This is a genomic window from Levilactobacillus sp. (genome assembly GCF_022646225.1).
Classification (GTDB): Bacteria; Bacillota; Bacilli; order Lactobacillales; family Lactobacillaceae; genus Levilactobacillus; species Levilactobacillus suantsaiihabitans.
Genome location: NZ_JALCJA010000003.1, coordinates 403,700 through 461,370 on the forward strand (window position 1 = coordinate 403,700; position 57,671 = coordinate 461,370).

General features: G+C 51.6%; 55 protein-coding genes and 1 riboswitch (1 of these 56 cut by a window edge). Of the genes, 25 read left to right on the forward strand and 30 right to left on the reverse strand.

The features are described 5' to 3' along the window. Window positions 1-174 precede the first annotated feature (174 nt). Complete coding sequence (locus LKH74_RS06685) at window positions 175-1,347, forward strand: iron-containing alcohol dehydrogenase (RefSeq protein ID WP_135368376.1); 1,173 nt, start codon at window positions 175-177, stop codon at window positions 1,345-1,347. Window positions 1,348-1,640: 293 nt separating this feature from the next. Here the strand turns inward: LKH74_RS06685 and LKH74_RS06690 are convergent, their stop codons facing one another. Further along, window positions 1,641-2,270, reverse strand: coding sequence for a GyrI-like domain-containing protein (locus LKH74_RS06690; RefSeq protein ID WP_287788785.1), 630 nt, complete (start codon window positions 2,268-2,270; stop codon window positions 1,641-1,643). Between the two features lie 14 nt (window positions 2,271-2,284). After that, window positions 2,285-2,755, reverse strand: a complete 471-nt coding sequence (locus LKH74_RS06695) for a GyrI-like domain-containing protein (protein ID WP_287788787.1) — start codon at window positions 2,753-2,755, stop codon at window positions 2,285-2,287. An 81-nt stretch (window positions 2,756-2,836) separates the two neighbouring features. Here LKH74_RS06695 and LKH74_RS06700 point away from each other — a divergent pair, with 81 nt between their 5' ends. Then, a complete protein-coding gene (locus LKH74_RS06700) occupies window positions 2,837-3,796 on the forward strand; it encodes a helix-turn-helix transcriptional regulator (protein ID WP_287788789.1) in 960 nt (319 codons plus the stop codon). Window positions 3,797-3,913: 117 nt separating this feature from the next. On the opposite strand, the gene LKH74_RS06705 is transcribed toward LKH74_RS06700, so the two are convergent. The 5 genes from LKH74_RS06705 to LKH74_RS06725 form a co-directional block, all read right to left on the reverse strand. Next, complete coding sequence (locus tag LKH74_RS06705) at window positions 3,914-4,108, reverse strand: DUF6440 family protein (RefSeq protein WP_287788791.1); 195 nt, start codon at window positions 4,106-4,108, stop codon at window positions 3,914-3,916. 57 nt (window positions 4,109-4,165) lie between these two features. Then, on the reverse strand, window positions 4,166-4,837 hold the full coding sequence (locus LKH74_RS06710) for an ABC transporter ATP-binding protein (RefSeq protein ID WP_287788792.1): 672 nt from the start codon (window positions 4,835-4,837) through the stop codon (window positions 4,166-4,168). 3 nt (window positions 4,838-4,840) lie between these two features. Continuing rightward, window positions 4,841-5,902, reverse strand: a complete 1,062-nt coding sequence (locus LKH74_RS06715; protein ID WP_287788793.1) for an ABC transporter permease — start codon at window positions 5,900-5,902, stop codon at window positions 4,841-4,843. 2 nt (window positions 5,903-5,904) lie between these two features. Continuing rightward, complete coding sequence (locus tag LKH74_RS06720) at window positions 5,905-6,420, reverse strand: TetR/AcrR family transcriptional regulator (protein WP_287788794.1); 516 nt, start codon at window positions 6,418-6,420, stop codon at window positions 5,905-5,907. Window positions 6,421-6,621: 201 nt separating this feature from the next. Beyond that, a complete protein-coding gene (locus LKH74_RS06725) occupies window positions 6,622-7,806 on the reverse strand; it encodes an MFS transporter (RefSeq protein WP_287788795.1) in 1,185 nt (394 codons plus the stop codon). A 119-nt stretch (window positions 7,807-7,925) separates the two neighbouring features. Between LKH74_RS06725 and LKH74_RS06730 the strand changes: the two genes are divergently transcribed. Further along, window positions 7,926-8,390, forward strand: coding sequence for a hypothetical protein (locus LKH74_RS06730; protein WP_287788797.1), 465 nt, complete (start codon window positions 7,926-7,928; stop codon window positions 8,388-8,390). A 182-nt stretch (window positions 8,391-8,572) separates the two neighbouring features. On the opposite strand, the gene thiW is transcribed toward LKH74_RS06730, so the two are convergent. Further along, the gene (gene thiW / locus LKH74_RS06735) at window positions 8,573-9,061 is read right to left on the reverse strand and encodes an energy coupling factor transporter S component ThiW (protein ID WP_135368393.1); all 489 of its coding nucleotides are present in this window, start codon (window positions 9,059-9,061) and stop codon (window positions 8,573-8,575) included. Window positions 9,062-9,152: 91 nt separating this feature from the next. Continuing rightward, window positions 9,153-9,252, reverse strand: a riboswitch (TPP riboswitch). 131 nt (window positions 9,253-9,383) lie between these two features. Here thiW and LKH74_RS06740 point away from each other — a divergent pair. Then, entirely contained in the window at window positions 9,384-10,193 is an 810-nt protein-coding gene (locus tag LKH74_RS06740) for a hypothetical protein (protein ID WP_287788799.1), read from the forward strand. Window positions 10,194-10,612: 419 nt separating this feature from the next. Here LKH74_RS06740 and LKH74_RS06745 read toward each other — a convergent pair whose 3' ends face one another. The 9 genes from LKH74_RS06745 to sufC form a co-directional block, all read right to left on the reverse strand. Beyond that, on the reverse strand, window positions 10,613-11,266 hold the full coding sequence (locus tag LKH74_RS06745; RefSeq protein WP_135368366.1) for a response regulator: 654 nt from the start codon (window positions 11,264-11,266) through the stop codon (window positions 10,613-10,615). Then, window positions 11,259-12,308, reverse strand: a complete 1,050-nt coding sequence (locus tag LKH74_RS06750; protein WP_287788800.1) for a sensor histidine kinase — start codon at window positions 12,306-12,308, stop codon at window positions 11,259-11,261. The genes LKH74_RS06745 and LKH74_RS06750 overlap by 8 nt, the downstream gene beginning before the upstream one ends. Before the next feature lie 304 nt (window positions 12,309-12,612). Beyond that, entirely contained in the window at window positions 12,613-13,506 is an 894-nt protein-coding gene (locus LKH74_RS06755) for a helix-turn-helix domain-containing protein (RefSeq protein ID WP_135368363.1), read from the reverse strand. Between the two features lie 11 nt (window positions 13,507-13,517). After that, window positions 13,518-13,847, reverse strand: a complete 330-nt coding sequence (locus LKH74_RS06760) for a metal-sulfur cluster assembly factor (RefSeq protein ID WP_135368362.1) — start codon at window positions 13,845-13,847, stop codon at window positions 13,518-13,520. A 31-nt stretch (window positions 13,848-13,878) separates the two neighbouring features. Then, complete coding sequence (gene sufB, locus LKH74_RS06765) at window positions 13,879-15,285, reverse strand: Fe-S cluster assembly protein SufB (RefSeq protein ID WP_135368361.1); 1,407 nt, start codon at window positions 15,283-15,285, stop codon at window positions 13,879-13,881. Continuing rightward, window positions 15,285-15,749 (reverse strand): Fe-S cluster assembly sulfur transfer protein SufU, encoded by a 465-nt coding sequence (sufU, locus tag LKH74_RS06770; protein WP_135368360.1) that lies wholly within the window; start codon window positions 15,747-15,749, stop codon window positions 15,285-15,287. The genes sufB and sufU overlap by 1 nt, the downstream gene beginning before the upstream one ends. Then, complete coding sequence (locus tag LKH74_RS06775) at window positions 15,727-16,974, reverse strand: cysteine desulfurase (protein ID WP_287788803.1); 1,248 nt, start codon at window positions 16,972-16,974, stop codon at window positions 15,727-15,729. The genes sufU and LKH74_RS06775 overlap by 23 nt, the downstream gene beginning before the upstream one ends. Next, window positions 16,964-18,235 (reverse strand): Fe-S cluster assembly protein SufD, encoded by a 1,272-nt coding sequence (gene sufD, locus LKH74_RS06780; RefSeq protein ID WP_434737654.1) that lies wholly within the window; start codon window positions 18,233-18,235, stop codon window positions 16,964-16,966. The genes LKH74_RS06775 and sufD overlap by 11 nt, the downstream gene beginning before the upstream one ends. Window positions 18,236-18,255: 20 nt before the next feature. Beyond that, entirely contained in the window at window positions 18,256-19,050 is a 795-nt protein-coding gene (gene sufC, locus LKH74_RS06785; protein ID WP_287788805.1) for a Fe-S cluster assembly ATPase SufC, read from the reverse strand. A 264-nt stretch (window positions 19,051-19,314) separates the two neighbouring features. Here sufC and LKH74_RS06790 point away from each other — a divergent pair, with 264 nt between their 5' ends. From LKH74_RS06790 to LKH74_RS06800, 3 genes are read left to right on the forward strand one after another with little or no spacing between them, the layout of a single operon-like run. Further along, a complete protein-coding gene (locus LKH74_RS06790; protein WP_404819922.1) occupies window positions 19,315-19,560 on the forward strand; it encodes a FeoA family protein in 246 nt (81 codons plus the stop codon). A 1-nt stretch (window position 19,561) separates the two neighbouring features. After that, entirely contained in the window at window positions 19,562-21,550 is a 1,989-nt protein-coding gene (gene feoB / locus LKH74_RS06795; protein WP_287788807.1) for a ferrous iron transport protein B, read from the forward strand. Between the two features lie 16 nt (window positions 21,551-21,566). Next, entirely contained in the window at window positions 21,567-21,740 is a 174-nt protein-coding gene (locus LKH74_RS06800) for a FeoB-associated Cys-rich membrane protein (protein WP_135368355.1), read from the forward strand. 303 nt (window positions 21,741-22,043) lie between these two features. Here LKH74_RS06800 and LKH74_RS06805 read toward each other — a convergent pair whose 3' ends face one another. Continuing rightward, window positions 22,044-22,895 (reverse strand): glycosyltransferase family 8 protein, encoded by an 852-nt coding sequence (locus LKH74_RS06805; RefSeq protein WP_287788808.1) that lies wholly within the window; start codon window positions 22,893-22,895, stop codon window positions 22,044-22,046. A gap of 489 nt (window positions 22,896-23,384) precedes the next feature. On the opposite strand from LKH74_RS06805, the gene LKH74_RS06810 reads away from it, so the two are divergent. The 3 genes from LKH74_RS06810 to LKH74_RS06820 all read left to right on the forward strand — a co-directional run bounded on the left by LKH74_RS06810 (window position 23,385) and on the right by LKH74_RS06820 (window position 26,713). Next, window positions 23,385-24,647, forward strand: a complete 1,263-nt coding sequence (locus tag LKH74_RS06810) for an FAD-dependent oxidoreductase (protein WP_135368353.1) — start codon at window positions 23,385-23,387, stop codon at window positions 24,645-24,647. Next, window positions 24,647-25,918, forward strand: coding sequence for an NAD-dependent dihydropyrimidine dehydrogenase subunit PreA (preA, locus tag LKH74_RS06815; protein ID WP_135368352.1), 1,272 nt, complete (start codon window positions 24,647-24,649; stop codon window positions 25,916-25,918). Before LKH74_RS06810 ends, preA begins: the two co-directional genes overlap by 1 nt. Before the next feature lie 222 nt (window positions 25,919-26,140). Continuing rightward, window positions 26,141-26,713: a DUF1097 domain-containing protein gene (locus tag LKH74_RS06820; RefSeq protein WP_135368351.1), complete on the forward strand. Its 573-nt coding sequence runs from the start codon at window positions 26,141-26,143 to the stop codon at window positions 26,711-26,713. Window positions 26,714-26,819: 106 nt separating this feature from the next. Here the strand turns inward: LKH74_RS06820 and LKH74_RS06825 are convergent, their stop codons facing one another. The 3 genes from LKH74_RS06825 to fdrA form a co-directional block, all read right to left on the reverse strand. Further along, complete coding sequence (locus LKH74_RS06825) at window positions 26,820-28,064, reverse strand: amidohydrolase family protein (RefSeq protein WP_287788811.1); 1,245 nt, start codon at window positions 28,062-28,064, stop codon at window positions 26,820-26,822. 147 nt (window positions 28,065-28,211) lie between these two features. Then, complete coding sequence (locus tag LKH74_RS06830) at window positions 28,212-29,045, reverse strand: DUF2877 domain-containing protein (protein WP_287788813.1); 834 nt, start codon at window positions 29,043-29,045, stop codon at window positions 28,212-28,214. Window positions 29,046-29,059: 14 nt separating this feature from the next. Next, window positions 29,060-32,095, reverse strand: a complete 3,036-nt coding sequence (gene fdrA, locus LKH74_RS06835; RefSeq protein ID WP_287788815.1) for a DUF1116 domain-containing protein — start codon at window positions 32,093-32,095, stop codon at window positions 29,060-29,062. 203 nt (window positions 32,096-32,298) lie between these two features. Here fdrA and LKH74_RS06840 point away from each other — a divergent pair, with 203 nt between their 5' ends. The 3 genes from LKH74_RS06840 to LKH74_RS06850 all read left to right on the forward strand — a co-directional run bounded on the left by LKH74_RS06840 (window position 32,299) and on the right by LKH74_RS06850 (window position 35,460). Further along, window positions 32,299-33,948, forward strand: a complete 1,650-nt coding sequence (locus LKH74_RS06840; protein WP_287788816.1) for a PucR family transcriptional regulator — start codon at window positions 32,299-32,301, stop codon at window positions 33,946-33,948. After that, window positions 33,935-34,756, forward strand: coding sequence for an alpha/beta hydrolase (locus LKH74_RS06845; protein ID WP_287788817.1), 822 nt, complete (start codon window positions 33,935-33,937; stop codon window positions 34,754-34,756). The genes LKH74_RS06840 and LKH74_RS06845 overlap by 14 nt, the downstream gene beginning before the upstream one ends. Window positions 34,757-34,908: 152 nt before the next feature. Then, the gene (locus LKH74_RS06850) at window positions 34,909-35,460 is read left to right on the forward strand and encodes a DUF1097 domain-containing protein (protein ID WP_135368345.1); all 552 of its coding nucleotides are present in this window, start codon (window positions 34,909-34,911) and stop codon (window positions 35,458-35,460) included. 98 nt (window positions 35,461-35,558) lie between these two features. Here the strand turns inward: LKH74_RS06850 and arcC are convergent, their stop codons facing one another. Together arcC and LKH74_RS06860 are read right to left on the reverse strand one after the other, a co-directional pair. Further along, the gene (gene arcC, locus LKH74_RS06855) at window positions 35,559-36,497 is read right to left on the reverse strand and encodes a carbamate kinase (protein ID WP_287788847.1); all 939 of its coding nucleotides are present in this window, start codon (window positions 36,495-36,497) and stop codon (window positions 35,559-35,561) included. A gap of 238 nt (window positions 36,498-36,735) precedes the next feature. Next, on the reverse strand, window positions 36,736-37,749 hold the full coding sequence (locus tag LKH74_RS06860) for a C40 family peptidase (RefSeq protein ID WP_287788818.1): 1,014 nt from the start codon (window positions 37,747-37,749) through the stop codon (window positions 36,736-36,738). Window positions 37,750-38,083: 334 nt separating this feature from the next. On the opposite strand from LKH74_RS06860, the gene LKH74_RS06865 reads away from it, so the two are divergent. Then, complete coding sequence (locus LKH74_RS06865; RefSeq protein WP_287788819.1) at window positions 38,084-38,587, forward strand: DUF2798 domain-containing protein; 504 nt, start codon at window positions 38,084-38,086, stop codon at window positions 38,585-38,587. 222 nt (window positions 38,588-38,809) lie between these two features. Here the strand turns inward: LKH74_RS06865 and budA are convergent, their stop codons facing one another. The 4 genes from budA to LKH74_RS06885 form a co-directional block, all read right to left on the reverse strand. Beyond that, entirely contained in the window at window positions 38,810-39,520 is a 711-nt protein-coding gene (budA, locus tag LKH74_RS06870; protein WP_287788820.1) for an acetolactate decarboxylase, read from the reverse strand. 119 nt (window positions 39,521-39,639) lie between these two features. Continuing rightward, the gene (locus LKH74_RS06875; protein ID WP_287788821.1) at window positions 39,640-41,787 is read right to left on the reverse strand and encodes a hypothetical protein; all 2,148 of its coding nucleotides are present in this window, start codon (window positions 41,785-41,787) and stop codon (window positions 39,640-39,642) included. A 106-nt stretch (window positions 41,788-41,893) separates the two neighbouring features. After that, window positions 41,894-42,166, reverse strand: coding sequence for a Mor transcription activator family protein (locus LKH74_RS06880; protein ID WP_287788822.1), 273 nt, complete (start codon window positions 42,164-42,166; stop codon window positions 41,894-41,896). Between the two features lie 103 nt (window positions 42,167-42,269). Further along, the gene (locus LKH74_RS06885; protein WP_135368340.1) at window positions 42,270-42,524 is read right to left on the reverse strand and encodes a Mor transcription activator family protein; all 255 of its coding nucleotides are present in this window, start codon (window positions 42,522-42,524) and stop codon (window positions 42,270-42,272) included. Window positions 42,525-42,611: 87 nt separating this feature from the next. On the opposite strand from LKH74_RS06885, the gene LKH74_RS06890 reads away from it, so the two are divergent. The 3 genes from LKH74_RS06890 to LKH74_RS06900 all read left to right on the forward strand — a co-directional run bounded on the left by LKH74_RS06890 (window position 42,612) and on the right by LKH74_RS06900 (window position 45,459). Continuing rightward, complete coding sequence (locus tag LKH74_RS06890) at window positions 42,612-43,559, forward strand: helix-turn-helix transcriptional regulator (protein WP_287788823.1); 948 nt, start codon at window positions 42,612-42,614, stop codon at window positions 43,557-43,559. A 236-nt stretch (window positions 43,560-43,795) separates the two neighbouring features. Next, window positions 43,796-44,503, forward strand: coding sequence for an N-acetylmuramoyl-L-alanine amidase (locus tag LKH74_RS06895; protein WP_287788824.1), 708 nt, complete (start codon window positions 43,796-43,798; stop codon window positions 44,501-44,503). A gap of 632 nt (window positions 44,504-45,135) precedes the next feature. Further along, complete coding sequence (locus LKH74_RS06900; RefSeq protein WP_135368337.1) at window positions 45,136-45,459, forward strand: DMT family transporter; 324 nt, start codon at window positions 45,136-45,138, stop codon at window positions 45,457-45,459. Window positions 45,460-45,790: 331 nt separating this feature from the next. Here LKH74_RS06900 and LKH74_RS06905 read toward each other — a convergent pair whose 3' ends face one another. Further along, complete coding sequence (locus tag LKH74_RS06905) at window positions 45,791-46,219, reverse strand: hypothetical protein (protein WP_287788825.1); 429 nt, start codon at window positions 46,217-46,219, stop codon at window positions 45,791-45,793. 23 nt (window positions 46,220-46,242) lie between these two features. Next, complete coding sequence (locus LKH74_RS06910) at window positions 46,243-47,082, reverse strand: hypothetical protein (RefSeq protein WP_287788826.1); 840 nt, start codon at window positions 47,080-47,082, stop codon at window positions 46,243-46,245. Between the two features lie 205 nt (window positions 47,083-47,287). Here LKH74_RS06910 and aldA point away from each other — a divergent pair, with 205 nt between their 5' ends. The 7 genes from aldA to LKH74_RS06945 all read left to right on the forward strand — a co-directional run bounded on the left by aldA (window position 47,288) and on the right by LKH74_RS06945 (window position 56,684). Then, on the forward strand, window positions 47,288-48,763 hold the full coding sequence (aldA, locus tag LKH74_RS06915) for an aldehyde dehydrogenase (RefSeq protein ID WP_135368333.1): 1,476 nt from the start codon (window positions 47,288-47,290) through the stop codon (window positions 48,761-48,763). 393 nt (window positions 48,764-49,156) lie between these two features. Further along, window positions 49,157-50,281 carry an NAD(P)-dependent alcohol dehydrogenase gene (locus tag LKH74_RS06920; protein WP_135368332.1) on the forward strand — a complete coding sequence of 375 codons (1,125 nt, stop codon included), beginning with the start codon at window positions 49,157-49,159 and terminating at the stop codon, window positions 50,279-50,281. Between the two features lie 841 nt (window positions 50,282-51,122). Continuing rightward, the gene (locus LKH74_RS06925; RefSeq protein ID WP_287788827.1) at window positions 51,123-51,452 is read left to right on the forward strand and encodes a toxin-antitoxin system HicB family antitoxin; all 330 of its coding nucleotides are present in this window, start codon (window positions 51,123-51,125) and stop codon (window positions 51,450-51,452) included. A 10-nt stretch (window positions 51,453-51,462) separates the two neighbouring features. Then, on the forward strand, window positions 51,463-52,311 hold the full coding sequence (locus LKH74_RS06930) for an SPFH domain-containing protein (protein ID WP_287788829.1): 849 nt from the start codon (window positions 51,463-51,465) through the stop codon (window positions 52,309-52,311). Between the two features lie 723 nt (window positions 52,312-53,034). Then, window positions 53,035-54,675 carry a peptide ABC transporter substrate-binding protein gene (locus LKH74_RS06935; protein WP_287788830.1) on the forward strand — a complete coding sequence of 547 codons (1,641 nt, stop codon included), beginning with the start codon at window positions 53,035-53,037 and terminating at the stop codon, window positions 54,673-54,675. Window positions 54,676-55,154: 479 nt separating this feature from the next. Next, window positions 55,155-55,664, forward strand: a complete 510-nt coding sequence (locus tag LKH74_RS06940) for a GtrA family protein (RefSeq protein WP_287788831.1) — start codon at window positions 55,155-55,157, stop codon at window positions 55,662-55,664. A 438-nt stretch (window positions 55,665-56,102) separates the two neighbouring features. After that, the gene (locus tag LKH74_RS06945; RefSeq protein WP_287788832.1) at window positions 56,103-56,684 is read left to right on the forward strand and encodes a cadmium resistance transporter; all 582 of its coding nucleotides are present in this window, start codon (window positions 56,103-56,105) and stop codon (window positions 56,682-56,684) included. On the opposite strand, the gene LKH74_RS06950 is transcribed toward LKH74_RS06945, so the two are convergent. After that, entirely contained in the window at window positions 56,677-57,273 is a 597-nt protein-coding gene (locus tag LKH74_RS06950; protein WP_287788833.1) for a sugar O-acetyltransferase, read from the reverse strand. The two genes, LKH74_RS06945 and LKH74_RS06950, sit on opposite strands and share 8 nt — an antisense overlap. Before the next feature lie 126 nt (window positions 57,274-57,399). Between LKH74_RS06950 and LKH74_RS06955 the strand changes: the two genes are divergently transcribed. Continuing rightward, a protein-coding gene (locus tag LKH74_RS06955; RefSeq protein ID WP_287788835.1) for a hypothetical protein crosses the window boundary here: on the forward strand, window positions 57,400-57,671 show its start. It continues 439 nt past the right edge of the window; only the first 272 of its 711 coding nucleotides appear in the window; its start codon is at window positions 57,400-57,402; its stop codon lies off the right edge, out of view.

Sequence of the window (57,671 nt, forward strand, 5' to 3'; positions counted from 1 at the left end):
AATTTTCTTTTAACCCAGCGAATGCTATCAGAATAGCGATACCGCCTGGTTTTATCGCCCAACTAACCAACTCTTTTTCGAAACCAGTTGCAAACTGTAAATTTTTTAGTTATAATTGCTTTGTGAAATTGGTACCAATGATTTTCAAAACTTCCGAAAGAAGGCATTTGTATAATGGCTGAACGTAGTTATGATTTTCTTATGCCCAGCGTCAACTTTTTTGGCCCTGGCGTAATTAGCAAGATTGGTGACCGTGCGAAGATGTTAGGGATGAAGAAGCCCGTCATCGTAACGGATAAGTTCCTTGAAGGAATGAAAGACGGTGCGGTTGAACAAACGCTCGACTCCTTAAAGGCTGCTGGTGTTGACTACGTTGTCTACAACAACGTTGAACCGAACCCTAAGATTCGGAACATCAAAGAAGTTAAGAAACTTTACGAAGAATCAGGCGCCGACTCCATCATCACTGTTGGTGGGGGCTCTGCTCATGATACTGGTAAAGGTGCCGGCATTATCCTGACGAACGGTGACGACATCACCAAATTAGCCGGGATTGAAACGCTGGACAAGGCTTTGCCACCATTGATTGCCGTTAACACAACTGCTGGGACGGGTTCAGAATTAACTCGCCACGCCGTTATCACGAACGAAGAAACTCACTTGAAGTTCGTGGTCGTTTCATGGCGGAACATTCCGCTGGTTTCCTTCAACGACCCAACCTTGATGTTGGACGTGCCGAAGGGCTTAACGGCCGCAACTGGGATGGATGCCTTCGTTCAATCCGTTGAACCATACGTTTCCGTTGACCACAACCCGATCACCGACTCACAATGTATCGAAGCCATCAAGTTGATTGAAACTTCCTTACGTGAAGCCGTTGCCAATGGGCACAACCTGGAAGCGCGGACCAAGATGGTCGAAGCTGAAATGTTAGCCGGGATGGCCTTCAACAACGCCAACTTAGGTTACGTTCACGCCATGGCTCACCAATTGGGTGGTCAATACGATGCCCCTCATGGTGTTTGCTGTGCTTTGCTGTTGCCTTACGTTGAAGAATACAACATCATCGCTTGCCCAGAACGCTTCGCTGAATTAGCTAAGATCATGGGTGAAAACACCGATGGCTTGTCTACGCGTGACGCTGCTGAATTGTCCATCAAGGCCATGAAGCAATTGTCCGAAGACGTTGGTATTCCACACTCCATCAAGGAAATCGGTGCTAAGCCAGAAGACTTCGAACTGATGGCCGAAAACGCCTTGAAGGATGGGAACGCCTTCTCCAACCCACGTAAGGGGACTAAGGAAGACATCATCAAGATCTTCCAAGCTGCTTACGACGCAAAATAACGACAACTTGCGCGACGATTGCGGCCAGTCCCGTAACCACTCGCGATACTCCTTGCAAACACAAGGGTTGGGGTTAACCGCCCAACCGTAAAATCAACGACTCACTGGTTACCCCCTTTGAGTCGTCACCCAAAACAAGATTGATTGCGTATGACAAACATCCCCCTGGGCCGCGGCTCGGGGGGATGTTTTTGTATTCTAGGTAATTGTGGTACTGGCCACCTTACCGTTCGCGCGAGAGGTGTTGGCACTCCAGCGACCGGTTTCACCAATCGCAAGTGTCAGTATGCCGCCTAATCCCGGGGCCGCACCCGGTACCGCAACACCGTCTTGGCCTTCTTTGGTGCGGTACGGCGGGGATCGGTCAGGTAGATTTCGCGGTGCCAGTATTCCCCCATCGTCGGGATCACCTGCAGGTCGTTTTCAGCCACGACCTGTTGGAGCTGGGCAAACGTTTCGGTCTCCGTGGCAAACGGCCCATGATGAATCGCCTGGATGACGGTGCCCTCCGCGTACGTTTCCCACTGAAGGTCCGCGAAATACGGATTGGTCTTCTTGGCCAACACCTGGTCGCGCGCCGCTTCAAAGTCCGCGGCGGTCAGGCGGTCCGGTTGGCGCAACATGATCTTGTATTTGAGCGCCGCCTTGTTGAGTGTGGCTCCACGCGAGCCGTCCGTCGTGGTCCAAACGCCCTCCAACGGGTACACGGTGTATTCGTAAGGGTCACCCAGTTCGCCGCGTTTTAGCGCCATTCGCAGTTGATAGGCCACGGGATACAGAGCCGCCACGTGCTCGCCAAAGGCCGGTTGATTGGGATCACCGGCCCCTGTGAGCGTGATGAAATTCAACTGGGGCAACGTTAAGCGCGTAGGAGACTTAGGCAAATACCACCCTTTTTCTGCTCGCCGCCATTCGTGTTTCATGAGTGTTTGCCCCCTTACTTCGCTACCAGTGGCACCAGCATTTCGCCGTGCACGCCAGTCTCATCGCTACCGGTCACGTAAGACGTATTGGGGCCACCGACGTAGGCGTAGTCGGTCAGCTGCGGCAAGATTTCACCAAAGGCCGGGCCCTCCAGCGTGTTGTACAGCCCCATTTGGTCCGCAGCGCTCCCGGTGATCACTAGGTACTTGCCGGCCGGAAAATTGATCAGCCGTTGCCCATCAGCCGGCGTCGTGTCTGATGCGACCTCGCGTCCGGCGTAGTAGTGAAATTCCCCGTTGATGGCTTCGTTGACGGCAAAGGGATAGTCGTTGAGCCCGTCCAACTGGGCCAGCGCGTTTTCGGCGTTGATGCGTTGCCAGAAGTCCGTCTTCTGTTGCCCCATCGCGGGAAAGTCGCCGGTCAGAATCGTGCCAATGCCCAGGACCGTGAATGCGGGTTTCGTTTCAATCGTGTAATTTGCCATGTGTGATGGCCTCCTTTAAGTTGATGGCCCTAGTATAGGGTATAATGATGTCAAAAACTGACACTATTTAGGAGGGGTTCCATGAATAAAACGGCCCGGGTCAACACCATGATGCGCTATATCAATAACCGACAATTCTTTACGATTCGCGAACTAATGACCCACTTTCACGTCTCGCGCAGTACAGTCATCCGCGACCTCAATAACATTCAGGAGCTGGGCATGCCGCTGACCGCCAGCGTGGGGCGCGACGGTGGCTACGCCGTCTTGCAAAATCAACTACTGCCGGCCGTGCAATTCAACAGTGAGGAGCTCAAGGCACTGTTCGTCAGCTTTTTGGCAACACTCAACACCCAGCTGCCCTACCTGCAAAATCGCAAGACGTTAACGGAAAAATTGGTGGCCATCGCCTCCCAGACGCAACAAGACGACCTCTTGACGCTCCAGGAACTCCTGGTCTTCAGCCATACGAATCCCGCCAACACGCGCTTGACGGAGCTGACCGACTTTGCGCCGCCGATGTTAAAAACGCTGCTCAACACCTGCCTGACCAGCCGCCAGGTCCAACTCACGACGGCCAGTGCCACCACGACCGTGTGGGTCCGCCACGTTTACAACCGTCAAGAAAATTGGTTCGTCGACGCCTGGGACCTGACGCACCACCGGTTCCAAGAAATTGCCGTGACCGCGATTCAAGCCGTGGCACCGGTCGCGCAGGAACAAACGCTAGACCCCGCCGCCATCACGGCTGCCATTCAGGCCGCCCGACCGCGCCCCAACGTGGTCATCCACCTGCAAGCGGCGGCTATTCAACAGTTCCGCCAACATCCCCACCCAACGGCTCCGCTGCAATTCCTAGACCCCTTCCAGCAAACTGCCCGCCTGGAGTGCGCCCTCGACGTGACCCAACCCCACCAGCTGGCCGACTTCACCCACTGGCTGCTCTACTTAGGCCCGACCGCCACGTTGATCCAGGCGCCGACCGCCTTGAAAACCGTGATTCGCCGGGAATGTCAGGCGCGTTTGGCGCAATTATCTTAAGGCAAAGAGTGGGCTAACAGGCGGTTAACCGGCATTGTGAGGCTGTCAACGAGCAATCCTAACGCCATGAGACGCAAAAAAGCCCGGGATTCTTGTCTCTCCCAGGCCCCAATTGACCTAATTCTCATCCAACACCGCTTGATTCAACAGCGGCTTGCCTTCAGCGTCGACCAGCACCGTCATGCCGGAGCCCAGCGTCGCGTACATGCCTAACAGGTACTGCACGCCGGTCTCCTTGTCCGTGATGACCTGTACCGTTGTGGCGCCTTTGACCTTGGGGGTGTCCACGATGAACCGTTCCGTTTTTGCCAACTGAATCCCTCCCTCGTGATACCCCCAGTTTACCATGCCAGCGAGCAATTCACCGGATCAGGCGACCGTCATTTGGCCGTCCATGATCTGATAGATTCGATCGGCGAAGTCGCGTAACCGCAGATCGTGGGTCACCACGACGATGGCCTTATGGTGTTGCTTGGCGAGATCGTGCAGGAGTTGGCCGACGACGGCCACGCGAGCACTATCTAACGCCGCCGTCGGTTCATCGGCCAAGATGATGTCCGGATTTTGGTACAGCGCGCGGGCAATCGCCACCCGCTGCGTTTGCCCACCGGATAGCTCGGTAGGAAATTGCTGCGTCAACTGCCCGATGCCCAATTGGTCGAGCAAGGCGCTCAGGTCGGCGGCGGACAGGTTGCCCTGTGGCTTCACCCGGTCGACCAATGAGAACTGGTCTTGCACCGTCAAATATGGCACTAGGTTGTAGGCCTGTAAGATGAAGCCGATTTTGTTCAACCGTAAGGCGTCGCGGGCTTTGGTCGTGAGCTGGCCCAACGACTGATCTTGGACCTGTACCTGACCGGTCGTGGGCGTCTGAATCCCGCCGGCAATCGTGAGAAAGGTGCTCTTCCCGGAACCGGATGGGCCCAGCACCAGGCTGACTTCCCCGGCGGTGGCGCTGAAATTAATATCCTCGAGGACCGTCACTTGGTTGGTGGCGTGCCCAAACTGCTTGGTGACGTGGGATAACGTTAATGCTGGCATCATTTAGCCTCCAATCACGCTGACGGGGTCAACGCGCAAAATCAAACGGACGGGAATCAAAGCGCCAATCACACCGGTCAGTAAAATGCCGACCGTCACCCCCGCCAGGAGCGGTAGGTTAAAGCTCATCGGCACCCCGGCCGGTAACGCCAGGACGGTCGCCGCAGTCAGTAGTGCACCGATCACCAGGCCACTGACGACCAGCAACATGGCTTGGCTGATGGTGGTCTTGACCAGGACGCTGGCGGGGATCCCCTGCGCCCGCAACACCGCATAGTTCGGCAACTTTTGCATGGTTAAAATGTACAGGAACACGGCGATAACGACCATGGCAATGACCATCAAAAAGGCAATCATAAAGGTAAAGGTCGTGTTCTGTGCCGAGTAGCCCGGCAATTTATTAATAAACTGTTGGCGCGTCAACGTCTGGACGCCGGCCGTTTTCGGAGCAAAGTGCGCATCGTTAGAGACCACCCCGCTGGCCTTGAAATTGGCGGTCACGTGACTCAAGGTCCGCCACGTCCCCAGTGACCCGTAGATCACCGGCGCCACGCTCAACTTGGCATTGTGGGTGAAACCAACGATAGTGTACTTGCCGGCAGTGGCGTTCAACTGCACCCGGTCGCCCAGGCGATAACCGTTGTCGTGAAAACTGTCATCGACCAAGATCTGCCGGGCCGTCGTCGGCCGCTGACCACTGGTGACCTTGAGGTTGCGGGCCACAAACTGATGGGCTTGCAGGCCAACAAACTGCGCGGACAATTTCGGCTGACCGGCGGCCTTGGCGACAACACCCGTCTGACCAATGTAGGCCTCGTGGTCGGACAACGCCAACTTATCCGTCGTGGCCGTCGTCAATAGCGACTGCGACAGGCTCTCGTTGGCGTCGCTGTTGAGGGCGATTTTGCTGGCTCCCCAGCTACTGATGGCCTGCGTGTTCTGTTGCGCCAGGCCGTATGCCAAGCCGCTCAGCACAAAGACCAGGTAACTGACCAAGACGACCATCCCCACGATGAGGCCATAGCGTAATTTTTCGTGACGAATTTCCCTTAAGGCTAAAAACATGGTTATTCCCCCTTCGCCAGGAGCCGTAACGCCTGCTGGAAACGGGCCAGCTCGGCCGCTTGGGTTTGCGGTCGCAACATCACGGCCTTAATCGTGGCGTGGCTGAGGGTCATGGCCGCCCAATCCGCCGCCGGTAAATCGGTGGGCACGGACCGCGCGGGCAACAGGCTTTCGTTTTCCCCGTAGTGGCGCCGAATCAGCTCGTCATATTGGCTGCCAGTAAAGTGCGTCAAGAAGGCTGTCACTGCCTGGTAGTAGCGCTGCGGGTCAAAGGGTCCTTGGGGGGCGGTGGGCACACCCTGGTGCACGGCAGTCATGGCTGCGCGGTAAAGCGTTTGGTAGGCATCCGTCAGGTCAGCAAAGTATTTATAAAATGCTCCGCGTGCAATGTCTGCAGCGGTAACGATCCGTGCCACCTGGGCATCGGCGAGGCTGTGTGCCGAAAATTCCTGTAGCAAGGCCGCCATCACGCGAGCCTTTTTTTCGGGATTTAAATGATCAAATGTAGCAGTTGGCATGGATTTTCGCTCCTTTTTACGTTAGAAGTGACATCGTGTCACTTTGATTGATGACTGTAGTCTAGCACGCAGGTGACACGGTGTCAACTTTCGGTCAAAAGAAAAGAGCTTGGCAACCATCGCCAAACTCTTGAATTTTCCTTTTAAATGGCCAACCCGTGCGCTAGTCTCGCTCACCGCCCGTTAGGCCACTCACCTGCCTTAATCCGTTGCCAAATGCTTGGGTTCGCCAATGATGAAGTGCCCGGCAATCGCAATCACCAAGAAGACGACCGCCACGCCGCAAACGCCTAGCCAACCGGCATGACTCCAGGCCCAAGTGGCCGACAGGGTGCCGGTAGCCCCACCCAGAAAGTAGCTAAACATGAAGACGGAGTTGTTCCGGCTACTCTGCTTGCGGTTCAGGGATTGGACGATGGCCTGGCAAGAGACCTGGCTAAATTGCGTCCCCAGGTCCAACAAGACGATCCCCACAATCAAGCCGATGAGCCAGTGACCCATCAGCCAAAAGATCACGAAGGCGACCCCGGAAAAGATCATTCCGAGACTGACCGTCAATCGTGGCGAACGTTGGTCGACCATGTTGCCAATCACGGGCGCCGCCAAGACCCCGGCAATGCCCAACAGCCCTAATAGCCCGGCCACGTTACTGCCCAAATGGTATTGCGCGGCCAGATAAAAGGCCAATGTGGACCAGAGCACGTTGGACATGCCAAACATGCAAAAACCATTGATGGCTGCCCCGCGCAAAGGCCGTTGCGTGGCGAATAACTTCGGCAGCGTCTGAATTACCGGCCAATATTTCAGGTCCTGATGTCCCCGTTCGTCATGCGGTAGTTGAAAATGCACGATGATCAGGAAAATCAAATCGATTCCCGCGGCAACCAGGTAGATGTCTTGCCACGGCATGATGCTCCCAAGCAGGCCACTAAACGACCGCGACAGCAAGATCCCGGTCAGCAGCCCACTGAGCACGATGCCCAAGACCTTGCCGCGTTGCAGGCCCGGCGCCAAATATCCGGCGTAGGGGATGATAATCTGTGGAGCCACCGAGGTGATTCCCACCAGCGCCGTCGCCACGGCAAACACCCCGGCATTGGACGCCCAGTGGGCCAACAATAAGGACCCAATCGACAGAATCATCATGAATTGAATCAAATGATAGCGGTCAAAGATGTCACCCAGCGGCACGATCAGCAGTAAGCCAAACGCATATCCCAACTGCGTGACCATCGCCAGCATGCCGACAACCGCCTTGGACAGGTTAAAGTCCGCGGCAATCAGGTTTTCAATCGGCTGGATAAAGTTCAGATTGGCGACGATGACCCCCGTCACCACCGCCATTAGTAAAATGGTTTTCTTGGATAAAGTTGCTTGTTCTTTCACGTCAGAAATCCCTCCTAACAAAAGTTTAGAACTTTTGTTAGGAAATGGCCACCACCATTCGCCGATGGTACCGTTTACGTATGAAATTTGCTATACTAATGCCATCGGAGGGGATTACTTTGCACAAACTACTGACCGGCACCATCCTGACGCTCGGCTTAGCCCTGGGTGTCAGCGGCACGACCACGGCGCAAGCGGCGAAATGGACCATGGGGACGCCCCAGATCATGCGCGGCGTGTGGTACGCCAAACCACGGGTCCAACGAAAGGGCCACGACACGACCGTCACCAACAATGCCATGGTACTGACACCAAAGTGGCTGTACGTCATGTACGATTACGGCAACCATGATTATGGCGGCAATCGCCTGGCCTACCGACGTTCTGGCAAGCAGTACCGTTTGCGGGCCTACGACCGGTTGGACAAGACCTGGTCGTATACCAAATTACAACGGTCGGGTAAACAATTGACGTTGCAAAAATACGGCACCAAGCGCACTGGCAAGCGGTTCACGGCCAAATCGGGTAAGACCTATCAGCTCGAATTTCAAGCCAAGTTCAGCGCCCAGTTGCTTGCCAAATAAGCTTTTCACTTAAGAGCCTGGGGAAACCTCCCAGGCTTTTTGCGTCACCTCTACCTAGCCGAAACGTGCGCCAACAGGCAGCCGGTTCCGCTTAAAACTGCTAACCAAACAATCCAAAACCAGGATTATTCGGTTAGCAGCCTTAATGCTCGCCGGCTAATCGCCTTTTGGCCCATTCTTTTTTACTTCCCCTGTAACTTACGCAACCGCGGCGCAATCACGGTTGGCCACATCGCCTTTAACAACGCGTAGCCCACGATGACGCCGACCAACGCACTCATAAAAAAGCTTGGCAAGAACAGCCAAACGGCGCCGGTCGTGCCCATCAACCAGGCCGCCACCGGATAGGCCACAAAGGCCCCTAAGATGCCGGAACCCACCAGTTCGCCCAGCGCGGCCGCCAACAATTTACCCGTTCGCTGGAACAACCAACCGCTAAGAAACGCGCCAATCATACTGCCGGGAAAGGCCAAGACGGTCCCGGTCCCCATGATATTACGAATCAGCGAGGTCAAAAAGGCCTGAGCCAAGGCCCACCACGGCCCCAGCAAGACACCGGTCACAACATCGATCAAATGCTGGACCGGCGCGACCTTAGCTACCCCAATGGTAAACGAAAAGGCGCTACCGCCAATCACGGCGAGCGCGACCAGCATGGCGGTCAACGTCATCGGATACACTTTCTTTGACACACGACTCACATCCCTACTTAAATTACCAAAAAAGTCCCCCGTTCCCCACGACGACGGTTTTCCTGATCATTCAGTAGACCGACCACTTTCCTACGCGAGTGTTAACTCAACAGGTTCGAAGGGATTGGATTGTCATCCATCTCAGCCCACGGGCACCCCTAGTGTCTTTTTTAGTTGTGCCCAACTATACCGGGTCTGGCCGTCGTTTGCAACACATAATACGCTGCACTGATTCGGGATTAATGCGATTGTTGCGCCGAACTATTTTCGGTCTGGTATACTGAGAAACGGGAGGGATTCGATGCTAAAAAAGATTGTCACCATCACGGCCGCCGCACTGTTGGGCGGTCTCATTTTACCAGCCACGGCGCAGGCCAGTCGCTATACAATGGCCGACCACATCACGTTTCACACCGGTGCCATGTACTACCACAACAAGAATCGGCAGTCGCACGCCATTTGGAACTGGACGCACTCGCGCAAACTACATAATCTTAAAAATTATCCGCACACGACCTGGGTCGTCAAACAAACGGCGCTGTTCATTCACGGCACGCACCGGGCTCGCTACTACTACGTCGTCAGCAAGAATCGGCGGACGGCTGGGTGGGTCTGGCACGGCTTCCTACAGTCTGGCACTTACCGGCGCCAACAACTCACAACTGATGGGTTAACCTTGTCGCCCCAATTGACCAGCGACGATGCCACCACGCTGAATCATTTTATCGTCACTCAGCTCCAAAAGGATGGCTATGACTTCAACAACCACTTGGCCATGATGAATGACTACTACTGGTCCAATCACCTGACGCCGGCCCAAATGCCCTACGCCGCTGTCATCAAGCTGGTCCGTATCAAGGGACTCGACCCCACGTCAATCTCGGATGCCAGCCAAGACAACGTCGCACACCTGGCCAAATTGATTGATCCGAAGCGGGGTGACACGACGTTAGAGACAACGGGAAAGGGGCAGTTGGGCGTTCAGCTGGTCCGGACGATTGAGCAAGCCTTGGTAGCCCATCATGCCAAAACCTATGTCTTAAACATTAAGCTGAGCGGGAATCTGACCGCCGGCACGCCTCATTTACAATATACGTTATATATGAGCTAATTAACAAAATGATGACGACTTTTCGCAGTCGTCATCATTTTTTATTGCTATTATTATGGGCGTTCACGCCAGGATTACCGGTCGATCAAGCCGCTTTTCGCCCAATCGCCACCCCCAGTGACCAATTAGCCCCCAACCAGATTACTAGTTAACGCACCCCACAAACGATTGACAGTCTGGTATACTGAACCAACCAGCTGTTCTCACCCCTGGCGGCTGGCTTGCCTTCCTTACCCAAACGAGCCTGGGACACAACCTCCCAGGCTCGTTCGCGTCACCTTTACTTAGCTGAAACGTGCGCCAAACGGCAGCCGGTGCCACTTAAACCCGACAACCAAACAATCCAAACCCGAGATTATTCGGTTAGCAGCCTTAATGCTCGCTGGCTAATCGCCTTTTGGCCCACTCTCGTCATACCTCTAAAATTCAATCAGCTTATGATGAATCGCATACCGCACCAGATCCACGTGCGAATCCAGTTCCAGCTTGCGCATAATGTTGGCCTTGTGGGCCTCGACCGTCTTGGTGGTGATGTTGAGCTTGGCCGCCACTTCTTTGTTGGAATAGCCTAGCGCCACCAGGGGCATGACCTCGCGCTCGCGTTTCGACAGCGGGCTATGGCCCCACAGGTTAGTCTTATCCACGTCGGTCAAAATGTCCTTGATGTCTGACTTCAGCAAGATGACGTTTTCATCTACGTAATGCCGGCCATTGACGATGGTCGTGATGGCGTTGATGATTTCCGAATCCGGCGAACTCTTCAATACGTAGCCCGCTGCCCCATTCTTGATGGCTTGGTCGACATAGTCTTCTTCACCATGCATCGACAAAATGAGGATCCAAATCTTGGGATACTGGTTGTGAATACGTTTGGTCGTGACCAGACCGCTTTCACCCGGCGGCATGCTCAGATCCATGATGATCATGTCAATGTCGCCGCGACCAGCCCGCACAAACGTGTCGTTGCCGTTAGCCGCCTCAGCCACCACCTGGTAGTCCGGCTGCTGGTCAATGATTTTCTTCAACCCTTCACGCACGATGGCGTGGTCATCCGCTACTAAAACTTTATACATTTTGCAGACTCCCCTTATCCGTACAAACGGGGAACTTGACCTGCACGGTGGTGCCAGCCCCCGGTTGTGAAATTAGCGCAAAGACGCCATTGAGCGCCTTGATACGATCATGCATGTCACTGAGGCCGAGTGAATGGCCGTTGAACTGGGTGTGCTGACTGACATCGAAGCCATCCCCATCATCAATGATCTGCAATGTGATGAAGTGATGGTGCTCGACCAATAAAATCATGATTTCGTGGGCGTTGGCGTGTTTCAGCGCGTTATTGATGGCTTCCTGGGCCACCCGATACATGGCGCTTTGAATCTCACCGGACAATTCTTCGGGCAACGCATTGCCACTCACCGAGATCTGAATCCCGGTGGTCGCCTGCAGCCGGGTGGCCAAGGCGCGCAAGGCCGCAAACAGCCCAAAGTCATCCATTACGGACGGCCGCACGCTCAGCGCCATGTTCTTGACCTCCGCCAAGGTGGCCTGGAGCTGCTTGGTAATGGCCGCCGCCTGGTCGGCTCGCTCGGTCGCGCTCAACGCATCGTTTGCCAGGCAGTTGACCCCGGTCATCGCAAAATACAACCCCTGCGCAATGTTGTCGTGGAGGTCCGCCGAAATCTGATGACGGTCGGCCTCATTGGCCCGCACGATGACGCGATTGATCTCGTCGTGTTGGGCCAACCGCAAGCCCCGATTGACAGAACTACAACTCTTCAAGGTTAAGGAGGTGATGTGCGCCGCGTCGTCCAGCGTTTTATAAAACATCAAATAGCCCGCATCGACCGATTCATCCCCCTCAGCCAATACCGGGACCACCACCTCTTGGGTTTTTTTCGCAATCTCACAGGTTGGGCAATCCGTCACGGGACGTCCTTGCCGGTCCACTGCCGCTTGCGCAATTTCATATAGGTAATGCGGATCAAAATTGAGTTTTGCTTTTAAACACCGCGCCGCCTGATTACACGCTAGCATCTCATCTTCTTGGAACAAAATAATGGCAACGGGGGCATTTTCAAAGTAACGCGTGATCCACTTCTCGTTCTCATTCAAAGCCCATCCTCCTGTCCTATTTCTGGTTAACTCTTTGAAATATATAGACTGCTGTTAATCAACAACAATCATAACCGTTTAGCGGTCAACCTTCCTATCCTTGTAGTATAACATATCGTCAGTAAAGCGGTTACAGTTCTCAAGGATTCTTGTGCTACTGCACACAAAAAGTGGGCGTTTTGTGCGAGCACCCACCTTCTGGTTCGTTATGATTCTTAACTAATTGCTGGCCTTGCCTCACCCAAAAAGCGCGCCGCCAACAGCCAGCACGCTTCCTTGCGGCAATCGCCCACACCCGATTGCCTCACTTATTTTCCGCCATCTGCCGGTTGTACTGGCACTTCAATGCGGCCAGCTTGACCTCGATGACTTCATTTTGATTGATTCGGGTAAAGGCTAACGTCTCATCCATTAGCCGCTGAATCGTGGCCGGTTGTTTGCCCTGGTTGACCGCATTTTGCGTCGCCAGGAACTTCAGCCGGGGTAAGTAATAGGTCACCCGCTCATCGGAACACAGTTGCACACCGGTGTCGATGAGTTGATTGCTCAGCCGATACTTCTCTTGGCCCGCGTAGAATTCGGCGGTAAAGAAAATCAGCGTCAGCATGCGCAAGTAGTATTGATTGGGCTCATCCAGATGGTCGTCCGGGTGGTAAGCCTTGATGTGCTGGTAGACCTTTTCAAAGTAAAACTCGGCCTGCTGCATTTCCTGGTGCCGGGCGTACATGATGCCGGACCCCAAAAATGCCAGCTGGGTAAAAATCGTTTGGTGCCGCTCGTCCAGGTCGTTTAAGATCTGAGCAAAGTCAAAGAGAATCTTGTCGGGTTGCTGATTGACTAACGCGTTCACGCACCCGCGCAGGTAACAGAACTGCATCTTCACGTTGATCTCATCGATTTGGTTGATCTTGATCTTCGCCAAGCGTTTCAACACGTCCTGATAATTTTCCATCATCAGTTCCTTTTCGATGTTGTCCAGGTCGTGGCGCAATTGCACCGCCGTTTCCGCGCTTTCCTGGTAGAGATCATCCACCGTTAATCCCAGCCGCACGCACAGCTTGCTCAAAATCGTTAACGACGGGACACGATTATTATTTTCAAATTTACTGAGCGTCGCCTGCGTGCAGATTCCCGTACACAGCTTGACTTGGGAAATCTTGAGGGCCTTGCGGCGAGCCACAAAGATGCCAATATTCATTTACCTCACCCTTATTCGTGAATACCTAAAGCGACTTTGGCGTAGCGGGTCATCTTGGCCATGTCCCACGCCGGTTCCCAGACCAGGTTGATCTCGCAGTGCTCCACGCCTTCGACGGCCGTGACCACTTGCTTGATGGCCTCGTCCAAGACGTGCGTCAACGGACAACCCATAGTGGTCAGCGTCATGTCGACCCGGCAAGTATCCCCCGTCACCGTTACGTCGTAGATCAGGCCCAGGTTGACCAGATCGATTCCTAATTCGGGGTCGATCACCATTTCCAACGCCTTCATGACCTGGGATTCTGCCGGCGTTAACTGTTTATCTTCATCCAATATCATCCGTTGACCCTCCTCGTTTTCGTGGTCCGGTTTAACCGATGGACCCTTCCATTTCAAAACTGATCAGGCGGTTCAATTCGACCGCGTATTCCATAGGTAATTGCTTGGTAAAGGGTTCCACGAAGCCCATGACGATCATTTCGGTCGCCTTGGCCTCGGAGATCCCGCGACTCATCAGGTAGTACAACTGCTCTTCGGAAATCTTAGAGACCTTGGCCTCGTGTTCCATGGAAACGTTGGCGTTTGAGATCTCGTTGTACGGAATCGTATCCGATGACGACTGGTCATCCATGATGATGGTGTCACATTCAACGTGGGCCTTGGAGCCATCCGAGTGGCGGCCAAAGCGCACCGTCCCGCGGTAGTCCGTGGAGCCCCCGGTCTTCGAGATTGACTTGGACACGATGGTACTCGACGTGTTCTTGGCGTTGTGGATCATCCGTGCGCCGGAGTCTTGGTGGATGTTGTTGCTGGCCACGGCGATCGATAACATGGTCCCGCGCGCGCCTTCACCGTTCAAATAAACGGATGGGTACTTCATCGTGACCTTGGAGCCCAAGTTGCCATCGACCCATTCCATCGTCGCGTTTTCCGCGGCGGCAGCCCGCTTGGTTTCCAGGCTGTACACGTTGTCCGACCAGTTTTGAATCGTGGTGTAGCGGCAGTAGGCGTCCTTTTCGACGTTGACTTCCACCACGGCCGCGTGCAGACTGTCCGACGAGTAATTCGGGGCGGTACAGCCTTCCACGTAATCGACGCGCGCGCCGGGTTCCACGATGATCAAGGTCCGTTCGAACTGCCCAGAGTTTTCCGAGTTCAATCGGAAGTACGACTGGATCGGCGTCTTGGTTTGGACACCCTTGGGCACGTAGATAAATGAGCCGCCGGACCAAACGGCCGCGTTCAAGGCCGCAAACTTATTGTCGGTTGGCTTGACCAGCTTGCCAAACCACTTCTTGAACAGTTCGGGGTATTCCCGCAATGCCGTGTCGGTATCCGTGAAAATGATGCCCAGCTTGGCAAAGTCATCGCGCATGTTGTGGTAGACCACTTCTGATTCGTATTGCGCTGATGAGCCGGCCAGGTATTGCCGTTCGGCTTCCGGAACCCCCAACCGATCGAAGGTCTTCTTCAGGTCGGCCGGCACATCGTTCCAGTCACGGTACTTTTTGTCCGTCATTTTCTGGTAGTACAACATGTCCTTGAGATCCAAGCCGGACAGGTCCGGACCGTATTTGGGCATCGGTAATTTCTTGTAAATTTCGTAGGCGTTGAGCCGGTATTCCAGCATCCACTGGGGTTCGTGCTTGGCCGCGGAGATCTCGCGCACCGTTTGTTCCGTTAAGCCCCGGCCCGTCGAATAGGCGGGTTGAATATCATCGTGGAATCCAAACTCGTAGTCCTTATCTTGGACCACTTCTTCTGGCATCGTTGACATTATGCTTCCTCCTCATCTGTCGGCGTCTCTTCTAACAACGCCCGCTGTAAGGCCCACCAAGCTAGCGTGGCACATTTGATGCGGGCCGGAAAACTCATGATACTGGACAAAATGGCGGCATCCCCCAATTCATCGAGGTCTGCTTGCGGGTGCTTGGTGCCCATCACCATGTCGGAAAAGGTCTTGGCCATCCGCAAGGCGGTCTCCTTGTCCTTGCCCATTACGGCATCGGTCATCATGCTGGCGGAGGATTGACTGATGGTGCAGCCGTCGCCGCTAAAGCCGATGTCTTGAATTTTCTCCTGATCGTCCAACTGAATCGACAGATTGATCACGTCGCCACAGGTGGGATTTTTCAGAGTAATGGTATTGGTACTTGTTGCGAGGTCGTGCTTGTGTCGGGGGTGATCCGCGTGATCCAAGATGACTTCCCGGTACAAACTATTCAGCTTTGACAGCCCCATGATTGAAGAACTCCTTTGTTTCGGCCAGGGCGACTAGTAAGCGATCAGCGTCCTGCTTGGTATTGTAAAGATAAAAGCTGGCGCGGGCCGTCGCAACCAATCCTAAATAAGTCATTAGTGGTTGCGCACAGTGATGCCCGGCGCGCACGGCCACGCCCTCCATGTCTAAGGCGGTCGCAATGTCGTGCGGGTGAATGCCCTTGACGTTAAAGGCAATCACGCCGGTATGTTTGGCGGGATCGTGTGGGCCATAGACTGCTAGGTCCGGATCCGCCACGAGCTTGGGTAATAAGTAATCGACAATCGCTTGTTCGTGAGCGGCGACGTTGGCCATCCCGATGTCACTCAGGTAGTCCACGGCACTCCCTAAGCCCACGGCGCCAGCGATGTTTTGGGTGCCAGCCTCGAACTTATACGGCAGTTGTGCCCAAGTACTGTCCTGTTGGTGCACGAAGTCGATCATTTCGCCCCCAAATTGATACGGTGGCATCTGTTCTAACAACGCGCGTTTGCCGTACAGCGCGCCGATGCCAGTCGGGCCCATCATCTTGTGTCCGGAAAAGGCGTAGAAATCAACGTCTAACGCCTGCACGTCGACCGGGTGATGTGGCACGGCTTGGGCCCCGTCGCCCACGATGATGGCCCCGTGTTGGTGGGCCAATTTGGCCAGGTCTGCCAGGGGATTGAGCGTCCCCAAGACATTGCTGGCATGGGCGATGGCCACGATCTTGGTCTTGTCGGTGATCTTGTCAGCCGCGTCGGCCATGTCAAGTTCACCGTCGGCCGTCAGCCCAATGTACTTGAGCGTGGCGTGTTTTTTGATGGCCAACTGTTGCCAGGGAATCAGGTTACTGTGGTGCTCCATGATGGAGATGACGATCTCATCGCCAGCCTGGATGACCTGCTCGCCATAGGTGCTGGCCACCAGGTTCAGGCCATCCGTGGTCCCCTTGGTGAAGATGACCTCGGCGGATTCGGCCGCGTTGATGAAGTGTTGGACCTTGACCCGAGCGTTCTCATAGTCCTCGGTCGCCCGTTCGGCCAGGGTGTGCACGCCGCGGTGGACGTTGGCGTTGTCCGTCTGGTAGAAATGGATCAGGCTGTCGGTCACCGCCGTGGGCCGTTGTGCCGTGGCGGCGTTATCCAAATAGACCAACTGCTCATCGTTGACCTGTTGATTTAAGATGGGAAAATCTTTGCGAATATCTAAGGTGTTAGCGGCCATTTTCAAGTTTCCTTTCAATGATAGCAATTAACTGTTGGCGAACGGCCTGGGCCGGAATGGCACTGAGCACGGCCCCCAGGAAGCCCCGGATGACCAGGCGTTCGGCCGTTTCGCGTTCCAGGCCCCGACTCATCAGGTAGTAGAGCTGTTGTTCGTCGACCTGTCCGACACTGGCGGCATGACCAGCCATCACGTCGTTTTCATCGATCAACAGGATTGGGTTGGCGTTGCCGTGCGCCTCGCTCGACATCATCAACAGCCGGTTTTCCTGTTCGGCCTCGGACCCCGCGGCCCCGTGAATGATGTCGCCAATCCCGTTGTAGACCAGTTCGGACTGCTCTAAGATGACGCCCCGCTGCAGGATGTTGCCGTTGGTATGCTTGCCGCGGTTGGTGATCTTGGTGTTCACGCCCATCCGTTGATCGTGGTCGGTGATGGCGATGACCTTGGCGTCAGCCTGGGCGCCGTTGCCGTTCAGCTCCGTATCGAAGTTGCCGATCGTGTCGCCTTCGTTCATGAACCCGACGGCCCAATTGACCACGGCATTGTCATCCGCGTAGGCCCGGCGTTCCACGTAAGCCAGCGTCTGCGGTCCCAGCTCATCCAAGGCCGCGATAGTCACGTGACTGTTGGCGTGGGCCACGACTTCCAGCAGGCAATTGGCCAAGTTGGTCTGGTCGCCCACCGTCGTCAAATGCTGGTTGATTGAAAATTCGGCGTTGCGGCCGGCCACGGCCAAGACGTGTGAGACCAGCGGCTGGTCTTGTGTGTTGTCCTGGACCAGTTGCACGTCGACGGGGTCGGTGATCACCACGTTATCCGGAACGTACAAGAAGACCCCGGCGTTCAGGTAAGCCGTGTGGTAGCTGGCCAAACGGTTTTCGTTGGCCTGGATGGCTTTGGTCATGAAGGCCGCTTGGACCAGGTCCGGATACTCGCGGGCCGCCGTGAAGATGTCGGTCAAGATGACGCCTTGTTCTTGTAAACTTTCGGGCAAATTGACCCGCACCGTGGTCTGGCCGACCTGCACGATCTGGCAGTCACTTTCAGCGGTAGCGGCCAGCTCAGTAGCGGACTGTCGCCAAGCCAAGGTGTCAGGCATCATGGCCCAGTCGCGGTAGTTGAAGCGTTGGACCCGCGGCATTGGCAGGTCTGGCATTTGCGCCAAGGCCGCCAAGCGTTTGTGAATCAACCACATGGGCTCATTGTGTTGCTGGGCAGCGGTTTGGATAGCCGTCGCCGTTTGCGATTGCGTTTCCATGGTATCCATTTTGCCACCCCCTAATCTTCATCCACGAGGGCTACGTCGATGTTCAAATCATCACGTAACCCGGCGTAACCTTCCTTTTCCAACCGTTCGGCCAATGAAGCGTCGCCGGTCTTGACGATGCGCCCGCCCATCATGATGTGAACCACGTCAGGGACGATGTAGTTCAACAGGCGTTGGTAGTGGGTGATGATCATGGACCCGAAGTTGTCGCCGCGCATGGCGTTGACCCCTTTGGAGACCACCTTCAGCGCATCGATGTCCAAGCCCGAATCGATTTCATCTAGCAGAGCAAATGACGGCTTGATCATCAACAGTTGGAGAATCTCGTTACGTTTCTTTTCCCCGCCGGAGAAGCCTTCGTTCAAGTAACGTTCCGTCATGGCTTCGCTCATATCCAAAATGTCGAGGTTCTTATCGAGTTCCTTCAAGAAATTCATGACCGAGATCTGGTCATCCTTGGGCCGCCGGGCATTGACTGCCGCCCGTAGGAATTCCGCGTTGGTGACGCCTTGAATCTCAGCCGGATACTGCATCGCCAGGAACAAGCCTTTGCGGGCCCGTTCATCGACCGGCATGTCCACGATGCTTTCACCGTTCAACAGAATGTCGCCTTGCGTCACGTGGTAGGCCGGCTGACCCATAATGGTTTGTGACAACGTTGATTTACCAGTCCCGTTCGGCCCCATGATGGCGTGAATCTCGCCGGTCTTCATGGTCAAGTTGACCCCTTTTAAAATTTCTTTAGCCGTTTGGTTTTCCTCATCGGTCACTTCAACGTGTAAATCTTTGATTTCTAGTGTTGCCATTATCCATCAACCTCCATTAGGTATGAAATTCACTGTTAAGGCGTCTTGTCATTGACGGCTTTGTGCGATTTTCACAAATTATGCCCGCATATTCCGTGAAGTGTGCATAAAATTATTCCAGAGTGTTTCGCTCTAGGCCGCTCTTTGTAAGCGCTTGACATTATTATAGGCAGAATATTCCTGGAATAATATTAGGCATTTCCCTAATATATGTGAAAGTGCTTACATGGTAAGCTAGAACCAATTAATCAGAAAGTATTTCATTTGAAAGGCCTGATGAGCATGCAACTCCGTTATTCAGAATCAGCCTATCCGATCGTTACCGTTCAGCAAATGCGCCAACTCGATGGTCAGACGGCCCATCGTTTACAAAACCTCGGCATCCATCCCGGCAGTCAACTCACTGTTTTGCGGGAATATCCGTTTCACGGCCCCGTCATCGTCGAATTCGACCAACAGAAGATCGGCATTCGCTACGTCGTTTTCCAATCACTACTAGGGGGGCAATAGCATGACCACCGTTGCCCTCTTAGGAAATCCAAATACTGGCAAGACCACGCTCTTTAACGAGCTGACGGATAAATACGCCTACGTCGGTAACTGGGAGGGGGTCACCGTGGACAAGAAGCTCGGCCGCATTCGCCACTCGGAAATGGTGGTGGTCGACCTGCCGGGCATCTACTCACTGACACCGATCACCAAGGACGAGGCGGTGGCCTGTAACTACCTGCTCAACGACTCGCCGGATATGATCTTAAACGTCACCAACGCCAGTCAGCTCAAGCGCAACCTGTTGTTGTCCATTGAGTTGCTGGAATTCGGCCGGCCGGTGGTCCTGGCGTTGAACATGATCGACGACCTCAAGGCTAACGGCATCAGCTACGATTTCGCCGAACTGGCGAAGCGCCTGGGCTGTCAGGTGCGCGCCACCAACGCCCGGAAGAAATCGGGCCTGGATCAGCTGCGCCAAGAACTGTTGGCCACGCCGCCGACCGCCACGCAACCGCTACACCTGGCCTATCCCACGGCCGTGCAAGCCGCCATCACCCAGGCCAGTCAGGCACTGGTCACAGACTATCAGCTGACGCCGGCCTTCGCCAATTGGCTGGCGATCCAGTATCTGAACCGCAACCAAATCGTGCGCCGTTACGCCAACAAGCACCACTTACAGCCCTTGTTGCGCCACCAGCAAGCCTACGACGACCAGAACTTTGAGGAGCAGATTTTCCAAACACGCCTGGCCTTCATCGACGACACGCTGACGGCCACCACCAAATACTTACACGAGGTGTCCAACGCCAATCTCACGGCCAAGATCGACCGCATCGTGACCCACCCTGTCTTGGGCTTGCCCATTTTCGTGGGTATATTCCTGTTAATGTTCAAATTATCCTTCGATTGGATCGGCACGCCGCTGTCGGATGGGCTGGACGCCTTTATTTCCGGTCCGCTATCCGTCACAGCCAACCAGTTTCTGACTAGCGTCGGCGCCATCCCCTTCCTGAAATCCCTGATCGTGGACGGCATTATCGCCGGGGTTGGCGGGGTCTTGAGCTTCATCCCACAAATCTTCGTCTTGTTCGCCTGCATCTCCGTGCTGGAGGATTCCGGCTACATGGCTCGTGCGGCGCTGGTGACCGATCGGCTGATGCAGCTGATCGGCCTCAACGGCAAGGCCTTCATCCCGCTGATCATCGGCTTTGGCTGTAACGTGACCGGTATCATGGCCGCCCGCACCATCGAACAACCCAAGGAGCGGCTGGTCACCACGCTGATTTCGCCATTCATGAGCTGTTCGGCGCGCCTGCCGATCTACGGCCTGTTCGTCGCCGCCTTCTTCCAGCGTAACCAGGCGCTGATCGTCTTGTCTTTGTACTTCTTGGGCATCGCGGTGGCCCTCCTGATGGCCAAGATCTATCAGTGGGTCTTTAAGATTCGCGAAAACACGGTCTTCATTATCGAGCTGCCCAAATACCACGTGCCACGACCGGACATCATCGCCATGGGCACCTGGGAAAAGGGCAAGGGCTTCATCCGCAAGGCCGGCACCGTCATCTTCGGCGGCACCGTGCTGATCTGGTTGTTGTCCAATCTGGGGCCTAGCGGTATCGTGACCAACATCGACCAAAGTTTCTCCGCGGCAATTGGCCAATTCGTGCTACCCCTCTTCCGGCCCATCGGCATCACCTCGTGGCAAACGATCAGTGCCCTGATGACCGGTGTGCTCGCCAAGGAAGTCATCAGTTCCAGCATGATCGTGCTCTTTCATCTGAGCGGGCAAACGGGCCTGATCGCCACGTTCAGCTCGCTGTTCACCCCGCTGTCGGCCTACGCGCTACTGGTCTTCATCCTGATCTACGCCCCGTGCTTCGCGACGTTGGCAGCCATCAAGGCCGAGACCAACTCGAAGAAATGGGCGCTGTACTCGGTGGTCTCCAGTACCGTGATCGCCTACCTGGCGGCGCTACTCATTTACCAGGTCGGTTCACTGTTCATTTAAAAAAGGAGTCCTGACTATGTCCTTGTTCCTCAACATTCTCATCGTAGCCATCATCATCGGCGGCGCGGGCGTCGTGCTCTACCGCCACCTGAAAAAATCCAAGGCTGGCAGCTGTCCGGCGTGCGAGTACGATTGCGCCGCCAAGCAGCAGTTGAAAAAACACCAAATGGAACAGCATCACTCATCATAAACAAAGCCGTCGTGGCCGCATCCCGGAAGGATTGTGGTCACGACGACTTTGTTGTTAGCGGTTAAATGATTACCATGAGACTCTTGACGTTAGCACTCGTTGTTGACCACTTCGTAGCGGGAACTGGCCGCCTACCGTTCGCCAAATATGGGTTGGAACGCTGGGGCGGGCCGAGCCAAAGGGCGGTCTCGAAGTGGCCTCATGGCCGAAACGTGCGCCAACAGGCAACTGGTTCCGCTTAACACTGCTAGACAAATAATCCAGGACCGGGATTATCCGCCTAGCACCGTTAATGCTCGCCAGTTAACCGCCCGTCGTCACACTCTTGTCCCGTGCCAACTGCTGCTGATAGTGCAAGAACAGCCCGGTGAACTTGCTGTCGCTGGCCGCTTCCCACGGCTTGGGCGTACCGCAGTAGTGCAGCACCACCGTGTGGGCCATCACCCAGTGAATCTCGTGGGCGTTCAGGCTGCGGGTCTGGTAGACGACATATTTGCGCGTGTCGTAGTTCCAGATCTCCTCAGGAATCTCCAAAATGTCCGCACCGTACAGGAAGTTTAGAATGTCTTGGTCCGGCAAGATCAGCTCGCTTTCGTACTGCTGAATCGCCGCGGTGATGTCGCCGAGCTTGATTTTGGCTCGCGCCTGGTCGAGGTCGATCACCAGCACGCCAGAATTGAAATAGGCCGTCGTCGTGCCCAGCCGCAGCTGATTCAGGCCGTCCACCAGCTTGGTCACGCCGCGATGGACGGCCGCCGCCAACATCTTCCCTTGCAAATCAAGCGTCCACAGTGGCCGCAACGGGTTGATAACCAAGACGTCTGGATCCGAGTAGATCACGCGCTTGACCGTTGGCGGCAAAATTTGCCCGCTCAGCAGTCGAAAGTACATTTCCTTGGGGTACCGCTTGATCAAGGGCACCCCCGCCGCAAAATCCGTGGTTACTTGTTCATTGCTGAACGACCAGCCAAAGCTGTCCGTGAGCTGCCGCACTGACGCCACTTCCGACGACGTCAGTGACGCGTGCAGTAACCACAAGTGAATCCGTTCGCCCGGGTTATTGGCGTGTACCGAGTACAGCATCACCTTCAGCGGCGCCAAGTAGCCCGCGTTCAGGGTCACCAGTAAATTCATCTCATCCGTCAAGTTGTCCACCGACCTTCACTTAGTCTATCCGATTCCATTTAACCACAATCCCCCGATTTCCGCTGGCATGAACGCTCCGCTCGCCAAAATATACCCACTCCCCCAAAACCCTGCATAAATCCAGGAATAAAATGCCGCCAGTATTTTATGCCAAAATGACATGGAAAACTTTGCCAATTTTCGCTAAAATTCGGCGAATCCTTGTTAAATCACGTTTTCACGGCATTTTGCCGCCGCCAACTATTAGGCAAAACCCTCAATTATGCCAAATGGGGGTGTTTTTTTAATATAGAATCGTATATAAAAACCCGGTATTTTCACGAATATCCGGGAGAATTGCCGGGAATTTTTTACCCGAGTTGCGAGACATGCTATTCTCTAAGTGTTCAAGGCACGTGAAAGAAATAACAAGGTACTTAACCAAGTTCATCCCAACCGTCACGGGCCTCATCATTATGGCAATCAACCAAATCAAAAAAAGATAGTGAGGGTATCAGCATGACTAAAAAATATGAAACAGAAGCCCCAGGATACACTATGACCACGGTGATGGAAGAAGCTGCGCGTTGCTTACTTTGCCACGACGCACCATGTTCCAAGGCCTGCCCCGCTGACACTGATCCAGCGCGCTTCATCCGCAGCGTGCGCTTCAACAACGTGAAGGGCGCTGCCGAAACAATTCGGGAAAACAACGCCTTGGGTGCCATTTGTGCCCGCGTTTGCCCGACCGAAAAATACTGTGAACTGGCTTGCTCCCGGACCGGCATTGACTGCCCCATTGATATTGGTGGGATTCAACGCTACGTCACCGACTTTGAACAAGCCGCTAAGATGGATATCTTAAAGCAAGGCAAGTCCAACGGCCACCACATCGCCATCGTCGGTAGTGGTCCTGCCGGCTTACAAGTTGCCACGACCATGTTGACCAAGGGTTACGCCGTTGATATTTACGAAAAAGCAGAAAAGGCCGGCGGTTACCTGACCTACGGAATTCCTGAATACCGGCTGCCAAACGACATCGTTGAATACGAAATCAAGCGGATCGTCAACTTGGGTGCCAACATCCACTACAACACCACGGTCGGCAAAGACATCATGATGGACGAGCTGAAGGCCAACAATGACGCCGTTGTTATCGCCGTTGGGGCCAGTGAAAGCAAGGTCTTACCGATGTTTGCTGACAACGAAAACGTGGAAACGGCGGTCGGCTTCTTGGCCCGCGTCAAAGAAGCCAAGGGTAACATCACCGACTTGCCAGAAAATGCCGTTGTCGTTGGTGGTGGGGACGTGGCCATGGACGTGGCCACAACCTTACGTCGCTTAAACGTCAAGAACGTGACTGACATGGCCTACGAAGAATTTGACGAATTCAAAGCCTCCAAGAAGGAACTCAAGGGCACGCGTGAAGCCGGCGTTACTATCGTCGACGGCTACGTACCAACCGCTGTAAACGGCAATGAAGTCACCTTCAAGCACCGTCACATCGATAGTGAAATGACCATCAAGTCCGACAAGATCATCTTGGCAGTCGGCCAACGCGTCAACGCCGCTAACCTGGGCATCACCATCGATAAGAACGAAGAAGTCCCTTACGCTGGTTACGGCACCGCCGATCCAAAAGTCTTCGTCACGGGTGACATTGCCCAAGGCGACAAGACCGTGGTTTGGGCCGTTCGCAAGGGTAAGGAAGTCGCAGAACAAATGGATAAAATGATTATGGGTTCCGCAAAAGAAGCCGATTTGGTAGGAGGTAACGAATAATGATTAAAAAAGACTTATCCGTAGATTTCTTAGGCGTACATTTTGAAAATCCGTTTCTCCTATCCTCTTCACCAGTAGGTAACTGTTACGAAATGTGTGCCAAGGCCTTTGATGAAGGCTGGGCTGGAGTCGCGTTCAAGACGATTGGCCCTAAGCACTTTAAAGTTGATGAAGTGTCGCCCCGGTTTGACGAACTGACCAAGGAAGGCACCCCGTTCGTTGGGTTCAAGAACATGGAACAGATTGCCGAACACTCCTTGGAAGACAACCTGCATGACCTGAAGAAGTTAAAGGAAAACTACCCCACCAAGATCATCATCGCTTCCATCATGGGGACCAACGAACAAGACTGGGAAGAACTGGCCCAATTGGTCACGGAAGCCAAGGCCGACATGATCGAAATGAACCTGTCTTGCCCGCAAATGACCTCACACGAAATGGGTTCTGACGTCGGGACCAACCCTGAACTGGTCAAGAAGTACTGTGCCGCCGTTCGTCGCGGAACTGATTTGCCAATCCTGGCCAAGATGACGCCGAACATCACCGACATGGTGCCCGCTGCCAAAGCCAGCCTAGATGGCGGAGCCGATGGGATTGCCACCATCAACACCGTGAAGTCCATCGCCAACTTAGACATCGACCGCAAGACGGCCTTACCAACGGTTGACGGCAAGGGCTCCATCTCCGGTTTCTCCGGGAAAGCCGTTAAGCCAATCGCCTTACGCTTCATCCAACAATTACGGGAAGCTGCCGGCATGGAACAACTGCCAATCTCCGGGATCGGTGGGATCGAAACCTGGCAAGACGCCGCTGAATTCCTCCTGTTAGGCGCAACCACCCTGCAAGTCACTACCTCCGTCATGCAATACGGCTACCGGATCGTGGAAGACATGAAGAACGGGTTGATGCACTACATGGAAGAACAAGGGGTTGACCACCTGTCCGACATCATCGGCGTGGCCAACAAGAGCATCGTACCCGTTGAATCTCTGAACCGGGACTACAAGGTTTACCCAAAGATCGACTGGGACAAGTGCATTGGCTGTGGCCGTTGCTACATCTCTTGCTTCGACGGGGCGCACCAAGCTATCCAATGGAATGAGGAAGCCCGCCGCCCAACGGTCGATACCGACAAATGTGTCGGCTGCCACCTGTGCAACCTGGTCTGCCCAGTGGGCGCCATCTCGACTGGTGAAGTTGTGATGAAACCAGGCCGCGAAGGCAATCCAGAAGACATCAAGGTTGAGTCACCACGCTTGACGCATTTCTAAAACGTTAACCGCGTCATACCCGCTGTCCGGGGGATTAAAAAATTGAGTGATTGGGGTGTGACGCTCCTAAAAGAGGCTGGGCCAAAACCAAGGGGTTGAAGGCCCGCCTCATTTTGGGTTTAAACGTTTTACCTAAAGTCCTTGCGCTGTTTCCTAGAATCAGATACACTGTAACTCTGACTACGAAATGGAAGCGCTAACTAGTAAAGGGGAAATCACATCATGAAAATTAGTAAAAAAGTTTGGTTCGACTCCATCGGCGTTGGTGGGTTCACCATCGTTTACAGCTTGATCATGACTGGCTTTTCACTGTGGATGGGTGCTGCCGCCTTCATTGCGGTCTCCTACTTCTTCGGTGCCGGCTTCCCGAAGGATAAGATCTGGAATATTCTGTTGAGTTTCTGCCTGGGCCTCATCTGGGGGCTGATGGCCTTCTCCCTGCTACACGTGTCTTGGATCTCTGGGCTGGTGGCCTCGTCCGTGATGTTTGGTATCTTGACGTTTGCCGCCCTCTTCTTACAGGGGACCATCCTGCCGTTCACCGAGGTGCCGGCTTGGCTGATCACTTGGGGGACGACCATGCTGATCATCTCCAACATCACCATCAAGAGCTGGCCGATGTTTTGCTTTGAACTGCTGGCCTCAATGTTCATGGGCATCTTCGTCATCGGCTACGCTTCGGACTACTTCAACAAGGTCATGTTCAAGTTGTTCCCGGAAAAGAAGCCCAAAGACGACGACAGCCAGGACCACGATACGGCTGATAAGGGCGAACCTGAGGACCAGTTGGGTTAAGGATTTGTGGTAAGTGAAAACGTCACAGTAACTAGACGACCAATCGTTTAGTTACTGTGACGTTTTTTAGTTATCGTATATTCATTTTACCCGTAAATCTCAGTCACTACTTCGCGCCGACCGTGTTTCCCCGGAAAACAGAAACCTTACGTTCCGTGGTAACGGTAATCCGACCGTTCTTCAGGACGTACAACCGATCTGGGATGTCGATAACAGCATCATTCTTGACCTTAGTATCAAGAAGTACCAAGTCAGCGTCATCGCCTTCCTGAACACCGTATGCTGGCAAATGCAGAATCTTAGCCGGATTATTCGTCAACATATCCAAGACAGTTGGCAAGTCATCCAAGCCACCTAAGTGAGCCACTGGCACTGCTAAGAAACCAACTTGCATGATATCACCATTACCAAATGGGGTAAATGGATTACGGATGTTATTCGTAGATAACGCTACGTTAACACCGCCATCCCGCAATTTCCGGATTGGAGTGACACAACGCCGTACATTGTAAGTATCAGTCCGACCGCCCAGATGAAGGTCCGTTTCTGGTAATGAAATGACATTGACCTGTGCCTTATGAAGCAGTTCGATGATTGGCTTTAACTTCTCTGGTGGAACAGCCGCTAAAGCAGTTTCATGGCCAACCGTGACCCGACCTTCCCAGTGCTCTTGAATCGTCTTCTCAGCAATATACTGAACAGTCAACTTATCAGCATCATCAAAGAAGTCTTGGTGGAAGTCCACGTCCTTATTGTATTTCTTAGCCAATTCAAAGATATAATCAATGTGCTGCTTAGGGTCTGGATCAACGTAAGGAATCCCGCCGACAACATCGGCCCCCATCTGCATAGCTTCATCCATCATCTTCGTCATTCCTGGTAATTTGAAGATACCATCTTGAGGGAAGGCCACAACCTGCATGTCCAACATGTCCTTGTACTCTTCCTTCAATTGCAAAATCGTCTTGAAACCATCAAATCCGGCTTCAGGTGAAAATTCTGCATGGGTCCGCATACTTGTAACCCCGTGTTCAATTTCCATCTCCAAGGCCTTCTTAGCCCGAGCATAGATATCTTCACGCGTGAACGTAGGCTTAGCCTTAGCTGTTACAGCAATAGCTTCCTTTAACGTCCCTGACTGGTTGTGTACCCGATTCGAAATCAATGCTTTGTCCAAGTGAATGTGTGATTCAACTAATCCTGGAATCAGAACATGCCCATCCCCTGCAATCACTTTGTCTGCAGGTTCATTAATCTCTGGTGCAATCTTAACAATCTTACCATTGTCGATGGCAACGTCCTTCAACGATTCATTATCATTTAAGCGAACCTGTTTAAATAAAATGTCCATGATATATTCACTCCATTATTAGGATTTTAAAGCCTGTTGAATACAGTTACGAACCAATGTTAAGCGCTTACATTATGTGTTCATTTTCACACATACTCGTTATAAATACATTAGGAGCCTTGTATAAGTTTCCTATTAATTTTTATCCTACTCAGACAACCTAGCTGTTAAACCAGTTGCAAAGCCGAATAACGTATCTATTCCCGACGTATGCCCAAAATTCTCAACTGATTGAATTGCAGCTAGTATGTCAGTTGTTGAGCCTTGTTTGAGTGCGGCTATCAAGTGAATGAGCTTCTGTGAAGCTACTCGCTCACTAGCCGCTCGTAAATATGCGACAGATACACTAGTCGTCACGTTCTGCTTAGCTAACATTGCTAACGTTTCTCGCCATAATGCTGCTCGCGGATCTTGAAAAGCAGTCAGAGCCGTTGTAAAACCAACCATGATATCGTCTCCGCTGGGGGTCAGGCCACGACCACGACCCACTAAATGACCAGCAACGGCTTGAATATCGGCTGCCAAATTCGCCGACAGTAGCTGATTGCTTAACCGACTAGCTTGCTCCATATTGGCTAGCCCCCATTTTTCCTGAAACGGAATTCGCTGAAATTTAGCCAACGCTGCTGGTAATAAGGTTGGTGACAGATTCGTAGGTACTGTCAAATTAACCTCTTTCAGCGTCATTACAGGCACTGCTAACACCGTCATTTGCGTATAAAGGTAGATAGTTCCATTGATAAATCTAGCCTGATCATCAACGCTTACCTGCCGTAGGATTGACATAACTTGATCATCCGGCAACGTAATCCCTAAACAAGACAGTGTCTCCGTTTTCCTGCCCAAGTGAAATAATATTCCTGAAAACTGAATATTCAGACTGTGCTTAAACAGGCCCGTCACTCGGCCACAATCGTGGTTAAACAAATAGAGAGACAGCCAACTGCTTCTCTCTCCATTTGCAAGGTCATTATCAGTCATCAACGATAACCCCTTTATGCTTCAACTAATTCTTTATCCATAGACTTGGCTTCATCAGCTTCAATGAGCCCCATGTGTTGGGCATAAGCTACTAATGCCTTTTCAAAGCAAGCCAATGGTGCATGAACCGTTCCGGCACCAACTTGTCCAACACCCGCAACTTTGCTGGCAATCCCGGTGTTAATCACTGGTGTAATTCCTGTTTCAACCACCTTCACAATATCGATTCCCATAGCAGTTCCTTGGAAATCCCAAGTTGGAATCGAGAAGTTTGGATTACGGCCTAGCGTGATCTTAGCCATTTGGTTACTAATCTTTTGGGCATCCTTGAAACCACCCGCACCAACGAATCGGGTAACACCCGGTGCAGCAATCATAGCCATGCCACCAAAGCCAACTGTTTCGGCAATGGCACTATCACCCATATCTGGATTAGCGTCATCTTGAGAGAAACCTGTGAAGAACAGGCCTTCTGGCGTATTGACTGGAGCCGTGAACCATTGATCACCTAATGCACTGATACGAATCCCGAAATCTTTCCCATTTCGAGTCATGGTCGTCACGACAGTTCCTTTATGATAAGTCCGAGCTGCGTCAACCATTGACTTACCAGTTGCCATCATGATGCTTAGGAAGAATTGATCCGTGTCTGCTAAGAATTGAATGACTTCTTGCTTGGTCTTTTCGGCAATATCCAACGACACAATCAACGGCGCAACTTCCTTGAGGAAGACTAGGCTAGCCGCGATATTCCGTTGATGGAATTCGTCACCCATAGTGATTGCTTTGGCCATCATGACGTTCACGTTTAATCCGCCATCTAGCTTCTTTAACGCCGCACTTAACGTCGGTGCTAAGACATTGGCCATCCAATTCAGTCGGTCAATGACCTCTTGGGAATAAGCACCAAACCGCAGGACTTTACCAATTCCTTCATTCATCGTGCAGTAGGCATCGTTGCCTTTCAGCTTATTTTTAATGACTAGGACTGCCATATGTTCTGAGGTAATCCCACCCATAGGGCCTACAGCGTTGACATCATGGTTGCAGAGAAAATCAATTTCCTCATTTTCTAACATCCGCCGTGCTTCAGCTTCATCCTTCGCCCAGCCTTCAAACAAGACTGCACCGATGCAGCCACCTTGCATTGGTGACGTCATCTCAGCATATGTGATTGGTGAACCAGCATGTAACAACGTGTGATGCCCCTTCAACTCTGGAATCACACTTCCTGCAGGAACCACGTCCGTTAAGAATGGTGCCGCCTGCTTCAAATCTGTCATCACGTGATTGTTTTCAGTTTGCCGATCTTTTAAGGCCTTGACCCGCTTGATCAATTTAATCATCTTAGGATTACCACCGGCAATTGGTTGCCAGTCAAACTGAACGCCAGTACCACCGAACTTCAGAACCGGTTTCAAGAACTCTGCCACACCAACATTTATAACCCGAGGCTTAGTGTATAACAAGTCCAAAAGAGACTCGCTGGAGGCCGGAACAGGTGCTGTCTTCTGCGTGTAAGGTACAACTGCTTTATCAGGTTCATTGACATCCTTACCAATCAGGTTCAGGGCAACACGTACAGCTTGAGCATTGCTATCACAAACAATTGCACCCGCCGCTGCTAATAGTTTCCGCGCTTCTTGGTAGTCTTGCGGGTCTTCATTGGTCCCCACAATCGTCGTCACAAATTTAAGTTCTGGTCGCTTAGCTAATGCGTCCTTAACCGCCTTAGCTAATGCGTCAGCCATCTGATCATCCGTTCCATACCCCAAGACATCATCCAACAAAATGACACCCGTATCTGATTTTTCAGCATACTCATTGATCTTTTCAATTCGAATCCGTGGATCAATCATCGGATGTGGCCGGCCTTGGGTATAGATATCATCACCTAAGTCGAGAACCTCGTTGCCATTAGCCCGCAAGACATAGCCCTCATCAGAAATAATGCCACCTAAGTTCAGAGCTTCTGAGATCAGCATTCCTGCTTCATAGGCTAATGTCCCTCCAGAATACAAGCCGATAACTTTCTTACCAGCTAGCTCTGGTTCTGCTGCTTGTAATGGCTTAGCTGCATAGTAATTAGGCTTAACCGGTTTATGATCCGCTAAATCCATCGCAATCCGAGCGGTTTCTTCCAACGTATGTGCCAAGTAAACTGAGCCTTCATGATGGTCTGGCTTTTCGCCCAAGAAGATGGCCACGACAGGCTTATTGATACTGTGCAACAACTTTACAACATCATCGCGGACTTCTTTTGCCGGCGGCTTGGAAATAATCCCAACCACTTCTGTTGGGTCATGATGTGCCAATCCAGCGATTGCATCCTCCATGGTAATTGCACCAACCGGATCCGACAAGTCACGGCCACCCGTACCGATCGCATGAGTGACCCCGCCGCCTAGTCGTTCAATGATTGTCGTAACTTCTTGAATACCAGTCCCTGAAGCGCCAACTAAGCCGATGTTGCCTGAGCGAACCACATTGGTGAAGGCTAGCGGTACGTTACTAATGATACCAGTCCCACAATCAGGCCCCATCACCAGCAAGCCTTTCTTATGCGCCTTTTTCTTTAAACGCGTTTCATCTTCTAGAGAAACATTGTCACTAAAAACAAAGGCATTCAGATCATTGTCCAGAGCATTATCAATTTCGTCTGCCGCATAAACACCGGGGACTGAAATCAATGCCAAATTTGCATCTGGCAATTGCTTCTTAGCATCTTCCCAATTAGTCACGTTCTTAGAGTCAGTACTGTCATCATCAGATTTAACTGATAAATCGCTTAGGAAATCATCAGTCGCACTAAGCACTTGATCCATGACACTAGCGTCGTCTGAATCCAAGACAATCATCATATCATTGGGCTGAGCCGCTTTAGCTTCTTCAGTTAACAATCCCGCCTCATCAAAAATATCTTTGTTGGCGGCCGTTCCCATCATGACTTGAACCTTGTTAACACCTGGCATATCGCTAATGTTATTGGTCAAGAGCATCAAGTTGATGGAATCTTGATAGCTATTTTTCTTAATTACGGTATATAACACAATCTCTACCTCCTTGGTTACCTCAATTACAAGTCCAATCATAAGGAACTTCAGTAAAGATTACATTGCCCTGACCAGATAAGGTCGTTTCGAAATCTTTATCTTCTGAGGATAAAGGAAAGCGCTGCCTATTCATTGAATTTTATCTTGTTGAGAGTAATATATGGGTATAGCTTACCACGATTAACCAAAGGAGGTTTATCATGTCAGTTACCATGAAAGACGTCTGTCACATTGATTCTCTTCAATCTGCTCAAACAATTGCGGGGTACCAAGGACAGGACAATCTCGTTAATAACGTCATGATCATGGAGGCACCCGATGTTGAGCGCTGGATCACCCCTCACGAATTGCTGATTACTGCTTTACCTGGTTTCGATCAGTTATCCGTGACTGAACTCTCCAAGTTTATGGAGACCCTTCACAAAAATTCTTGTAGCGCATTAATCGTTAAAATGACCCGATTTATTACGCAAATTCCCCAGACCATCGTAACCCAATGTGACCATTACCAGATTCCGCTAATTCAGATTCCAGAAACAATTAAGTACAGTGATATTTTACTGCAGGTCATGCAACTACTCTTCAACGAGAAAAACCGATTGTTGGATCAATACAAGACCATCAACCAGCAATTCGTGAATTTAGCTATTCATGGCGGGTCTATGCAATCTATCGCCGATATGTTAGCAACTTTGATTCATAATCCCGTCACTATTTTCCAAGTTAAAGACAACGTTGAGCAAACCATAGTACATAGTAAAAACTCAACAAACGACTCAGCTCTCTTTCAGTTCACGAAACGCCAGCCACTTCCCAAGAAAGGATACACCAATTATCAGTATTACCAAGCCCCCCTCATGGATTCAACCGTACAACAGCTCATCGTTAAGATTCCACAAAGCCGTGTCGATGAGGTCTATCTGGGTATCTTTATTCAACAAGAACCCATTCGTGATATTGACTTTATGGCTATTGAAAACGCCGTTAACTTTACCCAAATGGAGGCACTCAAGCGATCGGCGGTTAAACAAAGTATGCGGACCTATGCCAATGACATTATTGACGACTTAATCAACGGTAAAATCACGACGCAAGAACAATTCGATAGTACCCTAGCTCATTTTAAATTAGTAGCCAATCAGGACTACCGAATCACCGTGATTCAAACGATCCAAGACGGTCAATTGCGGCCTGAATATTTCACCGATCATCCCAAAGAGGCTGATCGCATCGTCAACTTGTTCAAACGCTACTGGCCAGAAACCATTTATCGTATTCGCCAGAATCGGATTATCCTAATCTTTGAAAACAAACCCACCTCTATTCATCAAATCAAGGTCCAGCTAACGCAAATTCTGGACCATCTGCAATCTGAATCACAGAAACAGTACTTTCAGATTGGTATCAGCGAAGCTTGCCATCCTAATCAATTTAAGGATTATTCTCTTCAAGCCCTTAAAACACTGCAGATTGCGAGCGGTTTGTATAAGCGATCCTTCACACTAACGTACAATGACTTAGGATTCTACCGATTCTTATTTAATACAACAGACATCAATCAACTACGAAGCTTCATCCCCGAAGAACTGATGGAGTTGTACGAAAATAAGCCAGACCTCTATCAGACGTTGCAAGTCTATTTAGAGAAGAACCAAAATACCAAGGAAAGCGCCAACGCACTGTTTATTCATCCCAAGACCATGAGCTATCGTCTGGCTAAGATTAAGGAACGAACCGGTATTAATCTTGCCAACGTAGATGAGGCCTTTCGTATCAACGTTGGTATCCGCATCCTAACGATTTTCAATAACCACACGTTACAAGGAGATGAGTTCTTTGCTAACCACTGACTTTTCAATTAATACAGATAAATCACTACAAGCTACCTTTTATCCCAGCGATGATTCTAGCAAACCAACGATCTTTTATATTCACGGTGGCGGCTTGATCTACGGCAGTCGTAATGACTTACCACAGCAATATCTCAATATTTTTCACCAAGCCGGCTATCCTATTCTGACTGTTGACTACTACCTGGCACCCGAAAGTCAACTACCCGAAATCTTACGCTCACTACAAGCGCAGTTGACAAATCTTCTAGAAAACTTTGCCAAATTGGGGCTCAAGGACAACGCTTACGTTTTATTTGGTCGTTCAGCTGGCGCTTTTTTGGCCATGCAGCTCATTCGTCAAGGTGCCAAGCCTATAGCCTTTCTGGACTTCTATGGATTCCCCAACCTCTCAACTAAAATGACACAACCCAGTGCAACTTATTTGAAATATCCATCAGTACCCGACGCTACGGTTAAATCATTGATTCACCCACACCCTGTCAGCAGCGATCGCTCTGATGAACGTTTTTTGCTCTACGTATACGCGCGACAAACCGGCCGATGGGCTACCTTACTAGGTGCGACAAGTTTGTCAGCTCTAACGGCAAAAGAGTTTGCTGAATTTCCGCCAACCTACATTTGCCAAGCTACGGCAGATCCTGACGTGCCATTTATGAACGCGATTCAATTAAAAGCACGGCTGTCCCAAGCGATACTTAAAACCGTAACAGCCAAAGCCCATGACTTTGACCGTACGCCTACCACGGAGAATCAAGTCATTTATCAGACCGTTACGAACTGGCTCAACAACCAGATAGACCATTAACTTATCTGTGATAGATAAGTTAATGTAAGCGCTTTTATCTAAGCCGGTCAATGGAATTCATCACAAATTTATCTATCATAAGCTGTGAGGATGTCGCTCATCTTTGAGCAAATAATTACCCAAATTTTTCTACACAAAGGAGCGTTTTCATTATGAAACGGCGATCACTTGTAGGTAAAGAAGCATTGTATACAGCCCTCGGTATTGGTATTTTCACTTTCTTCTATGGATTACTTTCTGGTTCGTTAGAATTTTGGATGGCACCTGTTGCCTTTATTACTTCAGCCTTTTATGCAGGATTCGGGGCTCCCAAAGACAAAGCCTTAAACACAACACTTAGCTTTGGAATGGGTATTCTTTGGGGATTAATTGCTTACAACCTCTTCCAGATTCCTAACATGAATATGTTGTGGTGGACCTCCGGCGTCTTCGGGACTATGGCCTTCATCGCTATCATCCTGCAAGGAACGATTATGAAGTTCACGTCAGTTCCAGCCTGGTTGTTAGCTTGGGGGACCTTCATGCAGATCTCACTAAATACGACGATTAAGAACTGGCCTCTGTTCGTGGTTGAACTCGCAACCTGCATGTTATTAGGACTCTTCTTCCTCGACTTCGGCTCGGACTTCTTTAAGAAAATCATGTATCAATGGTTCCCTGAAAAGAGCGACGAACTCCCACTAGACCAACATTCAAATAACTAAGCAATACACAAAAATGACAGCCATATTGGTTGTCATTTTTTGTGTATTGCTAATGTCGCCTAATAAAAAGGCAACACCATTTCGGGTCGCCTTCCCATCTATCGTTCAATTATCGTTCCCATATCCCCTGTACCATAATACTTCAAATTATCTAGACTAGTAATCACTGTACGACCATTTGGACGGCTAGTCACAAAATTTTTGGCGGCAATCATTTTTGGTAACATCGAACCAGCTGCAAATTCATGTGACTTAATTAAATCCGTAACGTTAGCCGCTGTTACTTGCGTTAATTGCCGTTGTTCTGGCGTTCCAAATCCGGTATAAACATGATCCACAGCCGTCAAAATCAATAGCTCATCAGCCTCGACCTGCTCAGCTAACTTCTCAGCCGTAAAATCCTTATCAATGACCCCTTCAAGGCCCACCAACTTTTTCTGACGACGGGCAACGGGGATGCCACCACCGCCACCAGCAATCACTATGGTCCCAGCCGCAACCAATTGTTTAATAATTGGAATTTCAGCAATTGCGATTGGCAATGGGCTTGGAACCACTCGCCGCCAGCCACGACCAGCATCCTCTTTATAAGTCAGCTTGGGATTCTGTGCCATTAGCGTCTGCGCTTCTTCGGCAGTATAGAACGGACCTACTGGCTTGCTTGGTGACTTAAAGGCTGAATCAGCCTCATCTACAATTGTCTGGGTGACAATCGTAGCCACCTGAACGTTACTATCCGATAATGCCGTTTGCAATGAATTCTGCAGCCAATAACCGATACTCCCTTGGGTCATGGCGCCTAACGTATCAATTGGCAGTGCAGGATTTTTCTTCGAGTCAGCTGCTAACTGCTGGAGTAACAGATTCCCTACTTGGGGACCGTTACCATGCGTAACAATCAGTTGATGACCTTGTTTGACCAATTGCGCTAACGCTTTTGCCGTCTGATCCACAGCAGTCTTTTGAGCAGCATAGCTTGGATCACCATCCAAGATTGCATTGCCACCCAGTGCTACAACGATTCGTTTTCCCATGATTTCCACCTCACTGTTTTTAATACCTCAATCATAAGAAACCGATTACATAATTACATTGGGTAAACCTGCTAAACCCGGCTAGAATAGTTATCCCCGATTGCTAAACATAAATCCTACTCTTAAATATCACTATTAGCCTCTCTTTTAAAGATTGAAAACTAAACTGTCCCGTTCCGCCAGTATTTTACCGTAATCAAAAAAAGCCGCAACCGCAGTCACGACTTTCAAACCAATCCAATTATCCCACCAACCGCCGAACATTACCGTTAAACCGGCTCTTCCAGTGGCTGTCGTTTAAGCTTGAGATGCCCACGCCACCGGTATCCGAACTCGGTGAATCGTGTAAGAAGACCTGATTGCCCAGGTAAATGGCGACGTGACAGTTGACCCCTTCCGACTTGTCGTTGAAGAAGAAAATGTCACCGCGCTTCATGTTCTTGGCCTTGATCTTGCGGCCCATGTGAATCAGCGTGTAGGTCGTGCAAGTGGATGCCGGTCCTAAGCGCACGCCGGACTTGGCGTAGATCCAGTGAATGAATGAAGAACAGTCAAACCGCCGAGCCGCGATGCTGGAACTGGTCCGGCCACCGCCCCACAGGTACTTGGACTTGCCGACCAGCGCGGATCCGGTCTTGATGGCCTTTTCGATCTTCTTGATGTTGCCCTTCAAAGCCTTTTGGTCCATGGTCAGGTATTTGGCTCGAATCCAGTAATGCTTAGCGCCCACCTTCATGCGGTAATACCCGGACTTAGACGGCGTCGTGTTGAGCTCCACGCGCTTGTCCACGTGGACCCACTGACCGACGAGGTGCTTGGTGCTGGTACTCCCGGTCACCTTGGCGCCCTTCAACCCCTTGGGCTTGTTGTAGAGTAAAATGTGTTTCCGGTTGACCTTCATGGTGTAATTCATTTTATTCGAGTAGCGCACCCACTTGTAAAAGGCGTCCTGGCGAATCCAACCGCGGTTGGTCTTGTAGAAGACCCCGTGGCCGTTCTTGGCGATTCGCGTCACCTTGAAATGGCGCTTGTAGTCGTTCTTGGCCGAGGCCGCGCGTTTCATGCCAGACCGATAGAGCTTCTTGTAGAAGCCGTACTTGGTGTGGTAAAGCGTTTTAGTCTTACTGATGGCCTTATTGTAGACCGTCTTGTCGGCGGCATTGCTGGCCTGGGCGGTGACGGGCTGGCTCGCAAAGCCGGTTGCCAATAATCCCAGCGCCAAAAAACCGCTCACGATGTATTTGAGACGATGCATTCCGAATCCCTCCTGATTGGTTAACCATTAAGTTATGAAATTATGAACTTAAGGTTATCCTACAAGAGTTTCATCACACGGGGTAACGCGGTTTACCATGCAGAATACCAGCATTTCTGCAGGGGAATTTGGCTTAGAAATGTCAGCCTATTTCCGCTAAACTCGGGATGGCCAACTCAGGAATGGCCCAAGATAGGCACTGCAGCGGACTCCAGAGCCATTTGACCGGCCTATCCGCCAAATAATTTACCTGGTTGGCAAAATAAACCTTACGCGCCGCCTGGATTTGTGGTACGCTAGCATCTCGTGGGAAATTCAAACGAGGAGCAACACAATGCCTAAAAATTTCAAAGAAGAATTACTGTTCACTGCCGTTATGGCGGGCCTGATGGTCTTGGTCATGGCTGGCTACAATATCGCGCTAGCCGATGGTTTCTCCCATCACTTCATCCGGGAGGTCCTGACCGGTTACCCGCTGGCCTTAGTGGTCGCAGCGATCTGTGACCTGGGGATCATTGGCCCCGGCGTCAAATACATCTTTTTCCATTTTATTATCAATGATTACATGAAGAAAAAACAAATTCGGATTGCCCTGACCATCTCAGTCATGATGGTCGCCGGCATGGTCACGCTGATGTCTCTGTTCGGCATGGTCGTCACCCAAAACTTCGGCGACAACGCCTTATTAACTTACCTGCACACCTGGATCTTCAACCTGTTCATGGCTCTGCCATTACAGCTGTTGATTGTCGGGCCCATCGCCCGGGCCATCCTGGGGGCCGTGCAAAAGCGGACCACCCCAGCCGAAAATTTAGCCCCTAAATCAGTCGAAGATTAACCAACTAAACGTCGCCGCTATCATCTAGTGGGCGACGTTTTTTCATTTTCTGCGGTCCCACGCCAAGGAAAAAATAATCAGCCCCGGTCGTCGTCAATGGCGGTCGGGGCTGATTTTGGATTTTATTGACCTTGACCCCCTCATGGCGGTGGGCCCGAGGGATTGTCTCAATGACCGTTTACCCCCGCCTGGAGCGGTGGTAAACGCTGCGTTCTTAAGTACCTAGTGTTCCGCCCGGTGGACGTCCCCTGTGATATCATCCGCGCTGAAATCATGGCCACGGTAAGCCGCATTGGCCACAGGCAGGTGTTGGGCCAGCGTGTTGAATGCCTGGATACTGACGTCGCCGGTGACCTTTTCAAATCCTAACAGGTGCCCGCCGAACGAGTGGTCGGCCGCCAGGAAATGGTCGTGGAACCCGCCGACCGCGATGCCATCAAATAGCTGTGGCGCGTAGTAGCCGATCAACGTACCGGCAATCTCACCGCGTGAAAAGACGCGCTGTTGCTTGGCGGCCTGGGCCAACGTCTGGTACGGTGGCTCGGACTTGGCCACGGCGCGGGTCCGAATGGCCGTGAACACACCGGTGACCTTGACGGAGAAGAAGGCGTTGTCGAACTGCGCCAGCGCGCGAATCTGATGGTTCAAGTCGACATCGCTGGCCCCCAACACCGACATCAACGGTTGATAATCGGCAAAATGGGCATTGGCAAACGGCACGGTGAAATCATCTGCCACCTCATGGACGGCTCCTTGCGCAGTGACTTGATACGGATGACCAGCCAAAATAATCAGCTCGCCATCCAGACCAGCGCCGGTCCCAATCCCGGTATCCCCGTGACGCAAGAGGTCCTGCATCGTCAAGGTGCCGGCCAATAGTCCCGGCACCAGCAAGGCCAGCGTCCCGTGTTGGTAGAGTGTTGTGGTATTCATGTCCCAACTTCCTTTCGTAGTGCTTTGCCTCTACGATACCGCGTGTGGCGGGGATTGCAAGTGACAAGGGGGGTGATGTATTAGACGGCTTGACCCTATGCTGGAACCTCTAGCGGCTATTAAGCCACTACATATTCGTCTTTGGCAGCCGAGTAAGCGGTTAAAACTTCTTCATTTGTAATCTTTTTACGCTTCTTAAGTACACTTAAAACCGCCTCGTTCACTAATACATTCCTAGCAAAACTCCGAGAGTCATTGGCTGCAAACATATCCTTGAGCCAACAACCTTCAAGCTTCTTATTTTGGAATGTCATTTCCAAGACTTCCTGAAATTCTTCATGTGTAAGTCCCGATGCCATAACGACGTCTAAAAATTCTTCCTTAAAGACCTGGTACATCTCCTTTGCATCGTCTTCCACAAAAACATCTAAAACTTTTTTCGTAAAGTAACCTGCAATTGGTGCCGTAAGCAGTCCCGCTGGTCCAGAGAGTGATCCCACGGCAAGCGAAACAGCAGCTTTGACTGAATTCTTAATCAATTGCTCAGTTGAGATTCTTCCCCGCAGCGCGTCAACAACCGCCGGGCCAAAGCTAATGGCAACGGTCAACGTCCCCCCAACATACTTGCTAATATTTTCAGTCTCCTGCTTCAACCCTAGCTTCTTGGCTACGCCTGATTTAAAAATATTTTTAACCATATTAGACTTAGCTACTTGTGTCGTAAATAATTGCGTACCCGTTGCCATGACACCCGACGAAAGCGACGCACTACCTGCAATCTTGGCGGCATCTTTCTTTCCCACTCCCTGCCACCTCGCAGACGCGTAAGACATAATAAACACGACGCCAACCATTGGCAATGACTGTTCTACAGCGTTTACTGAATCTACGGTTAATGACTCAAGTGTTCCAGCCTTAGTAACGTTACGATAAAAATCCGTCGAAAATTTACCGCGTTTAACTAACTTTGATGCATCGTTCGGATTGGTATGACCTTCAACATTCCCCTTTCTAATTTGCTCTCGCATGTATTCCAAAGACTTTTGATACTGATCTTTAGGAACTTCCGTAGGCATATTCCCATATTGATACTTGCCCATTCTTTGCGTCTTACCATCCTTAAACGATAACCTTATACTATCTGCACTATTCTCGCTTCCCAGCTTGATAGAGGTCTTCACTTGAACCTTTCTTCCGAAACTTAGTCGATCTGCCCCATGCTTAGCATTGTCCTGTCCACGCAATCCACTATTAGTCAAAAAGCCACCGTCAAACACGGAATTAGTATACTCAGCAGCAACCCCATGTCCCTGCCGTCCATTCACCATCTGATTGATTTGAATATTATGTAAGTTACGCGCCGCTGCGGCCCCGACCTGTGTATTCATCCCCGCTTCAATCGCATCCGCGTTGGATCTAGCATCTAGCTTGATGCCAGCAGCTTCACTAGTCTCATCAAACAACGCTCTTCGCTGATTCACGTCTGCCGATGCATCGGTCAAACCAGCTAAGCCGTCATTCAAAGCCTGCTCAAATCTTTCATCGGTTACCCCAGTGTATAAATCATGCGTGAATCCAGATGTAATCAACCAATTTACATTAGCAATCAACAATCCATAATTCAATAAAGGATAATCACTGACGTCTATTTGCTTTTCCTGCAATTCCGTTCGAATCGTAATAATTTGCTTTTCCTTATCATAATTTATGAACCACATTCCCGAAAACAACAGCTCAGTAACATTGGCAACCGACCGCTCCTCCCTACTATCCTTGTCCTTCAAGACCGTCTGCGTTGCTATCCCGATACCGCGATTTGTCACCACAATTCCATACTCCCGAAGTTCTAATTTAATTGCACTACGAACTGGATAGTAGCCATAGACCATGTCCCCCGTAAAAAAGAGATTCTCAAAGGAGGTAGCGAAATATTCAGCGCGACCAAATGGAACTTCATCGCCATAAAGTGGCAAAGACTGACCTAATTTTTCCAGGCGCTCTAGAACTTGATTATCGTCGTACTGACTCACTAAAGCCTGATTTTTCCAGTGAATGAATTGCCGCTCAATCCTTTTATTCCGAAAAGCTTCACTACTTGAATAGATCCAGTAACCAGCTGCTGCCGCAAGTATCAGTAAGACTACTGGATGACTTTGAAACATACCGACAACAATTAAGACGATCGGTATGCCAACAATCCACATCCAATACTTCTTTCCAACAGTTGACGCAATCACAACAATGGCAATCAGTAGAATAAACCACATTAATATCATCCCCCTGCATTATTACTATCATTGAGTTTCAGTAAACTCACTTTAAGTATATTACTGGTCTATGAACCAACCAAGCCTTTAATCCAATTATTATCCGCTACTTCTGGTCATCTCTCTTCGCTTTCCCCAACTGAATCATTTGCCGCACCCAACGCTGCGAATAATCATATTTCCGGGTCAACTCCGCAATGTTGTGGCCGTTGTACTCCAAGAGCACCTGCTTGGCCACCTTATCGCGGTTGTATAGGCGCATGGGAAACGACACCTGCTGACCACGATACAGCTGATAAATCTTTTCTGTTAAGTCTTCACCCACCAACTCTACCAACTGGGCATACGTTTCTTGTAAGAGGTCCACTCGCATTTTCATTTCAATTCGCTCCTTCACTGCAGTCTTTCCTTCATAGCGTAACAAACGTGCATGGCAAACTAAAATTCGTTTGGCCGTTCACGCGACCGGCAAATTGCCGTCACTATTCCCGGAATTTTGCCAGGATTCTGCGGATCGTTCGACTCGAATAGTCATGTTCCCGGGCCAACGTCGTGACGCTTTGGCCGCGACAATACGCCTGCCAGATGACAGTGGCCTCTCGTTGTTGGTCCCACAGGCGTTTAGGAAAGCTAATTTGCGAGCCGCCCAGATACCGACACAACTGACGGGTCGCTTCTGGACCAATCACGCGCGCCAGCTCCTGGTAGAGCGGCTGCCAATTGTCAATTTCATTCACGGTAACACCCCCATTGCTAACTGATTGCCTTCAGTTTATACTGCCAAGTAGACAGGATATGTCCAGTTACGAAAAAGGAGGGATTCCATGAACGCCGCTTACCGCCAACTCACGATTTTTCAATTACTGCTGACCGGCCATACCGTGGCTAAAGCCCAATTGGCTGAAAAATTTGGCGTCAGTTCCCGCATGATTCAGCGCGACCTCGGCCAGATCCGCCAGTTCATTGCCGACCAACAACTCTTCTATCAACTCCGCTATCACCGCCAATCCGGCGGCTATCAGCTAGAGGCGACCCAGGCGCCCATTTCCAAGCAGGCCATCCTGCTCCTAATCAAGATTGCCCTCGCCAGTCGCTCACTGACCAAGGCAGAAATGTCACGGACGATTGATGGTCTCCTCCAGCTGATTTCACCGGCAGATCAAGCCGAGATTCGGCCCATCATCAAAAATGAGCGCTTCTATTATCAGCCGGTCCATCACGGCCAGCCGCTGCTAAAGACCGTCTGGGAGCTCAGCCGTTTCATCAACCAGCAACAGACCATCGTCATCACCTATCAGCGGCAACACCGCGAGATTGTGACGCGGACGATTTTGCCGGAAGCTATTATCTTTTCCGAATACTACTTTTACGTCGTCGCCTATAACGCGAAGTACCACAGCAATCTCTTCTACCGCGTCGACCGGATTCGTCAGCTCCACACCACCAACCAGACACCCATCACCCGCACGCGAGCCGAGCGCTTCGAGGACGGTGAGATGCGCCGACTGGTCCACTACATGCAGCCGGGCAAGAAGATCACTCTCCGTTTTAAATTCTGGGGCATCGTGGAGGCCGCCCTCGACCGCTTTCCAACGGCCACCGTCATCGACCGGTACCCCGACGAAGGCGCCGTCCTGATCGAAGCGACCGCCTTTGACCGGGGCGCGCAGATGTGGCTATTGAGCCAGGGCGCACAGGTCCAGGTCCTGGCACCGGCAGAATTCGTGACGCATCTGCGAACTGAGCTACAGCGGATGCTAGCGCGTTATTAATGCCAATTTCGTTGCTAGCCCCCCTGTCACCTACGCCTGCGCGAGTCGGTGCTGATCCCCGGTATGCTAAAAGACACCAGCGACATTTCCCGTTTCCCTTGCTCGATGCGCTGCATGTTTACGTGTAGACTTCCTTGAACCCGCAACTTAGACTACCAAAATTGGGTGACTTGGCGTATGCTTAATTCTGTTAACCAGCTGGACTGGTAATTAATTTGATTAAGGAGCAATGACATATGCGTAAATGGAAAATCGGTTTAGTGGCCGCCCTACTGTGCCTGCCGTTGGCGTTGGGGACTGTCTCAGCCTCAGCCAAGGCCACGACGGCCAAAACGACCACGACCAAAGTTACCAAGAAGACGACCGCTAAGAAGACTAAAGCGGCCAAGAAGACGACCCCGAAGAAACACTACCTCATCGTTATGGGGCACGGTGCCGGCGACCCTGGTGCCCGGGGCAACGGCACGACAGAAGCCCACTTCTTGCGGCACTACATGTTACCGCAACTCCGCAAGTACGCTAAGAAGGTCACCAACGCCAAGATCACCTTCTATAATCCCAAGCGTAACTTGGTCAGCGACACCCTCTATCACCACAAGGGGTCTTACAAATTGAGCAAGAAGACCACGGTCATCATGTTCCATTTGGACGCCCCTGCCGGTCACGGTGGTCACGTCATCATTCACAAGAAGCACCCGACGGCCCGTGACAAACGCCTGGCCAAGGTCATCAAAAAGTACGTTGGGTTGAACCGCGCTTACAACGGCTACAGCTTCCGGACCAACCTGCGGAACTGCAACGTGTTACGCCGCCGCGGCATCGACTACAGCCTGGTCGAATCCGGCTTCATCACCAACAAGACTGACGTCAAGCACCTGAAGAAGCATATGGCTAAGATTGCCAAGGCTGACATCGAAGCCATTACGAACGAACAGATCAAGTAGTCATCAAACTGGCGGTTACCAACGACTATGGTTTGAGCTGGCCGCCTACCGTTCGCCAAATATGGGTTGGAACGCTGGGGCGGACGGACCGAGCCAAAGAACGGTCTCGGCGCCTCGCTTTGAGCCGAAGAACACGTCTCAAAGACGCCAGTTACCTAAGCGACATGAACCGCGCCGCTAAGGTAACTCCCACGGCTGAACCCATATTTGGCGAACTCTCGGCTACGGTGGTGCGTGCCAGTAACAGTCACACCAGGTGGTAGCAGCATTGACGACTAGTCTATCATTAACACAGTGTTGCTGATAGACGCCAACTTGCCGGAGTCAGCCAGCTGTATCGGCGGTGTAGGCTGAGATTTTGTCTCAGCCTACAGCGCAGGCATCTGGCTTCACTAGACTTTGTTACCAGAACACCGTCGTTAAGGCAATCAGCGTGGTAATTTTAGGTTCAACCTTCAGTAATTTACTTAAATCATCTCAGGAAGTCTGGGCCACCCGTGCTCAGGCTTTTTTCGTTGCGCCCGCTTTGGGTCGGCCCGCTTACCAACCTGGGCCTTGCCAACGCCGCTGACGCCCTAGCCTGCTAGACTATCCTCCAGGTAAGACTTTTTCACGCAAGGGGGCGTGGGTTCATGGCATACGTTTACTTGGGGACAGCCATTCTTGGCGAATTGATTGGCACGAATCTCTTGAAGGCCGCGGCGGGGTTTACCCGCTTTTGGCCCACGATTGGCGCGCTGCTGGCGTACGGGCTGTGTTTTTTCTTTCTCTCGTTAGCCATGCGGCAGATTGACTTGAACGTGGCCTACGCCATCTGGGCCGGCATCGGCATCGTGGTCACCACGGTGCTGGCCGTCTTGGTGTGGCACGAACCGCTAAATCTCGCCAGTTTACTGGGGACCGCGCTGGTCATCTTGGGCGTGGTCATTTTAAATTTGTACGGGCCCAGCCACTGAAAAAGTGTGACGACAGGCGGTTAGCTGTTAAGCGGAACCAGTTGCCTGTTGGCCCACATTTCGGCCATGAGGCCACCTTGAGACGTGGGCTTTGGTTCACTTGGCCCGTCACGACAGGACGCCAGACACGTGAGCGACAAACCACCGCGTTTATTCGATGGTAATTGACTCGTTTCAGTACTGAATTTCTGACGATTTAATGGCCATCACTAACAAGGATGGTTAGCTGGCACGATGTAAATGACAAGTCAAAGAGACCAAGCCCCGTCGAAAACGGTTGCTTGGTCTCTTTGTAGAGCTATTGCGTTCACGATAGCGCCAATCCTAGCGATTACAACTTTTTCTCGTCCGTTTCCAGTAAACTTCTGAGATGGATAATGGCTTCGATCAAACGTTGACGCTTTTGAGCCATACTCTCCTTTTTGGTAGCCTTTCTGAACTTTCTAGAATAGCTGAAATTCAGTGTTTGTAAAATTTTATACAGATTTTTCAAATCTTTGGATTCTAGCACCTGATTAACATTAGGTGATTTCAAAAGCTGGCGAACTGATTTTTGATATATGCAAATCAAAATCAGCCTTAGCAGGACTACACTACTAACCAATGATGCTAGCCAGAACCAAATCAGCAATAAGATTGCAATTGCAAACTCTAGGGGTGTTTCATTCATTGATAAGTTAATATACCATTCTGCAACGATGATCACCGTAGGTACGATTGCCATACAACTAGCTAGAATCCGAAACTTAAAATCATACAATTACAAACACTTACCTCTCTATTTTAAAAAGTAGATACCAATTCCAAAACAGCACCCAATCCACTAAAAGTACCTTCAGCGAGAACTCCAATTCCAGGAATAAGCACAATTTCCAACACAAGTAGGACGACAACACCCGCAGCAACCCAATTAAAATTCGTGGCCGGTTCAACTTCAGTGTTATAGTTCGAAATAGCTTCAGTCGGCGTTGTGACTACAATTTTGTGGAACTTAATAGTAATAGCAATTTCAAAGTTTTCAGTTACTTGAACCTTATTGACTTCAATGTGATCACGTTCAATATGCAACGTAAATCCGGAGCCACCGGCAGTATCAATCCAGATAGATCCATTCTTAATTTTTACAGCAATTTTACCTAATATTTGGTCTAATCCATCAAATGAGAAGACCTTATTTTCTGCCAGAAGCTTTTTAATCCCATCCAAATTGTTGCTTATCTTACCATCCTTAACCGTGTACACCACAATGTTATCACTGGAAGGCGCAGAAATCGAGGTACCAACTTCTAATTTCCAGGTGACATCGACAGCAGGTGATTCAAAGGTATACGTAGTAGCTGTTGTTGAAACTTGAAATTCCGGAATCGCTTTCAAGAACGCCAAGCTATCGTGGTAATATCCTAAATCAGCATTAGCAGCTTCAATCGTGTTTTCCTGCAAGTCATTGGTAAATGGAATTTGAGGAAATACCGCTTCAACATCATTTAGGACCAGATACAACCAGGAACTTGAGACGACACTTTCCCACTGCCAACGCCCAATCTCAGCTATTGGGCGTTTATCCGCCAGTACGTTGTCAGGTATCCTTACAAACTTGACGCCTACGCTCCCAGGCCATTTCAATCCGCCACTCTGTCAACGACTATTTTATTTGTGAGGATACTCACATAGCAACGAATAAAAGCGGTATAACAGAGTTGAGGAATGACCCACGAGATAATCGGTAGTGTCAGTATTTTGCCGGGGGAAAATACGCGGGCGCGTGACCTCATCATTTCACCGGATCAAGTTAGTCTGTTTCATTGCTGTTGAAGGGAGTCTTATCGTTATGTCCAAGAGTTCAGTAGCTTTAAAGCACTATCAAATGTATATCAATGGTGAGTTCAGAGATTCATCATCCGGAAACCTGATTACCGTTTTGAACCCCGCGACCGGTGCCCCCATCTCCACGGTACCTAGCGCTACGCTAGATGAAACTCGTGAGGCCATCGACGCCGCTTACGAAGCCCAAAAGTCCTGGAAGAAGGTCCCCGCTGCCACCCGAGGCCAATATTTACACGACGTGGCCACGGAAATTCGCAAGGACTCTAAGCACTTAATTGAAATGCTCCAAGAAGAACAAGGCAAGATCAAGTCCTTAGCGACCACCGAAATTCTCTTCTCCGCGGACTACTTCGACTACATGGCCAGCGCTTCACGGACCTACGAAGGCGAAATTCTCCAATCCGATAACCCTAACGAAAACATCATGATTGCCAAGCAACCAATCGGTGTGGCCGCCGGCATTTTGCCGTGGAACTTCCCATTCTTCCTGATTGCGCGGAAGATGGGGCCAGCCTTGGTTACCGGGAACACCATCGTTATGAAGCCAAGTACCGATACGCCTAACCTGGGACTGGAATTTGCGAAGATCGTGGAAAAGGTGGGGATTCCTAAGGGGGTCGTCAACATCATCACCGGTCCTGGTTCCGTCATCGGCGACGAATTATCTCGCAACAAGAAGATCGGCATTATCAGCTTGACCGGTTCCGTCAACTCCGGGAAGCGGGTCATGGAAGCCGCTGCGACCCACATGGCCAAGGTCTCCTTGGAATTAGGTGGGAAGGCACCGGCCATCGTTTGCAAGGATGCTGACATCGACTTAGCCGTTCAATCCATCATCGATTCGCGGGTCGACAACAACGGGCAACTCTGCAACAACTGTGAACGGGTCTACGTCCAAGAAGACATCGCCGACGAATTTACCAAGAAATTGGCCGACAAGATGGCTGCCGTGACGGTCGGTGACCCCATGAAGCACGAAGACATCGGCATGGGTCCGCTGATCAACCAAGGCGCCTTGGACAAGGTTGCCGGCATGGTCGACCGCGCAGTCAAGGCCGGCGGCAAGTTAGCTACCGGTGGGCACACCATCAAGATTGAAAATGGCTTCTACTACGAACCGACCGTCATCACCAACGTCAAGCAAGACTCCGAAATCGTGCAAGACGAGATCTTTGGCCCTGTTCTGCCAGTCTTGACCTTCAAGACCTTGGATGACGCCATCGCCATGGCCAACGACAGTGACTTTGGCCTGACCTCTTCCATCTTTACCGAAAACATTGAAAATGCCATGCGGGCCGCTAACGAACTCGAAGACGGTGAAACTTACATTAACCGCTTCAACTTCGAAGCCATGAACGGTTCTCACTCCGGCTGGAAGGAATCCGGGATCGGTGGCGACGATGGGAAGCACGGGATCGAAGAATTCCTCAACACCCACGTCATCTACCTGCAAGGCCACCCAGAAAAGACCCAAGGCTAGGGTTTAGTCTAAACGATCACCTACGGCCACCAGGGATTCTCTTGCGCTGCAGGTCTGGCAAGCAAGTGTAAGGACAACCCTAGTCAGACTGCCCCGCCAGCGTCATTTGGGCAACGGCGGGCGGTCATCCATGTCAGTCATTTCAACGCTACAAAGACGGGGCGGTGGCGCTAGTCACGGTCCCGTTTTCGATTGACCAAACGATGCATGTGAAATAAAACGTTACCAATTTTTAAATCTGGGGTCAGGTGTGGGCAATGACCGCCAGGACGGTAACGACAAGGATTTGTTAGGATAGACCGAAACCTATCGTTTTCATGAAAGCGCTTGCTTTTCTCTCTAGTTGTGTAATAATTATCAAGTGTAAATAACTTTAAAACCGAGGTGCCAATTATGAAGATTCAAGCTGCAGTTGTTGATAAGCAAAATGCTGATTTTGAAATTCGTGATGACGTTGAACTGGCTGACATGGGCGCGGATGATATCCAAGTCCACATGGTTGCCAGTGGGATCTGTCACTCTGACGAAGCCCTGCGTTCCGGGGTTGCGACCATTGATTACCCAATCGTGTTAGGTCACGAAGGGTCCGGGATCGTCGAAAAGGTTGGACCAGAAGTTACCCAGTTCAAGCCCGGCGACCACGTTGTCTTGAGTTTCTACGGTTGTGGGAACTGCAAGAGCTGCCTGGCCGGCAAGCCAACGCAATGTGAAAACTACGCGGCCAACAACCTGTCTGGGGTTCGTCCAGATGGGACCGCTCACTTCACTGAAAACGGCCACAAGGTTGCCGACATGTTCGACCAAAGTTCATTTACCACGACCACGGTCGTTCGTGAACGGAACGCCGTTAAGGTCGACAAGGACTTAGACTTACGGAAGCTCGGACCGCTGGGCTGTGGCTATGTCACTGGTTCCGGGACCGTTTTGAACACTTTGAAGCCCAAGCCTGGTGACACCATCGCCGTCTTTGGGACCGGTGCCGTTGGGCTGGCTGCCATGATGGCCGGCCGGATCTCCGGTTGCACCAAGGTCATCGCCATCGATATCGTTGATTCTCGTTTGGCATTAGCCAAGGAACTCGGCGCTACCGACGTCATCAACAGTAAGAAGGTCGATGACGTGGTCAAGGCCGTGCAAGACCTGACTGGCGGCTTCGGTGTCAACTACGCGGTTGATACCACCGGTGTTTCCAGCGTGATTGCCAACTCCATTCAAGCCTTAGCACAAGGTGGGGTCTCCGCAGCCATCGCTGTTACCGACCAACACATCGACCTCGACACTTGGAACGACCTGTGTGTCAACGATAAGAGTGTCATCGGGGTTAACATGGGCGACTCCGTTCCACAAATCGACATCCCTCGTTTGATCGAATTCTACAAGCTGGGCATGTTCGACTTCGACAAGACTGAAAAGTTCTACAAGTTCAGTCAAATCAACGAAGCCAACGCCGACTCCGTTTCCGGGAAGACCATCAAGCCAGTTCTGGTCATTGATGACAGCTACATTCCTGGCAAATAATTTAATTTGGGTGTAACCAAAAAGCGCGGTATCCTGTGAGGTATCGTGCTTTTTTTGCGGCAAATTTTTGGGAGCTGAAGGTTGAAAGACGAAAATCAACGGGAACTATTGTTGTCATGCGACTCATGGCGTTAAAAATAGTCGTTTTCTGCCTCACAATACAAATTGGCCGCCTACCGTTCGCCAAATATGGGTTGGAACGCTGGGGCGGACGGGTCGAGCCAAAGAACGGTCTCGACGCCTCGCTTTGAGCCGAAAATCGCGTCTCAAAGACGCCAGTTCCCTAAGCGACATGAACCATGTCACTAAGGGAACTCCCACGGCTGAACCCATATTTGGCGAACTCTCGGCTACGGTAGTGCGGGTTAGTAACAGTTGTCTTAACCCTAGATGTAACTTCATTGACGACTAGTCTTTCATTAACACAGTGTTACTGATAATCGCTACCTTGCCGGAGGCAGCCAGGGTGGAGCCAGCTGTGTCGGCGGTGTTGGCTGAGGTTTTGTCTCAGCCTACACCGCGGGACGACTTGAGAGACTGGCGGTCCTTGCCAGGCTTTCAAGCGAACCGGAAGACCGCTTCTCAGGCTGGAGGTGTTCCCCAGAGCAGGCGGAACCTTGGCTGATGCAGGCACCTGGTTTCACCAGTTTTAGATGTCAGAACACCGTCATTACGGCAATTAACGCGTTAATTCCACTTTCAACCTTCAGTTAGGAGAATGCCCGTCATCTCGCCTCCCAGGCCTTGACCCAACCAGCCCCCACCACTTAATCGTTCACGGGGCTGGTAAAAGTGATATCATCGTGATATCATTAAGCTATCATCAGGAAGGGGTGTTCGCATGGCTAAGGAACCACAGAAACGTTTTCTCTTACGCTTGGACCAGCATTTATTTGACCGCGTTGCCGCGGCGGCGGACGCTGATGGCCGGAGCATCAACGCCTACATTGCTCAGGTTCTCGCGCGTGCGGCACCTGCTGGCAACTGGGAGCAGCGCCAATTGATTGGCCGCGCCATTTCGGGGAAGGAACTAGACGTGAAATCCGGTCTGGTCTTAGTTGCCGGCATTTACTACCGCTACCTGTTGGAGGCACCCGCAAAACCGGACGCAACCGCGACTTACACGGTCATCGAGAGTCATGGGAATATTTTGACATTGAAAAAGATCTAGGAGGAATTGGATGCTTGGGATTAGGATTGTTCGGCAAAATAATGTCGGTTTGGTAGAAACACTGGGGAAATACAAGCACTCCGTCACATCCGGGATTCACTTTTACCTGCCCGGAATTCAGAAAATTCGGACCGTCAGCTTGGCCATGTCGCCGCTGGCCCTGCCGAATTATTCGGTTATCACCAAGGACAACGCGGACGTCTCGGCGAGTCTGACACTGAACTACCACGTGACCAACGCGGTGAAGTATCAATACGAAAACACGGACTCCGTGGAATCCATGGCGCAACTGGTGCGGGGCCACTTGCGCGATATCATCGGCCGGATGGACCTGAACCAGGCGTTGGGATCCACGGCCAAGATCAACTTGGAACTGGCCACCGCGATTGGCGATCTGACCGACACCTATGGCATCAACGTCGACCGGACCAACATCGACGAACTGACGCCGTCTAAGGCCATTCAGTCCGCCATGGACAAGCAGTTGACGGCCGACCGGGAACGGATCGCCGCCATCGCCAAGGCCGAGGGGGAAGCCAAGTCCATCGAACTGACCACCAAGGCTAAAAACGACGCCCTAATGGCCACCGCGACCGCTGAAGCCACGGCCACCCGGACGCGTGCCGACGCTGAAAAGTACCGGATCGACACGATCAATTCCAGTCTGGAATCGGCCACCAAAGAATTCTTCGAGAACCAATCGATCTCGGCCTTCAGCGACCTAGCCAAATCACCGGCCAATGTGGTCGTCGTGCCTAACGATCACGTGGCCGACTTGGGCCAAATTCCCGCGGTGGGCGCGGCTTTGAAGACGGGGTTGGCCACACCGGCGACTCCTCAAGCGCCAACGAGCAAGTAACTTCGCTTTTATTTAGGAGAGTGAGACAAAAAGCAATTAGCCAGCGAGCATTAAGGCTGATAACCGAATAATCCTGGTCTTGGATTGTTGGGTTATCAGGTTTAAGCTGAACCGGCTGCCTTTTGGCGCACGTTTCAGCTATGTGAAGGTAAAAGGAACACTGGCTGTCAATCGTGTTGGACCAAGACACGGACCGCGAGACGCTGTTCCAGTTGCTTGATGGTAGTTATCAATCTGTTATTAAATATTAATTATTAATAATTAATCAATGATTAATCCAATTGCATTTCAAATTCACCGTTGACACCCACCCTTTCCAGGGGTACACTAGCCTCAATTCAATAAATCGTCCGAAACAAACCATTGAGGTGGAGATCAAGATTATCGTGCACGTGCAGAGAGCCGTCGTTGCTGAGAGTACGGCCGAACGCAGGTAGTTAAATGGACCACCGAGGGCTTCCCCGAACCTTTTGCAGTACGGGAAGACGTGCGACATACGTCAGTTGTCAGGGAAATGTTAGTTTCCTGTGGAGAGGGGCGCGGTCTCTTTGGGGACCCGTCTAATTAAGGTGGCACCGCGGTTAAAACCGTCCTTAACACATTGGCTGTTGAGGGCGGTTTTTTGTCGACTTTTTTCCGAGGGGGACTCACTGATGATGATTCGATGGCAACGCTCATATCTATTTCTAGCCGACCAAGACCAATTAACTGGAGGAAATCAGTATGAGCTTATTACAACACAAGAAAGCACTCGCCCTTTGCGGCGGCATTATCCTAATCGGCGGCATCTTCGCCGTGACCGGCCATTCCCAAACAACTAAGCGGGCAGTGGCTCAGCACCTGCGTCTAGCCGAAACGGCGCCCATCACGAGTTTGGACGTCGCCAAGATTACCGACAGCGTGTCCAGCAACACGTTGAGCCAGGTCGGTGAGGGCCTGTATCGCCTGAACGCCGACAGTCAGGCGCAAAATGCCCTGGCCACCAAGACTACCGTCACAGACCATGGCCATCACTACACCATTGACCTACGCCACGATGCCAAATGGAGCAACGGCGCGCCCGTGACGGCCCAGGACTTCGTTTACTCTTGGAAGCGCACGCTCGATCCCCAATCCAAATCGGAGTTCACCTACCAATTTGCCAATATCAAAAATGCCAGTGCCATCGCCGCGGGCAAAAAGTCCCTGAACACGCTGGGTGTGAAGGCCGTGGGCAAATACCAACTCCAGCTCACGCTGAGTCGCCCCGCGTCTTACTTCAAGCAAATGCTGGCCAGCACTACCTACTACCCGTTGAACCAGCGTGCCGTCGAGAAGTACGGCAAGCGCTACGGCTCATCGGCGGCCACGACCGTTTATAACGGGCCGTTCGTCTTGAAGAACTGGAACGGGACCAACGATAGCTGGACGTTAAAGAAGAACCCGACCTACGTGGACGCCAAGACCGTCAAACTCAGCAGTATCAAGTACCAGGTCATCAAGACCAGCTCGACGGCCTACAACTTGTACCAGTCTAAGCGACTAGATGCCGTCACCCTGGACGGCGAACAGACCACCCAAAACCAGCACAACCCGAATTTGAAGTCATTGGCTGCCGGACGCATCGGCTTCATCCAGTACAATCAACAGAACAAAGTGGCCGCCAACCGGGACTTACGCCTCGCCATTTCACTGGCTATCAATCGCCAGCAATTAGCCGATAAGGTGTTAAAGAACGGCTCGCGGCCCGCCCAGACGTTTGCCATTCACCACATGATGACCAATGCCAAGACCGGTAAAGACTTCACGACCGACGCCTACGTCAAGAACACTGCTAATTACAACCCGACGCTGGCCAAGCAGTATTACCGGCGGGCTCTAAAGCAACTGGGCAAGTCATCCCTCAGCGTGACCGTCACCTGTGGCGATGACGACACCACCAAGAACGTCGCCGAATTTATTCAGAGCACGGTCGGCAATCAGTTAGGCCTCAAGATTCACGTTGCCGCCATGCCATTTCCTGCCATGCTGAGCAACGTTTCCAAGGGGAACTTCGAGTTGAACCTGACCGGCTGGAGCATGGACAACGCCGACCCAATCCAATCCCTGCAGATTTTGGCGTCGACCAACAACTCGAACATGGGCCATTACGACAGCAAGACCTACGACCGCGCCATCACCCACGCGGAGGGTGTCGATGCGCTCAAGCCAACGGCACGCTACCAGGACCTGTTGACGGCGGCCAAAACGGCCTTGACCGACCAGGCCGTCACCCCCCTGTACGAGGCCCGGACCAATACGCTGGTCAACCCTCAGATCAAGGGCGTTGTTTATAACAAATTCAATGGTAGCCTGGATTACCAGCACGCTTATGTGACGGATTAACCACTTAACAAGAGTGTGGCGCCAGGCGGTTAACTGGCGAGCATTAATGGTGCTAGGCGGATAATCCTGGTCCTGGATGTTTTGCCTAGCCCTATTAAGCGGAACCCGTTGCCTGTTGGCGCACGTTTCGGCTATGAGGCCACTTCGACGTGTTTCTCGGCCCAAAGCGAGGCGTCGAGACCATCCTTTGGCTCGACTCGTCCCAGCATACTTGGAGCCAGTTCGCCTTGTGCGGCTGGAAACGACTATTTTTGACGCCATGAGTCGCCTGATCACAATAGTGCCAGCTGATTTTCGTCTGGCAACCTTCAGTTAACCACTTTAATTTCCCAGGGTATTCTCGTTGCAGTGCCGGCCAAAAACGGTATAATTAAGCTAGCATTACAATTACACGTTTTCATAACTCAGGTGGGACCCGGGGTGCTTTCACAGCGGTTTCACCCAGCTAAGTGAAACGTCACAGAAAGGTTCCGAATTTTATGGAAAGTCAACCCTTACGTCACGATCACTACCCGGCTTCAAAAGAGGAGTACGAAGCGGAGTTAACCGAAACGGAAAACGAATACGCTGCGCAGCTACAGGCAGTCGAGGACAAGGTCCAAGGCCAAGCCGCGCGTTACTTACTGTTTGGGGCCATCTCAGTGGTCATCAACATCACGTTGTTCTACCTGTTCTACCACACCTTTGGCATTGAATACCAACTGGCCAACTTCATTGACTGGGTCATCAGTGTGCAATGTTCCTTCTGGCTCGACCGGACCTTCGTGTTCAAGCACAAGTCCGACAAGCCAATGCGTGAAATGGGCACGTTCTACATGACCCGAATCGCCACGTTCTTGTTGGAAACGGTCATCTTGTTCTTGGGAATCTCTTGGCTCAACGCCAACGGGACCATGACCAAGGTCATCGGCCACGCCATCGCACTGGTCTTGAACTTCTTCTTATCCAAGAAGCTGGTCTTCAAGAACCAACCCGCTCCCGCTGACTAATTTGTTCGCCAAACACTTTGAGCGCTTAACCCGTTGCGGTTAGGCGCTCATTTTTTTGCTTGTTTTGACTGAAGATTGAACTGAAGGTTGAAAGTACAATTAACGCGCTGATTGCCGTAATGACAGTGTTCTGACACCTAAAATTGGCGAAACCGGGCGCCTGCGTCAGCCAGGGTTCCGCCTGCTCTGGGGAACGGCTCCAGCCTAAGAAGCGGTCTTCCGGTTCGCTTGAAAGCCTGGCAAAACCGGCCAGTCTCTCGAGTCGTCCCGCGCTGCTGAGAAAGGACCTCAGCCAACAACACCCGTCGACCCATTTTCCACCCATCTATCATTCGCATAGCTAACTAACCGACCGACTTGTTAACTATTTTTCAAGCCATGCGGTCCGGGGAACCATTTTTCTTGTACAATGGAAGTAATCTTGTAGCACCAAGGAAGGTGAGTCGTACGCTATCCTTTATTTTGACCGCCGTGGGGATCTTCTTTGTCACTGATACCGATGACCTGGTCGTCTTACTCTTGCTTTGGTTAGCCGCGGCCACCCCGCTGCAACGGCGCCACGTCGTCGTGGGCCAGTACCTGGGCATTTCCACGTTGATCTTGGTCTCTTGGCTAGTCAGTCGCGGGATTCTCCACTACAACGTCGGCGGACTGGTCCACTGGTTAGGGCTAGTGCCACTATCGCTGGGAATCGTCGGGATCGCGCGCTGGTGGCGCAATCGCGGCGTGGCCCAATTGCCGCCAACGTTGACGCATCCGGTCAGCCTGCCACTGGTCTGGTCACTCACGCTGGGCAACGGTGGCGATAACCTCAGCATTTACATCCCCTACTTCACGCACCTCGACCCACCCGAATTTGCGGTAGTCCTGGTGGTTTTTCTCAGCATGATTGGGCTGTGGCTACTGCTCAGCCACCACTGGGCCCGCTCGACGGTGGCCAGTCACTTCTTCGCGCGGTTTGGCGCGTGGTTGTCACCGCTGCTATTTATCGGTATCGGTCTCGCCATCGTGCTTAAATGAAATCATGGCCGCCAAAGCCCGTCTTATCCGCCGCCGTGATGGGCCGCAACACCTGACACGGGTTTCCAGCCGCAATCACGTTGGCTGGGATATCGTGGGTCACCACGCTGCCGGCACCAATGACGGTATTGGCCCCAATCGTCACGCCAGGACACACGGAAACGTTGGCGGCTAGCCAGCACCGATTGCCAATCGTAATCGGCTTGGCCACGCAACCACCCAACTGGCGCTCCGTGGCGTCAAACAGGTGATTGCTGGTGTAGAGGCCCACCTTGGGTCCCAGCAGAACGTTGTCGCCGATGGTGATTCGTGCGCCGTCGAGCATCACGCAATCGTAATTGGCGTAAAACTGCCGACCCACGTGGATGTTACGGCCAAATTCACAGCGAAAGTTCGGTTCGACCTGCGGCTGACTGCCGGCACTGCCTGCTAGTGCCTGAAATAGTCGACCACGCTCGGCCATGGTCGACGCGGCGTTGAGCGCATTGGTCTTGGTGGTGGATTGATCCCGCGCTGCTACCAACACTGGGTCACTATCGTCATAAGGTTGGCCGGTGGCCATGTAAGCAAATTTCTCGTCAAGGTTCATGTGATCACTCCTATCTGTCTCCATGATACCGTATCCCGGGGTGTTTCACATGGAACAATTTTCGTCAGTTCTGCCCCAAACTACGGTATAATGTAGGCACTAAATGCATTTTCATAGGAGGAAAATATGGCAGATGATGGCTTTGAAGGGTTTCCGCTCTTCACACTTGGTGTGGGCGTCGACGGCGAGCCCTGGGTCAAATCAACCAACGCCGCAACCGTCATGAAGGACCCCGCCAAGTACAGCCAGGCCCTGGGATTATTGATTGGCGAGATGCGCGACAAATTACATTTAACGGACGAACAGGCCTTTAACGCCTTCTTACACCTGGCGTTACAGCAGGCCACCGCGAACACCGCCACGGCGCCGCGGCCAACCACGGCCCAGCACGTCAAGCT

What these genes read in the sequence shown, in the direction of transcription:
- LKH74_RS06830 (WP_287788813.1), bottom strand. Translation starts at nt 29,045, where the DNA reads ATGACTGATAATGACCTTGCAAATGGAGAGAGAAGCAGTTGGCTGTCT.
- feoB (WP_287788807.1), top strand. Translation starts at nt 19,562, where the DNA reads ATGACCACCGTTGCCCTCTTAGGAAATCCAAATACTGGCAAGACCACG.
- LKH74_RS06900 (WP_135368337.1), top strand. Translation starts at nt 45,136, where the DNA reads ATGGCATACGTTTACTTGGGGACAGCCATTCTTGGCGAATTGATTGGC.
- LKH74_RS06720 (WP_287788794.1), bottom strand. Translation starts at nt 6,420, where the DNA reads ATGCCAACTGCTACATTTGATCATTTAAATCCCGAAAAAAAGGCTCGC.
- LKH74_RS06875 (WP_287788821.1), bottom strand. Translation starts at nt 41,787, where the DNA reads ATGTGGTTTATTCTACTGATTGCCATTGTTGTGATTGCGTCAACTGTT.
- LKH74_RS06865 (WP_287788819.1), top strand. Translation starts at nt 38,084, where the DNA reads ATGCCTAAAAATTTCAAAGAAGAATTACTGTTCACTGCCGTTATGGCG.
- LKH74_RS06930 (WP_287788829.1), top strand. Translation starts at nt 51,463, where the DNA reads ATGCTTGGGATTAGGATTGTTCGGCAAAATAATGTCGGTTTGGTAGAA.
- LKH74_RS06880 (WP_287788822.1), bottom strand. Translation starts at nt 42,166, where the DNA reads ATGAAAATGCGAGTGGACCTCTTACAAGAAACGTATGCCCAGTTGGTA.
- LKH74_RS06820 (WP_135368351.1), top strand. Translation starts at nt 26,141, where the DNA reads ATGAAAATTAGTAAAAAAGTTTGGTTCGACTCCATCGGCGTTGGTGGG.
- LKH74_RS06775 (WP_287788803.1), bottom strand. Translation starts at nt 16,974, where the DNA reads ATGGCCGCTAACACCTTAGATATTCGCAAAGATTTTCCCATCTTAAAT.
- LKH74_RS06695 (WP_287788787.1), bottom strand. Translation starts at nt 2,755, where the DNA reads ATGGCAAATTACACGATTGAAACGAAACCCGCATTCACGGTCCTGGGC.
- LKH74_RS06920 (WP_135368332.1), top strand. Translation starts at nt 49,157, where the DNA reads ATGAAGATTCAAGCTGCAGTTGTTGATAAGCAAAATGCTGATTTTGAA.
- LKH74_RS06860 (WP_287788818.1), bottom strand. Translation starts at nt 37,749, where the DNA reads ATGCATCGTCTCAAATACATCGTGAGCGGTTTTTTGGCGCTGGGATTA.
- sufC (WP_287788805.1), bottom strand. Translation starts at nt 19,050, where the DNA reads ATGGCAACACTAGAAATCAAAGATTTACACGTTGAAGTGACCGATGAG.
- LKH74_RS06715 (WP_287788793.1), bottom strand. Translation starts at nt 5,902, where the DNA reads ATGTTTTTAGCCTTAAGGGAAATTCGTCACGAAAAATTACGCTATGGC.
- LKH74_RS06950 (WP_287788833.1), bottom strand. Translation starts at nt 57,273, where the DNA reads ATGAACCTTGACGAGAAATTTGCTTACATGGCCACCGGCCAACCTTAT.
- LKH74_RS06935 (WP_287788830.1), top strand. Translation starts at nt 53,035, where the DNA reads ATGAGCTTATTACAACACAAGAAAGCACTCGCCCTTTGCGGCGGCATT.
- LKH74_RS06850 (WP_135368345.1), top strand. Translation starts at nt 34,909, where the DNA reads ATGAAACGGCGATCACTTGTAGGTAAAGAAGCATTGTATACAGCCCTC.
- LKH74_RS06825 (WP_287788811.1), bottom strand. Translation starts at nt 28,064, where the DNA reads ATGGACATTTTATTTAAACAGGTTCGCTTAAATGATAATGAATCGTTG.
- LKH74_RS06800 (WP_135368355.1), top strand. Translation starts at nt 21,567, where the DNA reads ATGTCCTTGTTCCTCAACATTCTCATCGTAGCCATCATCATCGGCGGC.
- LKH74_RS06700 (WP_287788789.1), top strand. Translation starts at nt 2,837, where the DNA reads ATGAATAAAACGGCCCGGGTCAACACCATGATGCGCTATATCAATAAC.
- sufB (WP_135368361.1), bottom strand. Translation starts at nt 15,285, where the DNA reads ATGTCAACGATGCCAGAAGAAGTGGTCCAAGATAAGGACTACGAGTTT.
- LKH74_RS06710 (WP_287788792.1), bottom strand. Translation starts at nt 4,837, where the DNA reads ATGCCAGCATTAACGTTATCCCACGTCACCAAGCAGTTTGGGCACGCC.
- LKH74_RS06895 (WP_287788824.1), top strand. Translation starts at nt 43,796, where the DNA reads ATGCGTAAATGGAAAATCGGTTTAGTGGCCGCCCTACTGTGCCTGCCG.
- thiW (WP_135368393.1), bottom strand. Translation starts at nt 9,061, where the DNA reads ATGACGTTGACCGCCATGCTGGTCGCGCTCGCCGTGATTGGCGGTAGC.
- sufD (WP_434737654.1), bottom strand. Translation starts at nt 18,235, where the DNA reads ATGGAAACGCAATCGCAAACGGCGACGGCTATCCAAACCGCTGCCCAG.
- LKH74_RS06840 (WP_287788816.1), top strand. Translation starts at nt 32,299, where the DNA reads ATGTCAGTTACCATGAAAGACGTCTGTCACATTGATTCTCTTCAATCT.
- LKH74_RS06925 (WP_287788827.1), top strand. Translation starts at nt 51,123, where the DNA reads ATGGCTAAGGAACCACAGAAACGTTTTCTCTTACGCTTGGACCAGCAT.
- LKH74_RS06890 (WP_287788823.1), top strand. Translation starts at nt 42,612, where the DNA reads ATGAACGCCGCTTACCGCCAACTCACGATTTTTCAATTACTGCTGACC.
- sufU (WP_135368360.1), bottom strand. Translation starts at nt 15,749, where the DNA reads ATGGGGCTGTCAAAGCTGAATAGTTTGTACCGGGAAGTCATCTTGGAT.
- aldA (WP_135368333.1), top strand. Translation starts at nt 47,288, where the DNA reads ATGTCCAAGAGTTCAGTAGCTTTAAAGCACTATCAAATGTATATCAAT.
- LKH74_RS06690 (WP_287788785.1), bottom strand. Translation starts at nt 2,270, where the DNA reads ATGAAACACGAATGGCGGCGAGCAGAAAAAGGGTGGTATTTGCCTAAG.
- budA (WP_287788820.1), bottom strand. Translation starts at nt 39,520, where the DNA reads ATGAATACCACAACACTCTACCAACACGGGACGCTGGCCTTGCTGGTG.
- LKH74_RS06745 (WP_135368366.1), bottom strand. Translation starts at nt 11,266, where the DNA reads ATGTATAAAGTTTTAGTAGCGGATGACCACGCCATCGTGCGTGAAGGG.
- LKH74_RS06940 (WP_287788831.1), top strand. Translation starts at nt 55,155, where the DNA reads ATGGAAAGTCAACCCTTACGTCACGATCACTACCCGGCTTCAAAAGAG.
- LKH74_RS06755 (WP_135368363.1), bottom strand. Translation starts at nt 13,506, where the DNA reads ATGAATATTGGCATCTTTGTGGCTCGCCGCAAGGCCCTCAAGATTTCC.
- preA (WP_135368352.1), top strand. Translation starts at nt 24,647, where the DNA reads ATGATTAAAAAAGACTTATCCGTAGATTTCTTAGGCGTACATTTTGAA.
- LKH74_RS06740 (WP_287788799.1), top strand. Translation starts at nt 9,384, where the DNA reads ATGCTAAAAAAGATTGTCACCATCACGGCCGCCGCACTGTTGGGCGGT.
- LKH74_RS06760 (WP_135368362.1), bottom strand. Translation starts at nt 13,847, where the DNA reads ATGATATTGGATGAAGATAAACAGTTAACGCCGGCAGAATCCCAGGTC.
- LKH74_RS06685 (WP_135368376.1), top strand. Translation starts at nt 175, where the DNA reads ATGGCTGAACGTAGTTATGATTTTCTTATGCCCAGCGTCAACTTTTTT.
- LKH74_RS06810 (WP_135368353.1), top strand. Translation starts at nt 23,385, where the DNA reads ATGACTAAAAAATATGAAACAGAAGCCCCAGGATACACTATGACCACG.